We start from the raw sequence: 56,387 nt of genomic DNA on the forward strand, positions 1-56,387 counted from the left end.
GGCTTCGGGCGAGTTCCCGATGCCGATCGACGCGGTCGGCACCGACCCCTCCTGGGTGGGCCGGATCCGCCGCGCCGTCGACGACCCCCGCGCCCTGGACTTCTTCGTCACCGGCGACAACCTCCGCAAGGGCGCCGCCCTCAACACGGCCCAGATAGCCGAACTCCTGGCCAAGGAACTAACCCCCCGCTAACCCACCCCCACCCCCCCACCCGCGTCGATCATGGACTTGTGGTGGGCGATTGATGCTCTTCTGTGGCGTTCGCGGGGGGCACCACAACTGCATGATCGCCGCAGGAAGGGGCGGCGCGGCGCCAGCGGGACGGTCAGGCGGGGGCCAGGCGTACGCCGTCGCGGCCGTGGCGTTTCACCGCGTAGAGCGCCTGGTCGGCGCGGCGCAGTGTGGCCTCGGGTGACTCGCCCGGGCGGGGAAGGGCCACCCCGACGCTGATCGTGCGGCCGATCTGCCGCGCCGCCTCGGCCAGGCGCTCGGCGATCCGGACCGCCTCCTCGGGGCGCCCCACCTCGATCACCGCCACGAACTCGTCGCCGCCGATCCGGTAGAGCTCGTCGCCGTGCCGAAGCGCCCCCTCCAGGGCCCGGGCCAGCCGGACGAGCACCCGGTCGCCGGCCTGGTGGCCGTACGTGTCGTTGACGGCCTTGAAGCCGTCCACGTCGATCGCCAGCAGGGCCGTACGCCCCGGGGTGGCCACGGCGATCCGCTGGCCGAACGGCCCCGTGTGCCGCAGCCCGGTCAACGGGTCCGAGTTGGCCTGCTCGCGCAGGCGGGCCAGGGTACGCAGCCGGTCGAGGCAGCTCCACGCCTGGCCGGCGAGCAGCTCCAGCAGGTTGACCGTGGTCGGGTCGGGGCGCAGCAGCCGTTCGTCGGCCACCAGCAGCACCCCGCCGTCGTCGGGCCGACCGACGGGCACGGCGACCAGCGTGCGCACCCCGGCCCGGGTCAGCGGCCGGTGGTCGGGCACGGGCGGGTGTCCCGCCTCGCCGAGCGTGTAGCCCACGCCGTGGCGGTGGGCGCGAGCCACCAGCCCGTCCAGCGCGGCGGGGTCCGCCTCGGTCAGCTCCGCCCGGATCCGGGCCTCCAGCTCACCGGGGGTGGCCGGCGGCGTACCCAGGCGGGGCCCGTCCGGGCCCACGAGCACCAGTACCGCCGCGGAGAGCGTGGACACGTCCCGGGCGGCGGCGATCGCGGCGGCGAACAGGTCCCACTCCGTCGACGCGGAGGTCAGCGCGGCGGCGTGCCGCAGGAGCTTCTCGCTGCGGCTCTCCGGCGGTGGCCCGCCGAGCGCCACGATCCGGGCCCCGAGGCGGGCCGCCAGCCGCTCGGCGGTGTCGCGCCACGGGCCGAGGTCGGCCGGGCCGCACCACTGGAGGTCCAGCACCCCGATGGCCCGGCCCGCCGGGTCCAGCACCGGTACGCACACCTCGGCCGTGACGTCGGGGCGTACCGGGATGTAGTCGGGGTCGGCGGCGACGTCGGGCACGACGGCGGTCTCGCCGGAGGCGTACACCCGGCCCACGATCCCGGTCTTCGGCGGCACGGTGGAGAAGACCTGCCACGAGCCGGTGGCCGCGACGCAGCGGAGCCGGTCGTGGACGTGCAGCAGGACGGAGATGGTGGCCGGCGCGTGGCGGGCGAGCGCGGTGACGGTCCACCGGCACGCCTCGACGACGGTCGACGCCATGGGGAGGCGGACCGTGACGTCACGGATGACTCGCTCGTGATCCACTCGGCACGTCGTTCCAGGTAGGGAGGGCCGCGACCGGCGGACGGGCCCGCGATCAAGCGTACTCAGGCAGGCGCGGGACCAGCGGAAATCAAGATCGTCGACGCTTTCGTACACATGTGCCATCCACAGGCTGTGGACAGGGCCTGTGGGTACGGGCGGGCCGCGCGCCGGGGCCTGCGGCGATAGCGTGAGGGTCCCGGTCGAGTGGAGGCACCGATGCTCATCGCCCAGCTCAGTGATTCGCACCTGACCACCGGCGTGCTCGCCGCCGAGCCGGCCGCCGGCCTGCACCGCGCCTTGGGCCGGGTGCTGGCGCTGAACCCGCGACCCGACTGCGTGGTGATCACCGGCGACCTGGTCGACCGTGGCCGCCCCGACGAGTACGCGACGCTGCGCGAGGTCATCGGCCGGTTCCCGCTGCCGGTGCACCTGGTCGCCGGCAACCACGACGACCGGGAGTCGCTGCTGGACGCGTTCGGGGGCACGCCGTGGCTCGGCGGCGGCTTCTCGGCGCACTACCACGTGGACCACCCGGAGGCGACGGTCGTGGTGCTGGACTCCCTGATGCCGGGCGGGGGCGACGCCGGCTGCCTCGGCGAGGACCAGCTCGGCTGGCTGGACGGGGTGCTGGCCGGTCGACCCGAGGTGCCGGCCGTGGTCTGCCTGCACCACCCGCCGGCACCGGTCGGCATCCCGTTCCTCGACGACATCCGGCTGACCGACGGCGACGAACTGGCCGAGGTGGTCGCCCGCCACCCGCACGTGGTCCGGGTGGTCGCCGGGCACGTCCACCGCCCGGTCACCGTGACCTTCGCCGGCACGGTGCTCACCACCGCGCCGAGCACCTGGCGGCAGAGCTCCCTCACCACCAGCGCCGACGACCAGTTCGGCTGGGTCGTCGAGCCGACCGGCTTCCTGCTGCACAAGGTCACCGGGAGCGGTTGCGTCACACACCTGGTGCAGGCCAGCCACGCCGCCGGCATGACCTGCGGCTTCTGACCGCCGGGACCGGTCGGCCGTGGTGGGCGAGGTCTGGTACGTCGCGTACGGGTCGAACATGCACGCCGCCCGGCTCGGCTTCTACCTGGCGGGAGGCTGCCCGCCCGGCGGGCGGCGGACGTATCCGGGCTGCCGGGACCCGCGACCCCCCAGGCGTACGGTGCCGGTGTCGCTACCCGGCGGCGTCTACTTCGCCGGCGAGTCGCGGGCGTGGACCGGCGGGATGGCGTTCTACGACCCGGCGCTCCCCGGCGAGGCGGCGGCCCGGGCCTACCTGCTCGACGTCGGGCAGTTCGCCGACGTGGCCGCCCAGGAGATGTACCGGGAACCCGGCGCCGACGCCGGCCTGATCGCCGAGGCCGTCGCCACCGGGAGGGCCACCCTCGGCCCCGGCCGGTACGAGACCCTGCTCTGCCCAGGCCGGCTCGACGGGCTCCCGCTGCTGACCTTCACCGCTCCGTGGGCGGCGTCCGAGGTGCCGTGGCGGGCCCCGGCCCCGGCCTACCTCGACATGATCGCCCGTGGCCTGCGCGAGTCGCACGGCTGGAACGCCGACCGGATCGCCCGCTACCTGCTGGCCCGGCCCGGGGTCGCCGGCGCCTGGGACGCCGCGGCCGTCGCGGCGCTGATCACCGGGACGGACCGGCGCGAGGGTGCCGGGCTGACCACGGACCGGCCCGAGGTGCCGCGCTGACCACGGACCGGCGCCAGGTGCCGGGCTGACCGCCGTACCGTACGGCCTCCGACGCCGAACGCCGGGCGGGGGCGGGACGCTCGGTGGCCGTCGTCGCGCCGCACGGAGACCCCGGCGGTCGGTCGGACGAGCGGTGCACGTCCCGCCGGCCGGCAGCGGATCGACCGGGCGGACGCAATCGCCGTGGCGGTCGTTCAACCGTCCACAATCACCACCGGAGATCGATAACCTCGGCCGGCCGTGCGCGGGCACGGCTCATCCGCCGGCTCCACGACCGGCCGTCTGTGTGTGGGGGAATCGCATGAGGAGAAGGCTGATCGGTCTCGCGGTGGCGCTCGCCGTCACGGTGGGCGTGTCGCTGACCACCGCCGGCCCGGCCCAGGCCGCCACCCCGGCCGTCCAGATCACCAAGGCCTACTACAACTCGCCGGGCGCCGACAACCGCTCGAACTCCAGCCTGAACGCCGAGTACGTCCGGCTGACCAACCGGCGCTCCACCACCGTCAACCTGAAGTACTGGACGCTGCGCGACCAGTCCAACCACGTCTACAAGTTCTCCGGCGACTTCCGGCTGGCCCCGGGCGCCAGCGTCGTCGTGCACACCGGAAAGGGCACCAACAGCTCGACCCACCGCTACTGGGGCTCGGGCGCCTACATCTGGAACAACACCGGGGACAAGGCGTCCCTGCGCAACTCGTCCGGCACCCTGATCGACTCCTGCTCGTGGGGGAGCAAGGGCAGCTACACGTACTGCTGAGGCGGGCGGCCGGCCCCGGGCAGCCGGGGCCGGCCGCATCCCTCCGTAGGCCGGCGCCCACGCTGCCGGGCATGTCGGAAACGCCCGTCCGGACGGTCGCCGGCCGCGAGTTTGCGCAGGTCTGCACTCCCGCCCCGGTCGACCGGGGCGGGCGACGATGAGAGGCTGTCCGCGACGCGGCGGCGCTCGGCCACCGTCGCCACCGCGACCGAACCTGTCGACGGCGCGGCCCACCCCCGGGGTGGACCGTCACCCGGGTGCCCGCGCCGGCTTCCCACGAGGAGTTCCATGTCCATCCCCGGGATGCGCCGGGCCGCCATCGGCCTGACCGCGCTCGCCGTGACCGCCTTCGGCGCGGTCACGACCACCCCCGACCAGGCGGACGCCGGCCCGAAGCCGGTCGCCGTCAAGCTGCTCGCCCTCAACGACTTCCACGGCAACCTCGAACCGCCGTCCGGCACCACCAACGGCACCATCGCCGGGCAGCCCGCCGGCGGGGCCGAATACCTCGCCACCCAGCTCGCCGAGCTGCGCAAGCACGCCAAGAAGCAGAACACCATCACCGTGGCGGCCGGCGACCTGATCGGCGCCTCCCCGCTGCTCTCCGCCGCGTTCCACGACGAGCCGACCATCGAGGCGCTCTCGCTGGCCGGGCTCGACTACGCCAGCGTCGGCAACCACGAGTTCGACGAGGGCGCGGACGAGCTGCTGCGCATCCAGAACGGCGGCTGCCACCCGGTCGACGGCTGCGTCGATGGCACCCCGTACGAGGGCGCCGGCTTCCAGTACCTCTCCGCGAACGCGTTCAAGACCGCGACCGGCCAGCCGCTGCTGGCTCCGTACGCCATCCACAAGGTGCAGGGCGTCAAGGTCGGCTTCATCGGCATGACGCTGGAGGGCACCCCGCGGATCGTCAGCCAGCAGGGCGTCGCCGGCCTGACCTTCGCCGACGAGGCGCAGACCGCCAACCGGTACGCCCGCGAGCTGCGCCGCCAGGGCGTCGAGACCATCGTCGTGCTGCTGCACGAGGGCGGCACCCAGGACGCGACCGGCGGCATCAACGACTGCAAGGGCATCTCCGGCCCCATCGTGGACATCGCCAACCGGATGGACCCGTCCATCGACGTGGTCGTCAGCGGCCACACCCACCAGGCGTACAACTGCGACATCGCCGGCAAGCTGGTCACCAGCGCCAGCTCCTTCGGTCGCCTGGTCACCGACATCGACCTCTCCATCGACCGGCGTACCGGCGACGTGATCAGCGCCAAGGCCGAGAACGTGGTGGTCACCCGGGACGTCGCCCCGGACCGGGCGCAGACCGACCTGATCAACCGCTACAAGACCGTGCTCGGCCCGGTGGCCGGCCGCGAGGTCGGCCGGACCACCCAGGAGATCAAGAAGACCCAGGAGACCCTCTTCGGTACGACCCTGGGCGAGTCCCCGCTGGGCAACGTGATCGCCGACGCGCAGCTCGCCGCCACCGACGACGAGCAGGGCGCCGTCGCCGCCTTCATGAACCCCGGTGGCGTACGCGCCGACCTCGACGCCGGCCCGGTCACCTACGAGGAGGCGTTCACGGTGCAGCCGTTCGGCAACAACCTCGTGACGCTCGACCTCACCGGCGCGCAGCTCTACTGCATGCTGGAGCAGCAGTTCGTCACCGGCCGGACGCTCTACCCGTCGTCGACCGTCCGCTACGTCGTCGACCCGGCCGGCACCACCGGCACCGTCGCCGACGCCTGCACGGGCACCCGGGTCGTCCGGGGCAGCCTGACCCTCGGCGGGGTGGCGGTCACCGCCGACGCCACGTACCGGGTCACGGTGAACAACTTCCTCTCCGGCGGCGGCGACGGCTTCACCGTCCTCACCGGCGGCACCAACGCGGTCACCGGCATGATCGACCTGGACGCGTTCGTGGCCTACCTGACCGCCGAGTCCCCGGTCTCGGCGCCGGCTCTGGACCGCATCCGCACCACCGCGGAGGTTCCCACCGCCTGACGGCGGACGCACGGGCGACGGGCCTCGGAGCGGATGCTCCGGGGCCCGTCGCCGTCAGCGGCGCCGGAGGCCGGACGCTCCGCGACCGCCGTCCACGGCTCGTGCGACCGCCGTCCACGGCTCGTGCGACCGCCGTCCAGGCGACCGCCGTCAACGGGCCGCGTGTCGGCGGAGTGGTGCGGTCAGGCCTTGGCGGGGGCCGGTTCGGCGGCCGGCGGGGCGGCCGGCGCGCGACCGTCCTGGGCCGGCGTGAGCAGCCGGCGCAGGGAGAGCGCGATGAGCGAGGCCACCAGGCAGCCGCTGACGACCACCGCGACCCAGATCCGGCCGTCGGCCGCACCGAGCAGCGGGCCCGCCGTGACGGGGCCGATCACGCCGCTGATGCCGAAGATCATCGAGCTCATGGCGTTGTACCGGCCGCGCAGCGCGTCCGTGGCGAGCGCGTTCGTCAGCGCCGGCATCACCGGCGACAGCAGCGTCTCGCCGAAGCCGAAGATCGCCGAGCAGGCGACGACGCAGAGGGCGGCGACCAGCGCGTTGCTCGGCCCGACCACGCCCCCGGCCCCCAGGACCAGCCAGGCGATCGCGAAGACCGCGCCCACGACCGCCAGCCCGCCCGTGCGGCTGCGCCCCTCCATCCGCCGCAGGACCAGCAGTTGGGAGAGCACGATCATCACCGTGTTGCCGGCCAGCGCCCAGGCGACCACGCGCGGCGTCACCTCGGCCACCCGCACGGCGTAGGCGGTGAAGCCGACCTCGATCTGCGCGTAGCCGCAGGTGGTCAGGACGAGGCCGAAGATGACGAGCCGCCGGAACGGGCGGTCGCGCAGCACGGTGAGGTAGCCGCCGGCCGACGTCCGCTCCCCGGCCGGTCCGGCGGCGAGCCGGTGGCCCACGTGCGGCAGGGTCAGCAGGATCAGCGCGGGCATCAGGTAGCTGATCGCGTCGAGCACGTAGATCGCCTGGAAGGTGACCTCGCGGGCGGTGTCGACGATCGCGCCGGAGGTCAGGCCGCCGACGCCGATGCCGAGGTTGAGCAGGGCGAAGTTCAGCCCGAAGACGCGCTGCCGCTCGTCGGCGTCGGTGAGCGAGGCGAGGATCGTGTTCTGCCCCGGCCAGATGACCGAGCTGCCCATCGCCACCAGCGTCATCACCCCGAACGCCGAGGCGCTCGAGTCGACCAGCGCCAGCGACCCGGTGCCGACCGCCTCGATCAGCAGGCCCGACAGCAGGATCCGGCGGGCGCCGAACCGGTCGATGAGCGCGCCGCCGATCGGCGAGAGCGCCAGGGTGATCACGCCGTACCAACCGATCACCAGGCCGGCGCGGGTGTCGGTGAGACCCCGGACGTCGGTCAGGTAGATGAACAGGAACGGCAGGGTGAGGCCGCGCCCGATCGCCGACAACAGCGTGCCGATGAGCATCCGCCGGGCTTCGGAACGGCGGGGCAGGGCGCGACTGAGCATCCCCCGATTCTGTGTGCTGGGTGTGACACAGCGCGAGACCTTTTCGCGCCGAGTTTCCCGTTCGCCGTGTGCGCGGGGTCACACCGCAGGCGCGTCGGGCGGGTCGTCGTACCTCTCTGCGATCCTGGTCGGGATGACCACAGCCTGGCGACACCTGCCCGCACCGGCCCGCGAGATCGCCGCCGCCACCACCGACGCGGTCGCCGCCGCCCGCGAGCGCGCCCCCGAGGCGTACGACGTCGCGGTGGCCCGGCTCGCGGCGGCCGAACGGTCGGGCCTGGTGCTCGGCGCGGTGGTCCGGCTGCTGCTGGAGGAGACCCACCCCGACGGCCTCGACGGCGACGACGTCCGTCAGGTGCTCGAAGGCTGCGTCCGCGACGCCGCGCAGTGGCGGCCCGACGTCGACCCGCACGTGGTCCTCGTCCTGTTGGCGGGCGCCCTCGGCGTCTACGACCCCGACGGCGACGAGTCGCCGCCGGACCCGCCCGCCGTGGCGCGGCACGCGCCGCTGCTCGTCGCCGACCTGCTCGCCGTCACCGGCCGGCCCGTCGAGGGCTACCTGACCGCCGCGTTCACCGAGATCGCCCGCACCGAACAGCAGGACTGACGGCCGCCACGACGAGCCGGCTGGTCGTCCAGGATGCCCGGCACCACAAGCGGGGCGGAAACTGTTAAGCTCCCGCCGCTTCGCTGTGAGCTCTCGAACGTCGGCACGACGGCGGTCCGCCCGCGCCGCACGGTCCCACCGCAGAAGCCCTCCAAGCCCTCATCTTCCGCGACGCAGGAGGACCAGCGTGGCCAGACGTGCGCTCCTACGCGGCGGCATCGCCGCCACCATGTCGTTCACACTCGCCATGGGGCTGGTTCCGCCGACAACCGCCGTAGCGGAGGCAGCCACGGCAGAGGCGGTCATCCCCGCCCCCACCGTCCTCCGACCCCGGACAGCCCTGCTGAGCGCGGGGCCCTCGGGATTCCTCCGCTACGAGCATGCGCGCGGTCACCTGTGGACGAGCTACGCAGGCGCGGACACGATCGTCGACGCGTCCGCCACGGACGTTCACGCCATGCCGGACTTCGGCGCGGGCTCCGACGTCGTCGCGCGGTACGACGACACCGCCAGGACCGTGCGGCTGCGGGACATGTCGGCCGGTGCGTCCCGTACGGTCGTGCTGCCCGCGGGTCACCAGTACTTCAGCACGCTCGGCTGGACGGTCGTGACGACGACGGGAAGCTCCGGCGGCGCCGACATCACGTGGCACCTGCTCGACTCCCAGGACGGCGGCTCCGTCACGCAGCGCACCGTCCAGGACGTCCCCGACGGAATCATCGTCACGTTCGAATCCAACGATCCGCTGGGTGACGCGCACGGGCAGGTCGTCCGGTACCGGACGGCCGACGGCGGACACACCGGCTGGCTCGACGTCGACCAGGGCCGGTTGGTCCCGCTGCCGCACCGCGGCAGCCAGACCGACGGCCAGGTCGTGCTCACCGCCACCCACCTGCTGTTCTGGCGGTGGGAGGACCGGGCCGTCGTCATCCACTCGCGCGACGACCTGACCGCGGCTCCGCGAACGGTGCCGCTGGTCGGCGACGCCCAACTGCTCGGCATGGTCGGCGGGACACTCGTCGTGGCCCGGTACGACCCCTCCCTGGGCCGCCACGCCTACGACCTGCCGGTGTGGCGGGTCGAGGCGCTCGCGCCCGACGGCAGCACCGTGAAGACGCTGCTGGCCCGGTCCGCCGGCCGGGGCGTGCCGACCCCGGACGGCGGGCTCCTGGTGCCGGGCGGCCCCGGCCCCGACTGGGACCAGTGGGGGGTCTCCCTCATCGAGGCCACCGACGGTGGCGAGGTGACCGTCCGCAGGATCGCCGAGGCGTCCCCGCAGCAGCTCCAGAAGACGGTGGACGAGCTGACCCTGACCCAGGGACGGCTGGACACCCTGGAGTACGACCCCTCGATCGACAGGCGACACGTCTTCACCCGCGACGTCGGCGTGAGCGGATCCCTCACCGTGGGGGCACGCCTCGCCCGCGGTGCCGTGTACGACGGCTGCGCCTTTCCGGTGTGCGTCAGGCGACACCCCACCGGTGACGGCCGGACCGTCGTCTCGGGCGTCACCGGAACCCCGCAACCGCACCTCCTGGAGCCGACCCAGTCCCTGCCGGGCACCCCGATCGACAGCTCCCGCACCTACGAGACGGTGGCCGCCGCCAGCGGCCGGTTCGTCGCCCTGGTGACGTACGCCGACACCGGAACGGGGACGCCGGAGCCCGCGCCCACCGGGCCGGGCGGGGGCGCGCTGGAGACCCGGGTCGTCGACCTGGACACCCGGCAGACGGTGTACACCACGACTGCCGGCGTCGCGGCGATGTGGGGCACCACCCTGTGGGTGCGGAACGGCAACGAGGCCGTGGCCCCCATCGACGTCCTGACCGGGCAGCGGGGCGCCGAGGTGTGGTTCGGCCGCGGCTGCCTCCTGGACGACTTCCAGGCCGTCGGCCGGTGGCTGCTCTGGACCTGTGTGGGGCAGCTGGAGAGCCAGGGCGTGTACGACACCGTCACGAAGACGAAGCTGCCACTCTTCTCAGGATCCGGCTTGTCGCGGGCGAAGCTCGGTGACGGCTTCGTAGCGTCCGAGGTGGACGGCCAGCTCCGGGTCACCGACGTTCGCAGCGGCACGCCCGTGCCGCACACCCTCGGGGAATTCCGGTCGTGGCGTCCCTGGGACGTGGACCCGTACACCGGGACCATCGCCCACCTCGGGGCCGACAACGGCATCCACCTGGTGCCCAGCGGCGTTCCGGTCTCGCCCCTCGTTCAACTCGACGCCGTGGTCGCCCCGTCGGCCCGGATCAAGGGGAGCACCGGGCACTGGAAGCCGAAGTGGTGGCTGTCCAAGCCGGCCGCCTCCTGGACGCTCGTGATCACGAACCCGGCCACCGGCGCCACCGTCAGCACCATCTCCGGCGGCCTGGCCCGCGGCCTCGTGACCACGTCCTGGAACGGGCAGGACCGCCTGCGCCGGCTGGTACCCGACGGCGCGTACAGGTGGACGTTGACCGCCACGCCGGCCGATGGGAAGGGCGCGGTGCTCACCCGCTCCGGCACGCTGGATCTCCGCAACGAGTGCCACATCGGGGGCCGGTTGCGAAAGGCCGTGGGGTGTTCCTGACGGCGAAGTGCCCGGCCGCGACACTTTCGCACATGCTCGACCCGGTATACCGGGTCCGGTCCACGGCCGACCGCCAGCCGGTTTTCCCCCGGACTCGTCCGACCGCACGATGACTTCGTCCCTCACCTCGATGTCGGAAATGCTCGCTGCCGCTATCCGGCGATCCGGGTACGCATCGCTTAACGGAAGGCGATCGGGCCGTCGTCCGCGGGATCGGCGCCCGTCTGGCGTTCGAAATGCTCGTAGCCGCCGTAGTGCTCGATCTTCACCCTCTCGCCGGCAACCACGGCTTTGAGCAGGCGACGTTCGGGCGGAAGGTCCGCCGGACCGCCCTCTAGGACAACATCCACGAAGTTGTCGCCTGCGAGATGCCCCATCGCCATGCCCCTTCTCGACAGTTCTGGCGCGAATGACGTCCGGAAACAGGACCTCGATCCCCCGCCATTCGACGGTAATCAATAGGGGGAACGGGCCCCGCTCCTCACGGGCCCATATCGGGAAAGCCGGTGGCGGCCGCATTCGCCGATCCCCGTTGCTTACCCGGTGATTACCGGCCTGTTCCACGGCGGATCGTATGTTTCGCCAGCGCGGCAACAGACGAGATCACCCCCACATCGCGGTCACCTGCGAACAGGAGTCAGCATGGCAACGTTGGGCCCCACCGTGCCGGCCGGCAAGGCCGACAGTCCGCCGTCATTCCCGATGCGCCGCTCCGGGTGCCCCTTCAACCCGCCCCCGGAGTACGAGACGCTGCGCTCGACGGAACCGGTGTCCCGGGCCATGCTTCGCGACGGCAGCGCCGTCTGGCTGGTCTCGCGGTACGCCGACGTCCAGGCCGCGCTCACCGACCCCCGGATCAGCAGCGACAGCACCATCCCGAAGATTCCCCTGGCCGGCGGTGCCGGGGTGGACCCGCAAGGACGGCGTTCGTCGTTCGTCCGGATGGACCCGCCCGAGCACGGCGTATTCCGCAAACTGCTGATGCCCGACTTCACGATGCGCAAGATCCGCACCCTGCGCCCGCGGATCCAGCGGACGGTGGACGATGCGCTGGACGTCATGCGGGACAGTGGCCAGCCCGCCGACCTCGTGAAGCTGGTGGCGCTACGGGTGCCGTCGGTGCTCACCTGCGAACTTCTCGGCGTGCCGGAGTCCGAGCACCACTTCTTCCAGACCCGCGCGAATGTCCTGCTCGAGCGCAGCGTCCCGATGAACGAACTCCGGACCGCCGTGATGGAGATGCGCACCCACATGCTCGCCCTGTTGGACGAGAAACGCCGTAACCCGGGCGACGACATCCTCACCAAACTCGCGCACGCACCGGCCGAACTCGAGCTGGCGGATTCCGAGCTCGCCGGCGCGGCCCAGAGCGTGCTGAACGCATCGCACGAGTCGACCGCCAGCATGATCGCCCTCGGCACGCTGGTCCTGCTGGAACACCCCGGTACGCTCGCCGAACTGAAAGCCGACCCGGCCCTGTGGCCCAAGGCTGTCGAGGAGTTGCTCCGCTACCTCAGCGTCGGCGATCTGGTTCTGCCCCGGATCGCCAAGGAGGACGTCGAGATCGGGGGACAACGGATCGCGGCCGGTGAGGGTCTGTATCTCCTCGCCGCCTCGGCCAACCACGACAAGGACTTCTTCGAGGACCCGGACACCTTCGACATTCATCGCTCGACGCGCGGGCACATGGCGTACGGCTACGGCATCCACCAGTGCATCGGCCAGAACATGGCCAATGCGGAGCTGGAGATCGTCTTCGAGACCCTGTTCCGGCGGTTCCCCGACCTGCGCTGCACCGTGCCGATCGAGGAGCTGTCGTACAAACACGAGAGCGCCTTCTTCGGCGTTCACGAATTGCCGGTCACCTGGTGAACCGGTGAGACGGAGCGGCCGGCCGATCCCGGCCGGCCGCTCCGTCTCCCACGTACGGCCATCGCCGGGTCGTGCTGGCGGAGGATGGCTCGGGCGGCGAGGATCAGCCGGTCACGGATCTGGTCCAGGGACAGCAACGGTGCGGTCACCGCTCAGCCCACCCCGAGCGTGGCGGCGAGGTGGGTGAGCGTCGTCGGGGCAGCGCACTCCCGGACGATCTGAGCGAGCATGTCTCGGCCGGCTGGTCGGTGGCGGATCTCGGCCGGCGCGATCCGATCGGCCTCCACCAGGACCCGCCCAGCGCCGACCGGGTCGTCGGCGTGCAGGTAGGCGCGGGCGACATCCACGAGGTACGCGGCGCGGTGTTCGGCGCTCAGCCAACGCCAGCCGTCCCGCGCGGTCACCCTCTCGTGCCGGGCCATGGCATCCTCGGCGTCACCCTGTTCTACCGCCACGGCGATGCGGGCCAGCTCCACCGCCGTCGGCCCGAAGCCGGTCCGATAGTGGTCGTGCCCGTCGCCCACCCGCGCCGCCATCTCGCCGGCCTCGTCCACCAGGTCGACGGCGGCCCGATCGTTCCCGTCACGGGCAGCGGCCAAGGCGGCCTGCACCAGCAGCGTCCCGCACAGCGACAGCTCCGCCGGGTCGCCGGGCCCGCTCGCTGGCGGCGCGATGCGGTACGCGGCGCTCAGCATCACCGACTTCGCCACCCGCGCCCGCCCCGAGGCACGCAACACCTGCCCGAGCTGCACCGCAGCCGCCGCCACCAGCACCCGGTCACCGGTGGCGGCGAGCATCGCCCGGTCGACGGCCAGCCACGCCACGTCCGGGGCGCCGAGCTTTACCAGCACCGACCCGGTCACCCGGTACGCCTCCACCAACGCCACCCGCCCCGCCCCCGGATCGCGGGCATGGGCGCGCTGCGCCTCGGCCAGCAGTCCCGGCACCAGATCGACCACCTGCGGATAGCGGGCGTACTGAAAGGTCGTCCACACATGCGCGGCCTGCCGCACCAGCCGGTCGACCGGCAGCACGTCACGGGCCGTCGAGCGCTCCAAGGCGATCTCGTACGTCGACAGAGCCGCCCGGATCCGCTCGACACCCTCGACGCGCTCGGTCATTCCGGCAGGCTTGGCGTCCCGGCCGAGCAGCGCGGCCGTGTTGATGCGCAGCACGGCGGCGATGTCCTGAAGGGTCGACACCTTGTCCAGCGAGCGGACGCCCCGCTCGACCTTGTCCACCCAACTCTTCGACTTACCCAAGCGGTCGGCCAACACCTGCTGCGACAGCTTGCGCCGCCCCCGCCAGTACGCCACCCGCCGACCCACCGGCAACAACTCACTACTGTCCACGACGCCACCGCCGATCAGGCACCGCCTGGGTCGTCTCCTCAGCCGGTATCCGATCCGCCTCGGCCTGGGCGAGGATCCGCCGTCGCGCCGCCTCGCGTTCCGCCTGCTGGATCTGCTCGCCTCGGCTCCCGGCTGGAGCGTCGTCGCTCATTCCCGCCTCCGCTGTGAAGAGGGGCGCGGCGGCACTGCTTTTGGAAGGACCTGGTGCCGCCGCGCCCGGCTGGCGACGCGACCAGGCCCCGATTCCCACACCAACCGCACCGGCCGCGTCCTGGGAACTACTCTTGTGACCGCACGGCTACGCACGGAAGCGCCTCGATGCTTGCAGGACCTTTCACGGGGGGATCCGATGGATGACCTCGGCGCAGAACTGAGGCAGGCTCGTACCGTGGCCGGCGTGACGCTGGCCTCCATCGCGGCCCGTACCTGCTACTCGGCATCGCACCTGAGCAACGTCGAGGCGGGACGCCGGACCGCGACGCCGGACATCGTGCTCGCCTACGCGCGAGCGTTGGGAGACCCGGACGTGAGACGCAGGCACCTGCTGAAAGCCGCCACCATCGGCCCGATCGCTGCCAACGAGCTGATCCGATCCGGCTTCACCGCCGCCCTCGCCGGCCGCCGCGACAGCGAGGACCGCTGGCGCGACCGGGTCGACCAGTACGGCCGCGACTACATGGAGATCGGTGCCGACAGCCTCCAGACCCGGCTCGCCGGTGACCTCGTCGTCCTGCAACAGCAGCTCGACTCCCCGGCCATGTGGGCGACCGCCGCCCGTGCCCTCACCACCTACGGCAAGACGACCAAGGACCCGACCGAGGCGATCGGCTGGTACGACACCGCCCGCATCGCCGCCGACCGCTCCGACGACCTTGCCGTCCGGGTCTGGGTACGCGGCCGGGCCGCCATCGCCCTGGCCTACGAAGGCGCTGCGCTACCCGTCGCCAAGCGGTACGCCGACGAAGCCATCGCTCTGTCCGACCGGCCATCGCTCGGACGCCTCCAGGCGCTCATGGCCCGCGCACACGTCGCCGCCGGACGAGGCGACATCGCCGGAGCCATCACGGCCGACGAGGACGCACGACGAGTCTTCGACCATGCTGCCTCACCCGACGGGGAGATCTCCGACGCCGCCGTGCCCGCCTGGCGGATGGCCACCTTCCGGTCGATGCTCTACGCCCGACTCGGCATCGTCGGCCCCGGCGAACAGGCCCAGACCGACGCCGACCGACTCCGACCGCCGCCACTGACCCGGTTCGCCACCCACATCGAGTTGCACCGCGCCCTCATGATGGCCAAGTCCGGAGACCGCTCCGGCGGACTCGCCTACGCCCGACGGGCCTGGGCAACACTGCCAGCAGACCGCCGCTCACAAACCCTTGGACTAGTCCTACAAGAAGTCGAAAGAGCAGCACGCAGGCCAACCTGACCTTGGCTGCGGGGATGCGGGCTCAAGCTGCGCTGCCTGATGCCTCGCAAGCAAGGCGTTGCGCCTGCGGCCGGCGCCCGCCTGACCAGGGTCAGTTCGTGCATTTCCGCTGGAAGTAAGACCCCCGGCCGCCCGACCTCCCACGCGATCTCTGACCCGGCCTCTGACCTGCTGAAACGTCTTCCGTCGGTTTCCGGCGTCTTCCGCCGCTACTCGCGTTCAGTTGTGCCGGATCTGTGCCCGGCCCTGATTCGATGGATCGCCGGCGAGGCGGTCGCTGACGGCCTGGATCATCTGTTTGCTTCCATCAACTAGGCCTGGGGTATGGCAGAGCGGGATGAGGCTCGACGGCTCGTTGCAGGCACGGCCGTCGAAGTAGGGACTGCCAGTCTGGGGCTTGCTGTCGCTGGGCCAGTGGGCGCTCTGGTAGCGGCAGCAGTCAAGCCTGCCCTTGAGCTGATCGCCGTGCGAGAGAGCCGCGGCATGCGCAACATCGAGCAGCTGTTAGAAGCGGTTACTGAGGCAACCGGGCTCTCTCAAGAAGAGTTCGCGGCGTGGTCCAAGAGCACGGATGGCCGACTGATGCTGGCGTCGAGTGCGATCCAGGCGGCCTACAACACTGTGTATGACCGAAAGGTCGCCGCGTTGGCCGCCGTCCTGTCAGAGAACCTTGATGATGACGCTCAGCTCGACCTCGGGAACCTCGCCGTTAGTGCGCTCGCTGATCTTGAACCCGTTCACGTGCGCGTGCTTCACGCCTTCCTTGGAGGGATGCCACTGCCGCAACGCGATGACGTGAGACCCCAGCCAGGGGACGTCTCCCAATCCCAGCTTGAGCAAGGCTTCCCGCACCTCGTAGCGGGGCTAACGCCCATCATCGCCACGCTCGTTCGACATGGACTTGCAGAGGTGTCGCGCGCCAACCACGCCTACGATCAGACCTGGAGCATCACCTCCTTTGGCCGCTACTGCCTGGCCCACCTTCAGGACGTAGAGCCAGAAGTGGGTTAGTTGAAGCGGAACTTAGAGCCCCGGCGCGCCTACCAGCGGTGACCGCAGGCGACATCTGCACACAGGGCGTCTCGGTCTGCCATGGTTGGACGCTGGTTGACGACGTTTCACGTTGTCTTGTGCCCCCTATGTGCCCCACGGCTCTGCGTCAGCTCGGGGTGCTCGGCCATGGTTCGCCGCCCTCGATCTTCGCCACTTCGGCCATGGGCACCTTCGCCACCAGGACCAGGACGGTCGGAGCCGCGACGGGCCAGCCGAGGACCTGGACCTGCTCTTGTTCCTCGCTGGTGGCGTTGGCAAGGACGGAGAAGAGGGCATGGCCGTCATGCTCGGTGAAGCCGTCGGCAGCCAGCTCGACCGTCGCCCCAGACCGAAGGGTGACGACCCAGCGACTTGGCGGTCCTGCGGCAAAATCCACGACCTCAGAGTGTAGGGGGCGGCTGCGACGCCTGCCGCTGCGGCGGCGACTTCTTCGTCCCGAAAGAACCACCACGGCTCACTAGCCTGCACTGACAGCAAGCGTGACCTGCGGGAACAGTGCAGGTACGTCCCCGCTCGTCCGCCACAGTCCGCACCCGTCGTCACTCATCTGGTCACCCAGGCGAGGACTGGTCACCACCTGCGGAGATTGCAGATATCCCGAGCCGCCTGCCGGATGAGCGCTCCGACCTTCCGGGTGTCGACGCTGCCTCTCGCTGCGCCGGAATAGCGAGAGGTATCCCGCACCAGGAGAACCTCGCCAATCCAGCCCACCATGATCCCCAGCGCCATGGCGACAGAGAGCATCATCACGAGCGGCACAAGAACATTCGGCGCAACGCCGAGCCGAGCGAGCACCATCAACACGAGCGTTACTGGAAAGAGCAGAGCGAGGCGCATCCCTCTTACGTACAGACGGTATCGATACGACTCCACGATTCTGGACATACCGGGGCCGTCCAAGGGGCTTTCCATTCCGTTCCCAGGCGCTTGCAAACACGGTCGCACGCTGAGTCAACGGTTGTGCCATCCCGCCTGCCGCCGACCCGCCCATTAGGAACGGGCCGCCGCCCGGTCCGTCACGTCAAGCGGACCTTGACGCACGTACGTACGCTGCCGAAACAGCCTGCGTCGGTGTCGGCTCTCGTGTCACGGACCGCGCCCTCGGCGGACACCGCCACAGTGGCGCAGTTGACCTAACCTTGCCCGGCACGGACCCGGCTCCCGGGGTCGAAGCTGGCCACCGGCGGCAACCCCTTCCCTTCCCAGGCGAGCAGTTGACCTGCCCCTGAGCGGCTGCGGAGCCGGCTCCTGGGCGACCGGCATGCCGCCGCGCGGACACCGCCCCCATGCTTGGGGCTTGCCGCGCGGACCCGGCACGCGCCCTCCCTACGCCGCGCTGCTCGGGCGCGGCGCGGCCAGCTGCCGGCGACGGACCGCCACCACTCTCAGCTACCCCCGTCTGCGGCGGCCCCTCCGGGCTTTCCGCTCTCCGCGCCAGCCGCTGGGCGTGTTGCGTGGCCGGAGTCGGAGCGCCAGCGAAGCGACGGACGCGCGCCCAGGCGGCGGCGCGTGCGGCCCGTTCAGGGCCGCCTTGATAGATGTAAGGAAAGTCCTCCCACGGCCGGTGGCCGGGCCGACCTACCTTGGCAAGATGGCGGAGTGGACCGTTTCGAGGGTCGCTGCTGGCTGGACTGGTGGGCTAATCCCGTAACCCTGCTCGGCAGCGTCGAGGTGGACATCGTGGTTACCACTGCTGACGACGGTACCTGGGAGGCAAGCGGCCACGCCGTCCTCAACGACGACGAGAATCGAGCCGGCTTCGCACTGCTTTGCGACCTGGACCCCGTCTTCACGCTGCGGTTCGCGGACAGAAGCACGATCGATGTCGTCGTGGACCCTACCGACGAGGGTCACAGCTTTGTCCTCACCGAGTACACCTGACGTTTCGAGAGGATCGGTCGTCCACCGCATCACCCTCGATATGGGTGGCATCAACCAGCTCGCTACAAGATCAGTTTTCTAGCGACTGACTCACGGTGGGTTGACGTGTCGGTGCTCGGTGCTACCGTGGTCTCCGTCGAGCACGCCAGCGCGGCCTTCCTGCCGTATCGCTGAACTCGACTTCGGAATTGCCGAGCGGCCTTCCTGCCGCTGATGCGAGTCACGTCCCGCCGGCTCTCCATCGCACCGGCCGTTGTGCCGGTCCCGGAATCCGCTAAGCGGTCCAGCACGGCCTTTCCTGCCGTCCACGGTGGCCCGGATTCGCGTACCTCGACGGGTGGGGACTGCCTGCGGCAACTCTCCGGAAGCCGACGACCAGGCACCCCACCCGTCCCGGCATCACATTTACGTTCCGCAAACCGGAACGACCTACCCCAACGGCGGTCAGTGGCTCGGCCACACATCCGCCCTCCGGCGTTAGCCGCCCTCCCCAGGCGGTGCCAGGAGACACCACGAACACCACCGACGGATACCGCTCCGGCGTCCGGTGGCAGTTCGTCCGCTGTCCCTGCCACCGCCCGAGGAGAGATCCGTGTCTGCCCTGCTCACCCTGCACCGCCCTGGCCTCGCCGACGGCCGTAAAGCTCAAGCCCTGCACCGTGCCGCCACGCCGGACTTCTTCGGCTGGCTGGAGCACACCCGCGCCGCTGGTGGCTGCGCCCGCCCGATCCGCCTGACCGGCGCACTCACCGCCGTCGAGACCGGCACCGGCCGCATCGTGGAACAGCGGCACACCGACGAGTTGCCCGACCGGACGCTGTACAAGGCATGCGGCAACCGCCGTGCCGCCCAGTGCCCCGACTGCGCCTGGGTCTACGCCGGCGACGCCTTCCAGGTCGTCCGCTGCGGCCTGACCGGTGGCAAGACCGTCCCCACCACCGTCGCCCGGCACCCGGTCGTCTTCGCCACCTTCACCGCACCGTCCTTCGGCCCGGTCCACCAACGGCACATCCCCCGCCACACCTGCGCCGACCGGCGGCGCTGTGACTGCCGACCGGCGCCCTGCCGCGCCCGCCGCACCGCGGGCACCTGCCCGCACGGGCATCCCGCGGCTTGCTTCGCCCGCCACGACGATGATGATCCGCAGCTCAGTCGGCCGCTGTGCCTGGACTGCTACGACCACGATCACCAGGTCGTCTGGAACGCCTTCTCCGGGGAGCTGTGGCGGCGCACCAAGCAGGCCATCGAACGCCACCTCACCGCCCTGTGCCGCCGACGCGGCATCGGTCACGTCCAGGTCGTCACCGACTCCGGCAAGGTCCGCCGGGTGCCGCCGGTGCGGGTGTCGCACGGGAAGGTCGCCGAGATGCAGCGCCGGGGCGCGGTGCACTTCCACGTCCTGCTGCGCCTCGACGGCGTCGACCCCCACGACCGGCACGCCCTGGTCCCGCCACCGGCCGGCATCACCGCCGACGACCTTGACGCCGCCGTCCAAGCCGCCGCCCGGCAGATCACCGTCACCACCCCGCCGCACGCTGACCGGCCGCACGGCTGGCCGATCGCCTGGGGTGAACAGGTTGACGTTCGCCGCATCGGCACCGGCGACGGAGACGTGACCGACGGGAAGGTGGCCGCCTACCTGGCCAAGTACGCCACCAAGTCCACCGAGGCCACCGGTCACTGCTCCACCCGGCTCACGCCAGACACCGTCAACGCCTACGCCGACCCGGAAGGCGACCACCTCGCCCGGCTCATCGACGCCTGCTGGCGACTCGGCCGCCCCACCCACGACCACACCAGCCGCACCGCCGCCCAGCCGGGCGACCGTCAAGGCGACCTTGACAGCAAACCGAACCCCTACGCCGGGTTGCGCCGCTGGGCGCACATGCTCGGCTACGGCGGCCACTTTCTCACCAAGGCCCGCCGCTACTCGGTCACCTTTGGCCTGCTCCGCGACACCCGCGCCACCTACCGCCGCACCGAAGACGACACCGCCGACACCATCACCGTGGGCACCCTGGCCTTCGTCGGCTCCGGCTGGCTGACCAACGGTGACGCCCTGCTTGCCAACACCGCCGCCGCCCAACACCGGGAACGCAGCCGCGTCGGTCGGGAAGAACTCGCCCACGAGGCGTGGTCGGGGGTGGCGGCATGACCAGAAACCTCACCCCGCGCTGGTACTCACCCGCCGAGGTCGCCGTCCTGCTCGGCTTCGGCCTGTCCAAGGCCAAGATGAAGATCGCCACCGGTGAGCTGCGCTCCATCAAGGACGGCAAGTACCGCCGCATCCTCCCCGAGTGGGTCGACGAGTACGTCCGCGATCAGGTCGAGCGGCAGGAGGCGGCCTGATGCCCGCACGCGCACGCGCCAACGGCGAAGGCTCGATCTTCCCGTACCGCAACGGCTTCGCCGCCTACGTCTGGGTCACCAGGCCCGACGGCAAGCGCACCCGCAAGTACGTCTACGGACAGACCCGCGAAGCCGTCCACGACAAGTGGATCAAACTGCACCAGCAGGCCAAGGCCGGGCCGGTCGCCACCCGCGTGCCCACTCTCGGCGACTACCTGACGTACTGGCACCGGGAGGTGGTGCGGCCCAATCTCGCGCCGCTGACCTGCGCCACGTACGAGACGATCCTTCGGCTGTACGTGATCCCCGGCCTCGGTGGGAAGCGGCTCGACCGCCTCCAGGTGCGCGACGTGCAGACTTGGATCAACGAGGTGGCCCGCACCTGCCAATGCTGTGCCCAGGGCAAGGACGCCCGCCGCCCGGAACTCAGGCGGCGATGCTGCGCGCTCGGGCGGTGCTGCGGTGGCACGCCGTCCGCCCGCACCGTCAAGGACATCCGGGGCGTACTGCGCTCGGCGCTCAACCACGCCGCGACCGAGGAACTGGTCACCCGCAACGCCGCCGCCCTGGTCAAGCTTCCACCCGTCCGCCGCCGCAGGGACAGGGCGTGGACCAGCGACGAGGCGCGTCGCTTCCTGGAGTCCGCGCGGGCCCACTGCGATCCGCTGTACGCCGCGTACGTGCTGATCCTGGTCCTCGGCCTGCGCAAGGGCGAGGTGCTCGGCCTCACCGAGGACGCTGTTGACCTGGCGGCGGGGGAGCTGTCGGTCGGCTGGCAGTTGCAGCGGGTCGGCGGCCAACTGCTGCACCGCGAGACCAAGACGCAGACCTCGGACGCCACGCTCCCGCTGCCGGACATCTGCGCGGCGGCACTCGGCCTTCGCCAGCAGGCGAGGAAGAACGATCGCGACCAGGCGGGCATCGCCTGGCAGGGCTCCCGGCTGCTGTTCACCACCCGCTACGGAACGCCGGTCGAGCCGCGCAACTTCAACCGCTCCTGGGACGCCCGCTGCGCCCGCGCCGGGGTCCGGAAGATCACCGTGCACGACGCCCGGCGTACCTGCGCGACCCTGCTCGTCGACCTGGACGTGCACCCGCGCGTCATCATGCAGGTGCTGCGGCACGCGGAGGTCTCGGTGACGATGGAGATCTACTCGCAGGCGTCCTCGGACGCCACCCGCGACGCCCTCAAGCGCCTGGGGGAGAGCCTGCGATAGGCCGCTGCTGTACTTGACTGCTGTACGAATGCATCAGGGGCCACTCTCATCGATGGAGAGTGGCCCCTGACCTCGGTCGGGGTGGCCGGATTCGAACCGACGACCTCTTCGTCCCGAACGCCGACACGGCGCACCATCGGTTGTCAGCCGTTGCCGTCTGCTGCTGCTGCGTGACCTTCATGCCGGGCAGCGCTGGACGTCGTCAGCGGCTGGCGGCCGTTTCGCTGCCCTTGTGCTGCCTCTGCCGTGCAAGGATTAACGCCCTCGTCGGCTGGTGTCGGCTACTGCGCTGCCTATGGGCCGCCGTCGTTGGCTGCTCCCCACATTGGCTTCTAGCTTGTCTGCACGTCGTCTAGGAATTCGCCGAAAGGCTCCATGGACAGAATGAGGCGATGGATGCCAGTGTCAGTCACTTCCAAGGTGATGTAGTCGCCGACATGGTTGTTCTCACGCAGGTAGCGTCCCATGTATTCATTCCAATGAAGCCATGTTGGAGTGTTGTTCTGGTCGGCTACGCGGAATTCCGCGTAGTCAACCTTCATCTCTTGGATGCTGTCGAAGCGGCCGTTGATATGTACATGGAAAGGAACAAGAGATTCCTCCATGGTCCCGCGAGCCTTCATGCTAGATGCCCAATGGCGGTCTGCGAAGTATACGTGCCGAAAATAGACTTTCTGGTCGATGGGATGACGCGCCTGACCAAGCTTAAGGTGGTTGGTTGGATTACTATTAGCCGTCTTCATTTGCTGCGCGTCCGAAAAGCTGAGCTTCTTAAACCACCTGCGTACGACAACGCCATCCGACTCAAGGTCAGGGATAGGTGTTCCTTCGTCACGACTGGCGCTGCGCTCACGCGCCGACGCTGTCCGAGCTAGCGGGTCGGGCCGCTTACCTCGTCTCGACTCCCGAAAAAGGTTACTGGTCCCCTCTGGCGATCCGGACGCCGCTGGCTGGGTTTCTTTGATCGAACCGCGCGCAGCTTTTGCATCCTCATCGCCGACCTCGTACAGGTCCGACAGCAAGATCGCGGAAAGCAGTTGTTCATCAAGGGCTGCACATGAGTCCTCGTCAACCACCAAAGACTCAAACCACGCTAGTATTTCCTCGTGAAGCGAACGGTCTTGCTCTTCCTGCAAATTTAGCGACAACCACACACCGAACTCGTAATTCCAGTAGACGCCGCCGGCAGTCAAATTATTCGAGCCGACAAACACCTCCGCACGGCTCTCGCCCTCTGCGAGGTAGAGCTTAGGATGGAAGGTTCTTCTGGGGTCATGGAAAACGAACGCCTCGTCGGACAGTTCTCGAATGAGTTCGAGACCTTGCTGAGTAGCCCCGCCTTCGCTAATCCCAACGATGGCCATGACGGTGCCACCATGGCTCTTGAAGTCTCGGAGTGCGCTTTCAATTCTTACAAGACCGCTGCGCTTTGCCCACGCCACCGAGATTCGGAGCCTAGTAAGGTCCGGCTCGGCGCAAACCTCTCGGAAGAAGTCATGGAGGCTCAAGGCTTCCCTAAACGGCTGCCCTACCGTACGTACCCGCATGAGCGTGAAGGGTGGCGTAAGACCCGAGTTGGGCGCAAGCCCCACAAGCAAGTGAGCGTGTGGTCGACAGAGGGTCGGACTCGACCCCTAGACTGGCCACCAGCCCGTCCACTGCACTGCCCAGGGGAGCACGAGTGAAGCTAGCTAGCCAGGTGACCCCCGAGAAGTTGCGTGGTGGGTTCTACTCACCGGACGACCTCGTCACGGTGTGCCTTGATCGAGTCACTCAGCTCCTCAAGGACACTACAGAAGTCCGCGTGCTTGAGCCAAGCGCGGGTGATGGTGCCTTCATCCGAGGTCTCTCCAGGCATCCTGTCGGGTCGATCATCACGCACATGTCTGCGGTCGAGATCCTTGACTCGGAGGCCGTCCTGTGCGAATCAGCCGCTAGGGTGGCGCCCTTTCCTGTTGACGTTCACCACGCAAGCTTTTTGAGCGACACAGTGGATATGCTGCCTACCTACGACGCTGCCGTTGGCAATCCGCCATTTGTGCGATTTCAATTCGTTGACGCGGTGGAGCGGCGGCGTGCGGAACACTTGGCTGAGAGGCTCGGCATTGCACTAAAGGGAGTTTCTAATCTCTGGATTCCCATTCTTCTTAGGGCTCTGGCCTGCCTGCGAGACAATGGAGCCTTCGCCTTCATTGTTCCTGCAGAGTTCCTAACGGGGATCTCGGCATCGGTAGTTCGACGCTGGATACTCTCGAATACCACTCAATTGCAAATCGACCTGTTTCCGCCGGGTGCCTTTCCGGACGTGCTGCAAGAAGTCGTCGTTCTGAGCGGTCTGCGGAGCTTCGCGGAGCGGCAGAATGATCCGATTTCCGTGACAGATCATCACGGCTCGACCAGAACGTGGAGTCATCACGGCAATCCAAGCGAGCACACTTGGACAAGGCTCCTTCTTACGCCGGGGCAAGTTTCTGCATTGGAAGAAGCATCGAACTTGCCCGGCTGTCTTCCTCTCGGTCAGGTGGCTCGCTTTACCGTGGCGACTGTCACTGGAGCGAACGAATTTTTCTCTGTCGACGCAGATACGATCGAGCAATACGACCTCAAGCGGTGGACGAAGCCGCTTCTGCCGCGTATCCGAAACGCTCCAGGCCTAGTATTCACGCAGGACGACTACCAGGTAGTAGTCGAGTCGGGGGCGAAGGGCTCTCTTCTTGATTTCTCTGAGCGCACCCCTGATCCAACACGATATGCCGGGGCAGGAAAATACATCTCTCTCGGCGAATCGGACCGTCTGCACGAGCGATACAAGTGCAGAATCAGGGATCCGTGGTATCGGGTGCCAGTCGTCCGCCCTGCGGAACTGCTCCTCTCGAAGCGATCACACTTTTATCCCCGGGTGGTTATGAATGAAGTGGGCGCCATAACGACAGACACAATCTATCAGGGCAAACTGCTTGAACCCTTCTCAACTTGCGGCGCGGCATTGACGGCCTCCTTCCATAACTCGCTTACGCTTTTGAGCGCTGAAATCGAAGGACGCAGCTTCGGCGGCGGGGTCCTCGAGCTGGTCCCGAGCGAGGTAGCCCGGGTTCGGGTATTTGTGGCTGACGAGTTGGCCCAGGACCTCGGCAAGCTTGACGCCATCTCACGGTCCTCGGACCCACAGAAGGATGAAGCCCTCGTGGAAGAGACAGACCGTCGCTTGGCGAAATCCACGGAAGGGCTTACCGACTCCTTGCTGGCATCGCTTGCCGATGCCCGACTCACGTTGCAGCGGCGCCGGATCGATCGGAACCGTGCGGCAAGCGGCGGAGCTCAGGAATGAGCCGGCTGTGGGCAGGGGAAGCGTTGTGACGCGCGGTGCTACGAGCGGTCAAGGGGTCGCTGGGCTGAGTACGAGAGCCCATACTTGGAGAGACTTCGGCCGCCCGCGATCGGAGACGATTGTGACCCCGGTAGGCGCCTGGGAGGTCCAGTGACCACGCAAGAGACCGCAAGACGCAGAAGGCTAGCGATCCATGCAACATACCGCGGTGTCCGGACCGACGCTGTGTTCGAGATGGACACCGCCACGGTGAAGATCAAAAACGGCCCGCTCGCAGGTCAGACTTTCAAGTCGCCAAGCGGGGCCGGCACCGCCGTTGTCCATGCTCAAAACCCGTACGTGCATGGGGATCGGAATGGCTGGAGGTTCTGGACTATCACTGCTAACGGTGAGCCATTAGCAACTGTTCGTCAACGGGAACGGCGTAAGCCGTCGTCAGAACCCCCTGCGTAGCTGCTGCTTCGGACCCTCACAGGCACGGACTTGGATGCCATCCCGTCTGCCGCCGACCCACACACCGTGGAGCGGGCCAGGGCCAGGGTGACAAGGTGGAGCGCCCTACCGGACGTACGACCTTGTCGCCCTGGCCCTGGTCTGCTCGGCTTGCCTGGGTCGGTGGCTGGCGGGATGGCATCCCACCCCAACCACCCACGACCGCAACCGTTCGGCAACTCCATCCTGGAGTCGTTGCGCCCCCGCCGGAGGCAGCTCTAACCCCAACCCCGCCCCCACCCTTCCGCCCCCTCCTACCTCCACCCCTTCCCCACCTCGGCCCCGTGAGCGGCCTGACGAATTCCGTTCGGCAACTCGACCGGCCGACCGTCGACCGGTCCGCGGTGAGACGTCACCCGGGCTGGAAGCCACGGAAGGTAGAGCTGTCGGATGGTCCCGGTCAGTCCCGGGACTCGTCACCGGGTCCCTTCACGGACCCAGGGGTGACGCGCGGGGCGGGGCGTGGTTTGCGGGCCGGCTGACTTTCCGCCCCGGCGCCGTAGGCGGCCGGGGCGGCGGCTCCGTAGGAGCCGGTTGCCGCGCCCCGGCCCGCGCCGCGCGGAGCGCCTTGATCTCTAGTACAGGCCAATTCGGCAACAGATCACAGGCAGCTCCGAGCCGACCAAGGCCAACACGACACCACCCACCGCCCCGCACTTCCACCCACAGCGACCTGACACCGCCGCCCGGACCGCACAGGGCTGCCCTGGGCGAGCAAACCCGCACCGCAATCCCCGGCAGCTCGGCCGGACAAGTCAACGCCTGCAACACCTGAGACCAATACTCCGGCCGTCAGGCCCCTCCCCCGTCCCCTCTCCGCCCTTCCTCCTCGCATCCGAATCCGATGATCGCTGCGGCCTTGTCGTCGTGCCGCTTGCTGCGTGGCCACTGCCGGCACTCGCGGTCGCGTTCTTCGGCCTCGTGCACCGCGTCGACGAGTGTCTGAGGGTTCTCCAAGGCGAGGGAGAAGGCGGACGGCCAGTCCGGCGGGATGCCGTACCGGTCGATTCCGGCTGAGACTCCGTCCGTGACGGCGAGGATTGCTCGCAGCTCCTGTCGGTGCCAGCGATACGCGTAGGCGTTCCACGCGGCGGTTGGGTCGGCTTCCGCTATCCAGTAGCCGCCCGGCTGGTTACGTCGGCTGCGCTCGGCAGCCACCAATGACCGCCACAGTTCGTGGTGCTGCTCGGCAGTAGCGACTCGGAGGCGTTCGCGCTGATGCCGTGCCGCGTCCCGTAACCGGTCGTCGCGTACCTCGTGCACGTTCCCATCGGTCGCACGGCGCGGTGTTCGTGCCGGACTCGATCGCGGAGGCGCAGGACTTCAACGAGGCGACTCGGCAGCGGACGCCGGCGAAGGACAAGGTGACCGGTGAGCGGGTGTGGCAGTGCCGGGTGATGGACATGGACCCGGAGTTGGGCTCGCGCTCGCGTGAGGTGTCGATCAAGATCCTGTCGAACGTGCAGCCGGTGTCGCCGGTGGGTCCGTTCCAGCAGGTGGAGTTCGAGAACCTGACCGTGACTCCGTACGTCGGCTCCAACGGCCGGCTGGCGTACTCGTTCCGGGCGACGGGGATGGTGGCGCCGAAGACCCTGGCGGAGACGCGCGGGAAGGCCGCCTGATGTTCGGCCGGAAGAAGCGCGATGCGCAGCCGGTGCGCAAGGACCGCGTGATGCGCCTGATCACCCTCGGGATGCGGGAGACCGACGCTGCCGACAGGGACATTGACGGCCCGGAGTTCGACCAGGCCAAGGGTGCGTTCGAGGCGGCGCTTCGTGAGTCGACCTGGGCGGAACGTCAGGCGGCGATCGACGCGCTCAGGAGGCACGGCTACTAGATGTGGCGCGGGGCGGCCCATGCCCTAGGAAAGCCGGCCGCCCCGCTGCCCCTCTCAACCCTCTCGGCCTGGAAGGGCAGGTTCATCATGCCAACTTCTCTGGACTGGCACACCACGTCGAAGGCGGTGGCGTGATGCGCGCTCCGCTGGTCAACTTCCGTCGCCTCCAGGTCGCCGCGCCGTGGCCCCTGGTCTGGACGGTCACGTTCTTCATCCTCCTCGCTCGCCTCGTCGTGCTGGTGGTGCGTGCTGCTGTTGCGGTGGTGCGGCATTGGCGGGCCTGGCCGGCTGTCGCCCTGGTTCTGCTCGCCGTCGACGTGCACCGCTCGCACGGCTGGTGGTCTCACCTCCTGGTCCTCATCGTCGTCGCCGGCTCGGCTGGCCTCTGGTGGTGGCGGTGGCGGGAGTCCTTCGAACGCCTGGTGGTGCTGCGGGGGCTGTCGTGGTGGCGTCGGCTGTGGGTGTATCGGCGTCAGTGGCACGAGGTCATGTCGCTGTGTGGGCTGGTGAAGAAGTACGACGGTGGCGAGAAGCTGCCCGAGCTGCTGTCGGTGCGCTGCTCGTATGCCACGGATGAGGTCGTGGTGCGGATGCCTCGGGGGCAGAACCCGGAGGCGTACCACAAGGCGGCGCGGGATCTGGCGTACTCGTTTGGTACCCGGCACTGCCGGGTCTTCTCCGGCCGCCGCCAGGCACCCCCGACCCGCTCAGGTCGACTGGCTTGGCTACTCCGCAGGGTCGACGCGATCCGGTTCCGTGACCGACCTCGGCACGTGTGGATGGTGCTGATCCGCCGCGACCCGCTCACCCGCATCGTCAAGCCCCTGCCGGTGCCGGCACGCCCGGACTTCACCGCCCTACCCCTCGGCCTACGCGAAGACCTGGCCGTGTACTGCCTGCGCCTACTCGCCACGCACGTACTCATCGGCGGGGCAACGCGGATGGGCAAGGGCTCGGTCATCTGGTCCCTGCTCCGCGCTCTCGCTGCCGGTATCCGCTCGGGGCTGGTGCGGGTGTGGGCCATCGACCCGAAGGGCGGCATGGAGCTGTCGATCGGTCGGCCGCTGTTCTCCCGCTACGTCGATGACGACTGGACCCGCATGGCCGACATGCTCGATGAGGCCGTAACCCGGATGCGGGCGCGTCAACGGGTGCTGCGGGGCAAGGTGCGGGTGCACACCCCGACGGTCGATGAGCCGCTGATCGTCATCGTCATCGACGAGATCGCCGCTCTGCTGGCGTTCCTGCCTGACAGCGACATCCGCCAGCGCATCACCCAAGCCCTGGGCCTGCTGCTCACCCAGGGCGCCGGGTTGGGCGTGTTGGTCGTCGCTGCCACCCAGGATCCCCGCAAGGAAGTCGTCTCCGTCCGGGACTTCTTCCCTACCCGTATCGCCCTGGGCGTGACCGAACGCGGCCACGTCGACCTGCTCCTTGGCGACGGAGCTCGGGATCGGGGAGCACTGGCCGATCAGATCCCGCTGTCGGCGAAGGGTGTCGCGTACGTCCTGCTTGACGGGCAGCCGGAACCGGCTCGGGTCCGCTTCTCGTACATCTCCGATGACGTGATCCGGGAGATGGCCGCGACCTTCCCCGCACCTGCCGAGGTCCAACCCGAACCGGTCGACACCCCCGTCCCGGCTCCGGCTGCGGTCAAGGCGGCCCGGTCGAACGGCAACGGCAATGGCCGGCACACCTACCGGCCCACCCCGCCGAAGCAGGCTGCGCCGCTGCTGCCGCCGTCGCTGCTGCACGCCCTGGACCTCGACGCCACCCCGAACGGAGGCGACCCCCGATGACCGAGCTGCCTGAGAGCACGCCCGCCCGGATGCCCTACGCCGACCAACCCGACGACCAGGAGCCGCGACGCTTCTACCGGCTGCGCGCTCCCCACGTCGACAAGGCCTCGGTGCCGGTCACCGTCCGCGTCACCCCCGGCGCTGACCTCTACGTGGCTGTTGGTGCCGGCCGGCGCCGCATGTACCTGACGCCGTCGGAGGCGTGGGCGCTGTGGCGCTGCCTCTCGGAAGCGGTGGCGTCGACGGGTGAGCCGCCGGAGTGGATCCGCGTGCACGTCACTCCCACCCACCGCTGACCTTCCCCCGCACGTCCCGAAACGAGGAGTCCTGTGATGGCTGCCCGTCGCCTCACCCTGCGCCCGATCCGCCGTACCTGCCTCGACCTCCACCACACCGACCCCGACCAGGAATGCCCCTACTGCACCGACACGCACGCCGACGCGATCCTCGACGCCGCTCTCGCCCGGCACGTCGAGATCGCCGCCGAAGATGCCGAAGCCTGGGGATGGGCCGCATGACCGCCCGGCGCCTGCACCCGTTCGGCCAGTCCGTCGCCGTCTTCGCCGTCACCTCCGCCGGCCTGCTGCACCTGGTCATCAACCCCGAGGACTGCTCCCTCTGCCGCCAGCGCGGCGAGGTGCAGATCTGGAACCCCGAGATCCGCGACCCCCTCACCCACGAACGCACCCCACCCGCACACCGCATGTGGAAGATCCCCTGCCCCGTCTGCCGACCCGCCGACTTCGCCACCTGGGAGGCCCCGCAATGAGCTACCAACTCTGGTCCTGGCTGCTCATGACCGTCGGCGTCACCGGCCTCTACCTCGCCGGCAAACGCTCGTGGACTGGCCGGGCTGTCGGCCTCGCCGGGCAGGTGCTGTGGCTGGCGTACTCGCTCGTGACTGAGCAGTGGGGCTTCCTGGCCTCCTGCTTCGTCTACGGCGCCGTCTACATCCGCAACCTGCGCGCCTGGCTCCGCCCGGTCCCTGCCCCCATGACGGTCGACAAGGCTGCCGACAATCCCTCGCCGACCGTTGCCCCTGCCCGGGTCGACCGGCCGCCAGTGGTCCGGGAGTCGCCGCTGCGGGAGCACTCGGGGCCAGTGCGCTGCCTCACCTCGTACTGCACCCGGCCGGCAACCCACTGGCACGACGGCGCCCCCCGGTGCGAACCCTGCGCCTGGAACGCCATCGAGGAAGAGGGCCGCAACGGCTTCAACCCGGTCCCCGGCTCGTCGGCGGACTTCGCCGCCTACTACCTGCACCGCGACATGAACCCCGCCCCGCGCGTCACGGGGGAGGTCCGCTGATGCGCCGCTTCTTCAACTCCGACCGCTTGGAAGGCGTCGCCCTGGTCGTGATCCTCCTCGCCGTCGGCGGCATGGCGGGCGCCGCGTCGTTCACCCACGTCAAGGACTGGACGATGATCCACGCCCCCGCCGGAAGCCATGAGTGGTTCGGCTGGTCCAACGCCGTCATCTCCGAACTCACCCCCGCCGCCGCCCTGCTGGTCATCCGCCGCCGACGCCGTCTCGACCCGAACGCCTCGGTGTTCTACCCGCTGTCGATCCTCGTCGGCGCGGTCGCCCTGTCCCTGGCCGCGCAGATCGCCGTGGCCAACGACAGCTTCTCGTCTCGGCTGCTGTCCTCGGTGCCGGCGCTGGCGTTCCTCGCCCTGTCCAAGCTCGTCCTCACCGCCCCCGCCGCTCGCCCGGCTCGGAAGTCGGCCCCAGCGAAGCCCAAGCCCGAACCGGTGCCGGTGGCCGTCGAGGAACCCGCCGACCTGGAACCGGTCGACCTGCCCACCGACCCCGCACCCGTATACGTCCCGCCAGCACCGGTCACTGCGCCGACCCCGCTGACTCCGCCTCCGGCTCCGCCTCCGGTCCGCTCCGCGCTCATCTCGTCCGTCGTCCAGGCCCCCCGCAACGGCCAGGTCTTCGCCTCGGAGGTCGTCCGATGACCCGCACCCAACTCGCCCGCCGCAACCTCGCCCACCCCACCGTCATCGCCCGCCGCGTCGTCGGCACCCCCGCCGAAGTCGCCGCCACCGTCGCCCTCGTCCGCGACTCCGGCCGCCTCGTCTCCATGACCAAGCCCCGCCAGATGTCCGGCGACCCGCGCGTCACCGTCACCGTCCGGTTCCTCGACAACAACAGCCCCGCCCCCGCTCCGGTCCGCCGGCTACGCCGAGGACACGTCGCCGCCGCCGTCGCCGTCCCCGCCGTGGGCGCTCTCGCCGCTGCCGGCTACCTCGCCGCGCAGCTCGTCGACGCCGTCCGCTCCGCGGTGCCGCTCATCGCGGGCGTCGTCCTGGTCCTCATCGTCATCGCCCTACTGCTGCGGGGCTCCGGTCGCTGCTGCCCCGGACTGCACTGCCCCGGCTGCGACCACTGACCCCCGATGACTGCTGGTTGGCCCACCTACTGCGCGCGCTGCCGTAGGTGGGCCACCGCCCTCATCGAATCCGGCCGACCCGGCACCGGCCACTACCGCGCCGAGACCGCCTGCCACCGCCATGAGCAAGCGGCCCACCGCTGGGCCGGCCGCCTCGGTCCGACCCGCTCCACCCCGATCGGTGACCCCCAACCCGCCCTGTTCGAGCTACCGGAGGTGACCCGTTGACCGCCCCGACCCTGCCCGGCCTCACCCCCGCCCCCACCGAACCGACCCCGGCCGCGGCTGCCCCGCCGGCGCCTGGCTCCCGTGCTGCCCGACTCGCCCTGCCCATGTCCCGTCAGGTGTTGAAGGAGATGGCCGCTGAGTACGGCGTGTGCCTGCGTCCGGTCACCCTGCGCCGCACCGACCTGCACACCGGTCAGACCGAAGTCATCGACCTGCCCTGCGGCAGCACCCGCGAAGACAAGTGCTCCCCGTGCGCGAAGCGTGCCCGCCGACTGCGCCAGACCCAAATCCGCGAGGGCTGGCACCGCACCGACGAACCCAACCCGACCGGCGCCAACCCCGCCACCGACGCCCAACGCGAACTTATCCTCCTGCGGGCACACCTGGAATTCGCCCGCGATGAGGCACAGCGCTCCGCCCAGTTCGACCAGGTACCCGGCATTGATGCCGCGATCGCGGAGGTAGAGGAAGCCATCGCCGCCGAAGGGATGCGCGGGCAGGTCGCCCCACCCCACGACGACGACTCCGACAGCAGCCGGCGCAAGCGGTCCACCAAACGGCGTCAGGACGCCCCCGACCTTCCCCGTAAGAAGATCGAACCGCGCACCGTCGGGAAGGTCTACACCGCCCCCGACGGCACCCAACACCAGCCGTCCATGTGGCTGTCGCTCACCCTCGACTCCTACGGCCGCGTCCTACCCGACGGCACACCCGCCGACCCCAGCTCGTACGACTACCGGCGCGCCGCCTGGGATGCGGTGCACTTCGCCCGGCTCCTGGACCGGTTCTGGCAGAACCTCAGGCGGTGCGTCGGCTGGAACGTCCAATACGCCGGCTGCGTCGAGCCCCAACGCCGGTTGGCGCCGCACGCACACTTCGCCATCCGCGGCACCATCCCCCGCGCCATGCTGCGCCAAGTCGCCGCCGCCACCTACCACCAAGTCTGGTGGCCCCCCGCCGACGAACTCGTCTACTCCCTCGATCAGCTGCCGGTGTGGGACAACGACGCCAACGCCTGGGTAGACCCCGACACCCGAGAGCCACTGACGACGTGGGCTGACGCCCTGGACCTGCTCGACGCCGACCCCGACGCGCAACCCGTGCACGTCGTCCGCTTCGGCCGCCAAGTCCACGCCGAAGGCGTCACCCCCGGCACAGTCCACGCCGAACGCACCATCGGTTACATCACCAAGTACATCACCAAGAGCGCCGCCGACTGCCACAAGACCGACACGGACCGGCAACGTGACCACCTCGACCGGCTCTGGCACCAACTCCGGGTCACCCCCTGTAACGAACGGTGCGCCAACTGGCTCCTCTACGGCATCCAACCCAAGAAGGCACACGGCCGCCTGCAAGCCGGACGCTGCAAAGGCAAAGTCCACCAACGCGCCACCCTCGGCATCGGCGGACGACGCATCCTCGTCTCCCGCGACTGGTCCGGAAAGACCCTCGCCGACCACCGCGCCGACGCCCGCGCCTGGGTCCGCAAACTCCTCGGCGTCAGCACCGGCGCCGACGACGCCGACTCCGTCCACCAGGACAACGCACCCGCCTACGCCTGGGAAATGGCACGCCCGGACGACCCCGACATCCCACCCCTGCAACACCGGCTCCTGCGCGCCCTCTCACAGCGAGCGCAGTGGAAAGCCGCACTCCTCGCCGCCAGAGACCGTGCCGCCACCACCGACACCAACACGCCGTCCATCCCGCCACCCGCTGAACCGGAGGAATGATGCAACGCTCCGTCGTCTCCCTCACCGACCGTCCCCGTCCCTCCACCACCGAACCCGACGCCCCCGGCCGCCTACTCCGCATGGCCGACAGCCGCGCCGTCTACTCCGTCCGCGAGGTCGCCCGGCTGCTCTCGTTCTCCCTCGGCAGCACCTACGCCTTGGTCCGCGGGGGTGAGATACCCGCCCGCAAGCTCGGCGGACGCTGGGTCATCCCGAAGAAGCGATTCCACGCCTGGCTCGATGAGTGCACTGTCGCGCCGACCGAGGACTCGGAAGGGTGGGCCTGATGGGCTTTGTCCGCAAGACTCCGGCTGGGCGCCACCGGGCGTGCTGGCGTGATCCGGCGGGCCAGCAGAAGTCGAAGACCTTCCGAACGAAGCGGGAGGCCAACGCGTTCTTGGCGGAGGTGGAGTCGGCCCTGAACCGGGGCACGTACGTCGCTCCAGACGCCGGCCGGCTCCGATTCGCGGAATACGGGGAGCGCTGGCTGAGTAACCGCAACGACGAGAAAGCTACCGTTGCTCGCGACTCGTCCATCATGCGTAACCACGTCCTGCCGCGGTGGGGCGCGGTACCGCTGGCGAAGATCGAGCACTCGGCCGTTCAGGAGTGGGTGACCCGGTTGGGAGAGCGGCTGTCGCCTGCCACCGTCCGTGAGTGCTACCGCCTCACCTCGGGCGTCATGGGCTCGGCTGTCCGAGATCGCCTCATCGGGTTCAACCCGTGCGAGGGAGTGCGTCTGCCACCGCGGCGACGGATGGACACCGACGAACTGGTCATCTCACGCTCGGAGCTGTTCGCCAAGCTGTTGCCTGCTGTCCCGGATCGATACCGCGCCCTGGTTGCCGTCGCCGCCGGTACCGGCCTGCGCTGGGGCGAATGCGCTGGGCTTCGCTGGGATGCCGTCGACCTGGAGGCGGCCGTTCTCCGGGTCGTGCGGGTAGCGGAGGAAGTTTCTGGGCACGTCACTCTGAAGCCGTACCCCAAGTCACGAGCTGGTCGCCGGACCGTGCCGCTGCCGCCGTTCGTCGTCCAGGCGCTGACCGGCCATCGGCAGTCCTTCGAGACGGGCGTGGAAGATCTGATCTTCGTTGCCCGGACCGGCGAACCGCTCAAGCGCGGCACGTTCCGGGCGCGCATCTGGAAGCCGTCGCTGCAACGGGCGGGTCTACCGCTCGGGCTGCGGTTCCACGATCTCCGGCACTCGTACGCGACATGGCTCGTTTCCGACGGTGTCCCGATCAACGACGTGGCGAAGGTGATGGGCCACGAGCAGACGTCGACCACCTTGGACCGCTACACGCACTCGACGCGTGATCGAGATCGCAGGGTGCTCGCGTCGTTTGCTGCCTTCTCGCTGCCTCCGGGAGAGTAGTGATCGCCGGAAACGAATCAAGGCCCCTCGCTGGAGGGGCCTTGACCTGCTCTTACCTCTGGTCGGGGTGGCCGGATTCGAACCGACGACCTCTTCGTCCCGAACGAAGCGCGCTACCAAGCTGCGCCACACCCCGAGGCGTGCCGACAAATAGTAGCCCACCCCCGTCGGTGGTCCAACTCGGTACCCCCACCGCCCTGCGGGTCCTCCCGGACCGTGCGGTACCTGCCGGGCGCCGACCCCACCTGGCGCCTGATGTTGTGAACGACTCAGCTCGACAGGGCGAACACAGCCAGGTCCCCCGGGGCGGTCCGATGCTCACCCTGCACGACTGCCCGCCGGCAGCCGGTTCCCGCCTCGCTCGCCAACCGGCCGAGCCGCCGAGCCGCCGGGCCGTAGGCGGCGGCCCGGCGGAAACCCGGGCGTACGGTCAGCGGGGGATCAGGGTCAGCACGCTCGCCTCCGGCGGGCAGGCGAACCGGACCGGCGCGGTCGGGTGGGTGCCGAGTCCGGCGGAGACGTGCAGCCACGAATCGGAGCCGGGCCAGCGGTGCAGGCCGCGTGCCATGGAGCGGGGCAGGCCGCAGTTGGTCACCAGCGCACCCACTCCGGGCACGCAGACCTGACCACCGTGGGTGTGCCCGGCGAGCATCAGTCCGAAGCCGTCGGCGGCCATCCGGTCGAGGACGGCCGGTTCGGGGGAGTGGGTGAGCGCGATCGACAGGTCGGCGGTGGGCGACACCGGCCCGGCGACCGAGTCGTAGTCGTCCCGTTCGACGTGCGGGTCGTCCACGCCGAGCAGCTCGACGACCCGGCCGCCGGCCTTCAGGGTGGTGCGGGCGTTGTTCAGGTCCGCCCAGCCGGCGCCGACGAAGACGTCCCGCAGCTCCTCGTGCGGCAGTTCGACGCCCTCGGTGTACTCCCGGTCGGGCAGGAAGTAGGTGAACGGGTTCTTCCAGACCGGCCCGGTGTAGTCGTTCGAACCGAAGACGAAGGCACCCGGGAAGTCGAGCAGCGGCTGGAGGGCGTGCAGCACGCCGGGCACGGCGCCGGGGTGCGCCATGTTGTCCCCGGTGACCACGACCAGGTCGGGGTCGAGCGCGGCCAGCGACGCCACCCAGCGCTGCTTACGCCCCTGGTCGGGCATCATGTGCAGGTCCGACAGGTGCAGGACCCGCAGGGGCTCCGCGTCGGCCGGCAGGACCGGCACGTCGTACCGCCGCAGGGTGAACATGTTGCGCTCGACGAGTGACGCGTAGGCCAGGGTCGCCGCGCCGAGCGCGGCGGTCCCGGTCGCGAGCCGGAATAGTGTGCGCTTTCGCATGCCGTTCAGGGTAGTTTCACCGACCATGAGCACGCTGAAGGACCGTCTGACCGCCGACATGCGCGCCGCCCTGAAGGCGCGCGACGAGCTGACCACCTCCACGCTGCGGATGGCGCTGGCCGCCGTCGGCACCGCCGAGGTCGCCGGCAAGGCCAAGCGCGAGCTCACCGACGACGAGGTGCTCGCGGTGCTGACCAAGGAGGCGAAGAAGCGCCGGGAGGCCGCCACCGCCTTCGGTGACGCCGGCCGCACCGAGCAGGCCACGAAGGAGATCGCCGAGGGCGAGGTGCTGGAGCGCTACCTGCCGAAGCAGCTCCCCGACGCCGAACTGACCGAGCTGGTCGCGGGGGCGCTCGCCGCGGGCGGCTTCACCGGAAAGTCGCAGATGGGCCCGGCCATGAAGGCGGCCCAGGCGGCGGTGGCCGGCCGGGCCGAGGGTGGTCGCGTCGCCGCCGAGGTACGCCGCCAGCTCGGCCTCTGACAGTTGGCTGCAGGTCGGGACCCGTAGTCGGTGACCTGCAAAAGCCTGCCAATTGTTCGGGTGGGAGGCCCATTTCCCGCCACGATGACGCAGAGTGCCTGCTGGTATCCATTGCGTGATGCCTGTTTCTGTGGGAGGGTATCCCCTGTCGGCGGGAAATGCGCAACGGGGGCGCAACCGAGCCGCTGACAATTGCGTTCCCGTTGCCTCATTGCATTTAGGAAGGGTTTCCTAGTGAGGCGAGTATTTGCTGCAGCTCTAGTCGCTGCCGGGACTCTGGGGACTGTGTTCGTAGCCCCTTCGGCGGCTTCGGCTGACATCGGCATTCAAGCGACGTGTAGCCGGACGGTACGAGTGGCGGGCGATAACCTGTGGAGTGCGGGCCCGGTGGCGTTGCCTTCCACCGGCAGCACTGCATCGAGCACCAGTTGCGGCATGGCGCAGGGCGCCAACAGCAGTGCTGTCCTGCTGCTTCAGCGCAGCCTGAAGTACTGCTACGGCAAGAACATCGCAACCGACCAAGACTTTGGTCCGGCAACTAAGTCCGCGCTGATCGCCGCACAGCAAACTGAGGGCATTACGGCGGATGGCGTGTACGGTCCGCAGACGCGTGATGCGCTCAGGTGGTACCTGGACGGTTACTGTGACGAGGCGGGACACCCGATTACGGTCGTCTAGTCGTACAACGCTGCACTGGCCTGGAAATCGTGTCGCGATGAAGGGAGGGTATCCCGCGAGGGATACCCTCCCTTCCGCTGCTGCAATTCGCGGCTGGTCAGAGCGCTGCTGGCTCCATAAAGTCACGACTGGGCTGAATCGAGTTTCTAACGGGGTTCTGACGAGAAGCCTAAGAACCGTACGCGAAACGGGCGGGCACCCCGCGAAGGGTGCCCGCCCGTGGCGTTGGTCCGGCCGGCTCAGCCGCCGGAGCGACCCGGCGGTCGGCCAGGAGTGTTCGGCGGCCGGTTGTTGTCGGGCGTCGTGCCCGGGGCGGTGCCGCCGCCGGAGCTGATCTGGATGGTGACCACGCCGCCCTTGATGGTCCGGCCGTCGGGGCTGGTGCCCGCGGCCTTGCCGGCCGGGCAGCTCGACGGGACCTTGATGTCGGAGATGACCGCGTCGAAGCCCTCCGCCTTGATCCGGGACTTCGCCTGCTCCGGGTCGAGGCACTTCACGTCGGGGATCCGGCGCTGGTCACCCTCGGAGATCTTCTTGCCCGGGGGCTCGAAGTTCTTCCGGTCCTTGCCCTTCATGGCGTCGCGCAGCGTCTCGTAGACCGGCGGGTTGATGCCGTCCTTCTGCTTGTGCTTCATCTTGACGTTGGTCTGCGGCCAGTCCGGGTCGGCCATGATGCCGGCGACCGCGTACTGCTTGGTCATCGCGACCAGGGCCGCGCTCTTCTCCGAGTCGGTGGTGCCGGACTTGCCGGCCACCGGCGCGTTGACGACCTGCTTGACCTCGGCCGCCGTACGGCTGCCGCCGCACTTGCTGGTGGAGGAGTTGTCGCCGACCGGGCAGCGGGCGGCGTCGACGGCGGCGCGGGCCACCTCGGTGCTGACCCGCTTCTCGCAGCGCGGGTTGGCGATGTCGAGCTTCTTGCCCTCCGGGTCCTTGATCTCCTGCACCGGGATGGGCTCGCAGTACTTGCCGTCGGCGGCGAGGGTGGCGTAGGCGTTGGCCAGCTCAAGCGGGGTGGTGTTCGAGACGCCCAGGGTGAACGCGCCCCAGTCGTGCGCGTACTCCTTCTTGTTGGCCCACTCGTTCTCCCTGCTGACCCGGAACTGGATGCCGAGCCGCTTGGCCACGTCGACCACGTTCTCCGCGCCGACCTGCTGCTGGAGCGGCACGAAGTACGTGTTGATTGAGGAGGCGAAGGCACTCCACATGTTCTGCACGCCGCCGGCCTTCTTGCCGGAGTTGGTCGGGCAGTACTTGTTGGTGCCCGGGCAGGCCGCCGGGCTGCCCGCCTCGACGATGTATTGCGACTTGAAGGCCTGCGGGGCGTTGATCGTGTAGCCGAGCGGGATGCCCTTCTCCAGCGCCGCCACGATGGTGAAGATCTTGAAGGTCGAGCCGGCCTGGTAGCCCGTGATGCCGTCGCCGCCGGTGAGCAGCGGGTTGACGGTGTTCGGGTAGTTGCCGAGCTTGCCCCTCTTGCGCTGCTTGGGGTCGCTGTGCGCCTTGTTGGCCGGCTTGTTCGGGTCGTCGAGCTTGAAGTTGCGGTTCACCGCCAGCGCCCGCACCCGGCCGGTGCCCGGCTCGACCACCGCCACCATGGCGGCTTCCTTGCTCTTCTCCGACTTGGCCTTACGGACGGCCTTGTCGGCGCCCCGCTGGGCCTGCGGGTCGAGGGTGGTGGTGACCGTGTAGCCGCCGCTCTTCAGCCGCCGCTCCCGGTCGTACGAGGTCGAGCCGAACGTCTCCTGCTGCATCCACCAGCGGTAAAAGTAGTCGCAGAAGAAGCCCCAGCCCTTCTCGTTGGTCGAGACGCAGCCGTTGGGGGCCCGCTTGCCGGTGACCACGAGCTTGGTGGCCTTCGCCGCGTCCGCCTCCTGCTGGGTGATGGCGGCGGTCTCGACCATGTTCTGGATGACGTAGTCGCGCCGGGCGAGGGCCGCCGCGTGGCCGCTCTTGGTGGTCGGGTCGTTGGTGCTCGGCGCCTTCACCATGCCGGCGAGCATGGCCGCCTCCTCGAGCTTCAGCTTGCTCGGCGGCTTGTTGAAGTAGACCTGGCTGGCGGCGTAGATGCCGTACGCGCCGTTGCCGAACGCGGCGATGTTGAGGTAGCGCTCCAGGATCTCGTCCTTGGAGAGCTCCTTGTCGATCTGGAGGGCGTAGCGCATCTCGCGCAGCTTGCGGGCGCTGGTGTCCTCGGTGGCCGCGACCACGTCCGCCGGGTGGCTCGCCGAGTAGGCGATGGCGAGCCGGACGTACTGCATGGTCAGCGTCGAGGCGCCCTGCTGGCTGGACGCGTTGGACTGGTTGTTGACGAAGGCCCGGGCGATGCCGTTGAGGTCGACGCCGTTGTGCTTGTAGAAGTCGTGGTCCTCGGCGGCGATGATCGCCTTCTGCATGACGGGCGCGACGTCGGCCAGCTTCACGTCGCGACGGTTCTCGTCGTACATGGTCGCCAGCGGGGTCTTGCCGTCGGAGGCGAGGAGGTAGCTGATCTGCGGCGCGCGGGCCACGGTCAGCTCCTTGGGCAGTGCGCCGAAGGTCTCGGCGCCGGCCTTCGCGGCCAGTCCGGACATCGCCACTGCGGGGAAGGCCGCCGCCGCGACCACCACGCCGGCCAGCAGGCCACAGATGAGTAGCGATGCGGCGTTGGTCAGCACATTGTGGTCACGTTTCCGCATCCAGGTCACCTCGACAGGGTACGCGAGTAGGGAACGAGGGGCGCCGGGGCGTTCTTTCCCCATTTCCTGCGCGCGCCGACCTCGTTGTGCTAAACGCACGACCCCCGGTACGTGGTTGCGTGAATCCGCCGCCGAGTCTCCCTCCTGACGGAGGGGGCCCGCAGCGTTTTCACGGACCCCGGCGGGGTAACCGGCGGTCGCGAAGCCCGGGAAGCCGGGAGTGTCCGGAATGATGGATTTCGCCGACAACGTTGCGTAATCAGGCGACTACAGAGCATGATGGTGGCGGCGACAGCGCCACATGTCGTCCGTGCCGCCTTGGGGAAGGCGTGCAGGGCGATCGGGGGGATTGCCGGCTGGTCCGCGACGGGGTCGGTAGGTACTGCAAGGGGGGACGTGTACAGATGGGCATGATCACTGACTGGCCGTCGCTGGCGGCGTGTCAGAACGGGGACCCGGACGCGTTGTTCGTACAGGGCGCCGAACAGAACGTGGCGAAGCGGATCTGCCGGAGCTGCCCAGTTCGGTACGAGTGCCTGGCCGACGCGCTGGACAACCGGATCGAGTTCGGAGTGTGGGGCGGCATGACCGAACGCGAACGCCGCGCGCTGTTGCGCCGCCACCCACAGGTGGCGAGCTGGCGCAAGATGTTCGAGGCCGCGATGAAGAAGAACGCCAAGGACAAGACCGGCAAGGACAAGATCCTGGTCACCACCGCCGGCTGAGCACCGTCACGGCCGGCTGATCGCCGCGCCGATCGTCCGCAGCCCGTCGACGTCGTGCACGTCGGCGGGCTGCGCCGTCACCGACACCGCCGGCACCGCCGGGAACGCCTCGGTGAAGCGGGCCGCCACCTGCCGCTCGCGTACCGCCTGCTGGGCCAGCGCCGCGTGGGCCCGCAGCACGTCGACGGTGCCCTCGTGCCCGCCGAGGCCGGCCAGCCGCTCCGCGGCGGCCAGGCTCTCCGCCGCGTCGAGCCCGGGCACCGCCGAGCGGTGCACCCGGTTGAGCACCAGGCCCGCCAGCGGCATCTTCTCCTCACGCAGCCGGCCCGCGAAGTAGGCGGCCTCCCGGACCGCGTCCGGCTCCGGCGCCGCGACCAGCAGGAACGCCGTCTCCCGCGCCTGGAGGATGCGGTACGTCTGCTCGGCGCGCTGCCGGAAGCCGCCGAACATCGAATCCAACGCGGCGACGAAACCGGAGAGGTCGGTCAGCAACTGGGCCCCGAGCACCTTCTGCACGACCTTGGAGAACATCCCGAACGAGGCCGTGACCAGGCTGAACATGCTCCGCCCGCCGGTCCGCGCCGGGGCCAGCAGCAGCCGCAGCATCCGCCCGTCGAGGAAGCGGGACAGGCGGGCCGGTGCGTCCAGGAAGTCGAGCGCCGAGCGGGACGGCGGGGTGTCCACCACGATCAGGTCCCACTCGCCCCGGGCGTGCAACTGGCCCAGCTTCTCCATCGCCATGTATTCCTGCGTGCCGGCGAAGGTCGAGCTCATGGCCTGGTAGAAGGGGTTGGCGAAGATCTCCGCCGCCTTCGCCGGGTCGGTGTGCTGGAGCACCACGTCGTCGAACGTGCGCTTCATGTCGAGCATCATGGCGTGCAGCTCGCCGCCGCTGGCCTCGACGTCGATCCCCTTGACCTGGCGGGGGGTGTTGTCCAGCTCGGTCAGCCCGAGCGACTGGGCCAGCCGGCGGGCCGGATCGATGGTGAGCACCACCGTCCGCCGGCCGTGCTGCTCCGCGGCGCGCAGCGCGAGCGCGGCGGCCGTGGTCGTCTTCCCCACCCCGCCCGCCCCGCAGCACACCACGATCCGGACGCCCGGATCGGCGAGGATCTGGTCGACGTCCAGCTGCGGCGCCGCGTCTTCGGAAGGCACCAATCGAGCGTATCGGGCCGGGTCGGTCCGTGCGCCCGGGCCGGTCGCAGGTGTGAGTCAATCCGCCCGGACGAGGGTCGCGGCGAGCTGGTCCAGGCCGGCCCGGTCCACCCCGTCGGGCAGCAGCGGCAGCTCGGTCATCGGCAGCCCCAGCTCCACCAGGTCGGCGCGCAGCGAATCCTCCAGCTCGCGGCGGATGGCCTGGTCGCGCGCCTCGGCGACGAGCCCGGCCACGGTGTCCCGGTCGGTCGGCAGCCCGGCGGCGCGCAGCCCCCGCTCCAGTTCGGGGGCGGCCACCACCCGGCCCGCGGGCAGCGGGGGTCGGGCGCCGTTGACGATCACCCGTCCCACCGGGAAGCCGAGCTGGGCCAGCTCGGCGATCGCGTCGACCGTCTCCTGGACTGGCATCTCCTCCAGCAGGGTGACGACGTGCACGGCGGTGATCGGGGAGCGCAGCAGTGCCGCGACCCCCTCGCTCTGGGTCTTGATCGGGCCCACCTTGGCCAGCCGGGCCGTCTCGGCGGTGACGTTGAGGAACCGGCCGATCCGCCCGGTGGGCGGCGCGTCCAGCACCACCGCGTCGTACGCGCGCCGCTGGCCGGCGGTGCGGGTGGTCGCCTCCTTCACCTTGCCGGTGAGCAGGACGTCCCGCAGGCCAGGTGCGATGGTGGTGGCGAAGTCGATGGCCCCGAGCTTGCGCAGCGCGCGGCCGGCCGCGCCGAGCTTGTAGAACATGTCGAGGTACTCCAGCAGGGCCTCCTCGGCGTCCACCGCCAGGGCCCGCACCTCCCCGCCGCCCGGCGCGTCGGTCAGGTGCCGCTCCTCGTACGGCAGCGGATCGGTGCCGAAGAGCTGGGCGATGCCCTGCCGCCCCTCGACCTCCACCAGCAGCGTGCGCCGGCCGCCGGCGGCCAGCGCGAGGGCCAGCGCCGCCGCGACGCTGGTCTTGCCGGTGCCCCCCTTGCCGGTCACGACGTGGAGGCGGGCCGGCCACTGGGTGCCGGCCGGGTCGGCCGGCGACTCTGCTGCGCGCACCCGTCGAGCCTATCCAGGCCGTGGGCTCAGGCGACCTCGCAGACCCACCAACCCGTCTTCTTCACCACGGTGAACCGCAGGTCCTGGTCGGCCACCTTCTCGTCCGCGGTGGTCATGGTGACCTTGGTGGTGACCGTGGCGCGGTCGCCGGTCTGGTTGTCCACCTTCGGGGTGCTCCACCGGAACCGGGGGTTCTGGTGGGCCGAGACGTGCTTCTCGACCTCGGCCACCTTGGCGGCGATCTTCTTCTCGTCCCGTGACGAGGAGCAGACCAGCCCGGCCGCCCGGTCCGCGTCGCGCTCCTGGTAGACGGCCTTGAGGAACTCGTCGACCGCGACCGTCGGCTCCTTGGCCCCCGTGCCGCTGTCGGCGTCGCGCAGCGTCAGGAACGCGACGACGCCGCCGCCGGCGCAGAGCAGCAGGATCACGGCCAGGGCGATGGAGGCGATCAGCACGCCGCGCTTCTTCTTCGGCGCGGCGGGCGGCTGGTAGGGCGGGTACCCGGCCGGGGCCGGCGGGATCGACGGGTCCGGGGCGGCGGCGGGGCCGGGCGGAAATGCGGCGGCCGGACCGGGCGGAGGGGCGGCAGCCAGGCCGGGTGGGGTGGCGGTGCCGGGCGGAGGAGCGGAGGCCGGGCCCGACGGGACTGCCGGGCCCGACGGGGCGGCCGGGTCCGGGGCGGCGGCCGGGCCGGGAGCCGCCGGGGAGCCGGGCTGGTCGGCCGGCGGTCCGACGGGGCCACCGCTGGGTGGTTGGGTCATCTCATCCCCCGGGTTGCGGCGTCGCCGCCTGACCGGGCGGCGAGCGTGATCGAGCTGGCGGCGAGCCGGCGGAGCGCCCGTCCGACCGGAAGGGTAACGGTCGGTTCCCCGCTCCGGGGGGCGGCGGGTGCCGTCAGGTTCCTTACCGATGGCGTGTCGCATATGTGACTTTGGGTGATCGACCGTGCGCGTCCGGTTGGCGTGTCTGTCGCCGCCGACCTACGTTCTCAGCGGTGCGGGGGGCGGGCCGGGCGGAGGATCCGGACCCGCGAGCGATGACCTGACCAGGTACGACGTCCGGAGGCAAGGCATGCGCGACGTGGAAAACAATCCTCGGGCCCAGTTCCCGGCGGGCGACCGGGCGCGGCGGCCCGGCTCCCCGGGGGAGGTCGAGGGCGGCGTCGGCCTGCCCATCAACGAACGGTCGTACCGGCGGCTCGCCGAACCCGTCGAGGTGGTGCGCGTGCCCGCCCGGCTGGGAGCCCGGGAGGAGGAGGAGCCCGGCTTCGTCATCCACCTGCCGATCCGGGTCGCCGACCTGAGGGCGGCCACCGCGCTGGCCGGAACGGTCGCCACCTCGCTGAGCTTCCTCAGCGAGCTGGACGCCGGCGAGACCACCGTCTCCAGCACCGACGACCAGAACAACCGGCACCGGGTCTTCTGCGACCTGCTGCTGCCGGACCGCTCCCGCTGCCCCCAGCCGTACGAGCACGGCGGCCCCTGCGGGGAGGTGCCGGCGCCCCCGGAGCAGCGCCCCGCGCCCCGCCCGTCCGCCGGACCGTAGGCTGTGCGTCGAGAAGTCGAACTCCAGCCAAGGGAGCCCTCCACCTATGCAGAAGTGGGAATACTCCACGGTCCCGCTGCTGGTCCACGCGACCAAGCAGATCCTCGACAACTGGGGTGAGGACGGGTGGGAACTCGTCTCCGTGGTTCCCGGTCCCAACCCGGAGCAGCTCGTCGCCTACCTGAAGCGGCCGAAGGCATGAGCGAGCGGAGCGAGCGAATCATCCTGAACGGCGCGTCGGGGGCTCATGACACCGCCGAGCGCAGCGAGGTGGCGGCATGAGCAACGGTCCGCACGCGAAGCTTGCCGAACTCGGGCACACGCTGCCCGAGGTGACCCCGCCGTTGGCCAGCTACGTGCCGGCCGTCCAGTCCGGGCAGCACGTCTACGTCTCCGGGCAGCTGCCGATGGTCGAGGGGAAGCTGCTCGCCACCGGCAAGGTCGGCGCCGGCGTCTCCGCCGAGCAGGCCAAGGACCTGGCCCAGCAGTGCGCGCTCAACGCCCTGGCCGCGATCGACTCGCTGGTCGGCCTGGAGAACGTCGTCAAGGTCGTCAAGCTGACCGGCTTCGTCGCGGCCGCCTCCGGGTTCACCGCCGTCCCGGGCGTGATCAACGGCGCGTCCGACCTGTTCGGCGCCGTCTTCGGTGAGGCCGGCCGGCACGCGCGCAGCGCCGTCGGCGTGGCCGAGCTGCCCCTGGACGCCCCCGTCGAGGTCGAGGTCGTCGTCGAGGTCTCCTGACCCGCGCCGCCTCCCCGCGATCCTGCATCTTACGCCCGGCAAAAGCCGTGAACCGGGACGTATCAGAGGCGGAGCTTGCAAGATCGCGGGGAGTGGCCGGCGGGGCCGTACGATCGCAGCCATGACCGGGCACTTCACCGCGCCGGCGGCGGCGCTCGCCGACGGGTTGCCGGGTTGGGTGACGCTGCTGCGTGCCCCGAACCCTGGGCCGATGACGCTCGACGGCACCAACACCTGGGTGCTGCGCGCCCCCGGCCGGGAGCACGCCGTCGTCGTCGACCCGGGCCCGGCCGACGAGGGGCACCTGGCGGCGATCGCCGCGCGGGGGCCGATCGGCCTGGTGCTGATCACCCACGGCCACCCCGACCACACCGACGGCTCGCGCCGCCTGCACGAGCTGCTCGACGGAGTGCCCGTACGCGCCGCCGACCCGGCGCACACCATCGCCGGGGAGCCGCTGACCGGGCCGGGCGGGGAGCTGGACGGCCACGGGCTGGGCGTCCGGCTCGTGCCGACCCCCGGGCACACCGGCGACTCGGTCTGCTTCCTGGTCGAGCACGGCGACGAGCGGGTGGTCCTGACCGGCGACACGATCCTGGGCCGGGGGACCACCGTGGTCGCCCACCCGGACGGGCACCTCGGGGACTACCTGGCCAGCCTGGAGCTGCTCTCGACGTACCGGGGGATCCCGGCGCTGCCGGGGCACGGCCCGGCGCTGGCCGACTGCGGCGTCGCCGCGGACTTCTACCTGGCCCACCGCCGCGCCCGGCTCGACCAGGTCCGGGCGGCGGTCGCCGGGGGCGCCAGCACCGCCGCGGAGGTGGTCGCGACGGTCTACGCCGACGTCGACCGGTCGCTGTGGTGGGCCGCCGAGTGGTCCGTCCGGGCCCAGCTGGAGTACCTGGGCCGGGAATCCGGCGGAGGTGCCGCGGGGTTGGAGCAAGCGTGACCTGCCCGGTGTGCGGAACCGTCGCCGTGCCCGGCGCGCGGTTCTGCCACAACTGCGGCGCCGCGCTGCCGGCCGCCGCGACGCTGCCCGCAGCCGAACGCCGCGTGGTGACGGTGCTCTTCGGCGACCTGTCCGACTTCACCTCCTGGTCGGAGGACCTCGACCCGGAACGCGTCGGCGCGGTCACCGACCGGGTGCTCGCCGCGCTGGCCGGCGCGGTGAAGACGTTCGGCGGCCACGTCGACAAGCTCACCGGCGACGGGATCATGGCGGTCTTCGGGGCGCCGGTCGCGCACGAGGACGACGCCGAGCGGGCCGTGCGGGCCGCGCTGTCGATGCAGCGGGCGGTCCGCCGGGTGCTCGACGACGAGCGGGGCGGCGGCGCGCCGCTCGGCCTGCGGGTCGGGCTGAACACCGGCGACGTGATCGCCGGCATCCAGGCCGCCATCGAGTACACGGTCATCGGCGACACCGTCAACACCGCCGCCCGGCTGGCCGACGCCGCCGCCGTCGGCGCGGTCTACGCGGGGGCGCGGACCTCCGCCGCCACCCGGCACGTGGCCTCCTGGCGGGCGCTGCGCCCGCTGCGGCTCAAGGGCAAACGGGAGCCGGTCGAGGCGTACGAGCTGCTCGGTCTCCTGGACGCCCCGGGCACCCGGTCCGGCCTCGGCGACGAGGCGCCCTTCGTCGGCCGGGAGACCGAGATCGGCCGGGTCGCCGGCCGGCTCGCCGAGGTGATCGACCGCGCCGAACCCCGGGTGCTGCTGATGACCGCCGAGGCCGGGATCGGCAAGTCCCGGTTCGCCGCCGAGGTGGAACGCCTCGCCGCCGGCTACGACGTGGGCCCGGGCCGGTACGCCGCGCACACCGGCGCCCGGGTGCTGTCGGTGCGCTGCGCCGCGTTCGGCGAGCGACGCCGGCTCGCGCCCCTGGCCGACCTGGTCCGGGCGGCGGTCGGCCTGCCCAACGACGCCGCCACCGCGCTCACCCGCCCGGCCGTCGAGGAACGCCTGCGCCGGCTCGGCCAGCGACTCAGCCGGTCGGGCGAGCCGGCGCCGGTCGCCACCGATCAGCTGCTGGCCCTGCTCGGGTACGCCGAGCTGCCCGGCGGCGGCCCGGCCGACCAGGGCGAGTGGGGCACCGCCCTGCCCGCCGACGCCGACGCCGTGCCGAACGCGGTCGCGGACCTGCTCACCGGGCTCGCCGGGGAGGCGCCCCTGGTGGTGGTCGTCGACGACCTGCACGACGCCACCGCCGAGACCATCGAGGCGCTCGGGATCACCCTGTCCCGGCTCGCCGGCCCGGTGCTGGTGCTGCTGCTCGGCCGGCCCGAGCTGGTGCGTACCGCCGGGGCGCTGACCCGGGTCGCCGACGCCGAGGTGCACGCCCTGCCGCCGCTGCGCGGCGCCGACGCGGCCCGGCTGCTCACCACCTACCTCGGCGGCGGCCGGCTGCCGCAGGCCGACGCCGACCGGCTGCTCGCCACCGCCCAGGGCAACCCGTTCTACCTGGCCGAGCTGGTCACCCTGCTGATGGAGCGGGGCGCGCTGACCACCGTCGCCGAGCGCAACTCCCCGCATCCGGGCGGCTGGCGACTGGTGCCCGGCTCGCTCGGCAGCCGCCTGCTCTCCCGCGACCTGGCCGCGGTGCTCGCCGCGCGCATCGACGCGCTGCCGGCGGAGGCCCGCTCCGTGCTGCGGGACGCGGCAGTCGTCGGTGACACGGTGCCGGACGGTGCGCTGGAGGCGCTGCGCGAGCAGCGGGCCGGCCGCGACGGCCGACCGGCGGCGGTGGTCGCCGTCGAGCTGGAACGGGCGGTGGAGGAGCTGCTGCAACGCCGGATGCTGCACCGCACCCGCGCCGGGTACGCCTTCGCGACCCCGCTGATGCGGGAGGCCGCGTATGCCGGGGTGAGCAAGGCCGAACTGGCCGAGCGGCACGCGGCGCTGGCCCGGTGGGCCGCGGCCGGCCCGTCGGCGGGGGCGGGCGCGCCGGGCGGCTTCGCCGAGGCGGCCCGGGACGTCTTCGTGGCCCAGCACGTGGAACGGGCCGCCGCGCTGGCCGACGCGGTCGGGCTGCGGCCGGACGCGCCGGCGCGGGCGGTCGTCGGTCTGGGCGTCGCCGCGCTCGGCGGGGCCGCGCGCCGCTCGTTGCAGGCGGGTGAGCCCGCGCTGGCCGTGGAGTACGCCGAACGCGCGGCCGAGCTGGCCCGGGACGGGGTGCCGGCGGCCGACCGGGTGGTGCACGCCCGGGCGCTGCTCCAGGTCGGACGCCCCGCCGACGCGCTCGCCTTCGCCGAGAAGATCGCCGCCAACGCCGGCGACGAGTCCGCCGTCCGGACCAGCGCGCTGCTGCTCGCCGGGCAGGCCCACCAGACCATGGGCGACCAGGCGCGCGCGGTGGGCTGCTGGCAGGAGGCGTTGCAGGTGGCCACCGCCGGCGGGCTGCCGACGTTGCGCGCCTCGGCGATGCGCCGCCTCGGCATGGCCGACTTCGTCGCCGGGCGGTTGGGGCAGGCCAGCAGTCGGCTCGCCGCGTCGTACCAGGTCAGCCTCCAGTCGCAGGACCGCCGGGGGCAGGCGTGGTCGTTGCAGAACCTGGCCTGGGTGACCACGACCCGGGGCGACTTCGCCGGCACCGACGCCGTGCTCGGCCGGGCCGCCCGGCTCTTCGCCGAGCTGAAGGACCCGTACGGGCGGGCCTGGCTACGCGGCACCACCGCCTTCGCCCGGCTGCTCGCCGGCCGGCTGCGTGAGGCGACCCGGATGGCGCAGGTCTTCCTGCCGTTCGGCGAGCGGGTCGGCGAGGCGTGGGCGGTGGGCACGCTGCGCGCGGTCGAGGCGTTCGCCACCGCCGAGCTGGGCGAGCTGGGCGAGGCGGACCGGGGGGCCCGTCGGGCGTACCGCGAGTTCGCCGCCGCCTCCGACGACTGGGGGCGCGGGTTCGCGCTGGTCGTCCGGGGCGTCGTGGCGCGCGGGCTGGGCGAGCCGGGGCACGCCGCCGACCTGCTCACCGACGCGCTGTCGTACGCGGAGCGGACGTCGCACCCGTTGCTCACCGGGATGGCCGGCACGCTGCGCGGGTTCGTGGCGCTGGACCTGGGCGACTGCGACACGGCCGAGCGGGACGCCCGGTCGGTGCTGACCGCCGTCGAGCCGCACAACCCGCAGGCGCCCGCCCAGGTGGGGCCCCGGGTGCTGCTGGCCACCGCCCGGCTGGCCGCCGGCGACTCCGCGACCGCCGTGGGGCTGCTCGCCCCGGTGGCCACCGCCGCCGCCAGCGTGCCCTCGCTGCTCTTCTCCCGTCGCCAGACGATGGCCCGGTACGCGTCCGCCCTGCTCGCCCACGGCCAGTGCGAGCAGGCGCTGGACTGGGCCCGGCGGGCCGTCGCCGCCCCGGCGGAGGACGTGCGCAGCCAGGTGGTCGCCGCCCGGGTGCTCGCCGAGGCGCTCGCGGCCTGCGGCCGGTCCGCGGAGGCGCTCGCCAGCGCCGAGGAGGCGGTCCGCCTGGCGTACGCGACCGAGCAGCGCAGCGAGCGCGCCGCCGCCGACGCCCTGCGGGCGCGCCTGGCCACCCCCTAGTCCCGCGGACCCGGAACCGAAGGTCTGGCGGTTCTGGGGATGCGGTGTGTCGGGGATGGCCGATAGCGTGTCAGGTCCGAGGGGCGGTCCGTCGTGCGACCGCGTCGGGTCTGGGGAGGGCCGTGATGAGGTTGCCGCGTTCGGCCGCCGGATGGACGATCGCGGTCTTCGGCGTGCTGGCCCTGCTCATGGGCGCGGTCGGGCTGGTCTGGCCGGAGGCGCTGCTGCGAATGCTCGGCTTCGAGGTGCCAACGACGCGTGCGGTCGGCGACCACACCGGCACCTTCCTGATCGCCTCCTCGATGGCCTCGTTCAACATGGGGGTCTACTACCTGCTCGCCACCGCCACCGAATGGCGGTCGTTCTTCCGCTTCACGGTGGTGTTCCGGCTGGTGACGTTCACGGTGTTCAGCATCGCGGTGTTGGCCGACATCGCGCCCGGGCGGTTCTTCGGAGTGGCCGTCTGGGAGGGCCTCGGCGCGGTGGCGACCGCCGTCGGGCTCTGGTGGGACGACCGTCGCGCGGGCCCGGGGGCGGTGGGCGGCGGAGGCGATTCCGCAGCCGGTGCCGTTCCGGCCGCTGATGCGGTTCACTGAGCCGTCGGTCCGGTTGGGTATTTTCGAGCTGTGACCGCGACCCCGCCCGGCGCCCTGCCGACGCCCATTGTGCCCGGTCTGACCGATCTGCACGTGTTTGCCAGGGGAGGCTACGCGACGATCTACAAGGCGACCCAGATCTCGGTGGGGCGCGAGGTCGCGGTCAAGGTGGAGAATCGCACCCTCGACAGCGAGCACGACCAGGCCCGCTTCCTGCGCGAGGCGCGGGCCGCCGGGCGGATGTCGTCCCACCCGCACGTCGTCGACCTCTTCGACGTCGGGGTCACGGTCGACCAGCACCCCTACCTGATCATGGAGCTCTGCGACGGCTCGTACGCCGAGCGGATGCGGACCTCGCCGCTCGGGCCCGCCGAGGCGCGCGACCTCGGGGTCAAGATCGCCGACGCCATCGCCCACTCGCACGCCGCCGGCGTGCTGCACCGCGACGTCAAGCCGGCGAACATCCTCTACTCGCACTTCAACTCGGCGGTGCTGGCCGACTTCGGGCTGGCCGTGGTGGCCGAGATGCGTGACGCCTCGGTCGCCCTGGAGGTGCTCACCCCGGCCTACGCGCCGCCGGAGATGTTCAACCACAGCCCGCCGTCGCCCGCCGTCGACGTCTACGCCCTCTGCGCCACCCTCTACGCGGTGATGCACGGCCGCCCGCCGCGCTGGCAGTCCGAACGCAACCCCAGTCTGGTCACGGTGCTGGAGATGTTCCACCAGCCGGTTCCCGGCCTGCCCGGGGTGCCGGCCGAGATGATCGACGTGCTCCGGGCCGGGATGTCCAACGACCCCGGCGAGCGTCCCTCGGCCGTCGAGCTGCGCGACCTGCTGGTCGGCCTGCCGCTCGGTCCCGTCGGCTCCCCGGCGGCCGGCACGGGCATCCCGGGTCCGGTCAGCGGCGTGCCCGGCCCCGTCGGCCCGTACGGCGTGGACCACGCCTCCCGGCCCGCTCCGCGACCGCCGGTGGAGGACCTCCACCCCACGGTGCCCACCGCCGGCCAGCGACGTCGGCGGCGCTGGTTCCTCGGCGGCGCCGGGATGGTCGCGTTGGCCGCCTCGGCCGGCGCCGGCGCCTGGCTGGCCGGCGCGGTCTCCAGCCCGGTCCCGTCGCCGACGGCCGGCGTGGCGGCGACGAGCACGGTGCTGCCCGCCTGCGCCCTGACGACCGCGTTGCCGGCCGGCGCGGGCTGCGCCGACGAGTTGGAGTGCTTCGGGCCGATGGAGGTGCGCGGCGCGCGGACCCGGGCGCCCCGGGTGCCCTGCGACGGCCAGCACACCTGGGAGAGCTACGCCGAGGGCAGGCTCCCCGACACCCTGGTCGGCGCCGGCCACGACGAGGTCAGCGCGGACGCGGTGGTACGCGGGGTCTGCAACGAGACCACCTTCCGGCTCGCCAGCGGGATCAGCTACGCGGACGGCTGGAACCTGGAGGTGCTGCCCCCGGCCGGGGCCGACGCCGACCGGACGTACCGCTGCCTGGCCGGGCGTGGGCTCGACGCTCTCGCCTCACCCACCCTCACGGGCCGCTGAGCCGCCGCGTCCCCGGTGGCGCTCCCGCATGGCGCGGACGGCCTCCCGGTGGTCCAGCGACTCCAGCGTGTCGGCGTCGACGCCGTACAGTCCCCCGACGGGCTGCCCCGGGCCGTTCGGCGTGACCGCCGGTTCCGGGCCGTCGTCCTGCCGGGCCGCCGCCACGGACACCGCCGCGATCATCGTCGTCAGCACGCAGAGCAGCGCCAACGTCACGCCGACGAGATCCTGGCGCCCCCACACGATCAGCGTCACCAGCAGGGAGGCCGCCACCAGCCCGGCCGCCACCGCCTTCGCCCGTGCATCGGGCCTCGCAAGTCTCACCCGTCCAGGATGTCCGAGCGGGGCCCGCTGTCAACCGGGTCGCCGGCACCGGATGCAATGATCTTCACCGAGATCGTCGCCGTGATCGTCCCCCTGGGAGAGGAGTGCCGGTGACCCGCGTCTTCCGGATCGCCGCCGCCGTGCTGGTGTCGGGTGCGCTGGCCGCGTGCGGGTCGGACGGGGCGCCGGAGCCGGCGACCGCGCCGCCCCCCGCGACCGCCGCCGCGCCGACGTCCCCGGCCGCCCCGGCGTCCCCGGCCGCCCCGGCGTCCCCGGCCGCGCCGACGTCCCCGGCCGCCCCCGTCTCCCCGGTCGCCCCCGCGTCGCCGGCCGCCGGTCGCGGCGGGTACGCCAACCCGGACGAGGCGATCGCCAGACACCTGTCGGCCGTTCCCGGGATCCGCTACCTCGGGCTGTGCAAGAACGCGAAGCGTGATCCCGCGGCGATCTGTGCCCTCCGGATGGGCTTCGTCGACCGGGACGAGGTCTACGGACTGGGCGCCCCGCACAGCGAGATCGTCGGCTTCCTGCTGCTGCGCAAGGGATCCGCCGGCTGGCGGGTGGCGGACGAATACGCGCCCGACGGTGCGAAGGCCAAGCCGCCGGCGTGGATGGCCGGCATCAGGTGAGCCGGCGCGCCGGCTGAAACGGGCCACTGCACCTGGCCGCCGCCAAAAGCGTCGACGGTGAACAATTCATTACATCGCTCAGCGGTTTGTCGGATATGCGGCCGTTCGCCGGCCGGTAATCCTGGTCCGCCGTTCCTAGAGTGACGGAGGTCGAGCCACGGCTCGACCGTCCTGTCGCCCACCGGAAGGCGTCCACATGCCACGACGAAACCGGTCCCTCGCCGCTGCGGGAATCGCCGGCGTGCTCCTCGCCGCCGCCGCGGTCGCACCCGCCGCCGCCGCACCGTCCCCCGCCGGCGGGGACCGTCCGGTCACCTCCGACCGGACCAGCCCGCAGGAGGCCCGCCGGGTCGACCGGGTGCCCACGCCCGAACTGGACTGGTACGCCTGCTACGACTACGCCGAGTGCGCCACCGTCCGGCTGCCCCGCGACTACGACAAGCCGAACGGCCCGACGACCGAGGTCGCCGTGCTGCGGGTCAAGGCCCGCGACCAGCAGCGGAAGATCGGCAGCCTCTTCGTCAACCCGGGCGGCCCCGGCGGCTCCGGCACCGACGTCGCGCTCGCCGCGCCGTACTTCCTCGGTGACGAGGTGCTGGACCGCTTCGACATCGTCGGCGTCGACCCGCGCGGCGTCGCCGCCAGCCAGCAGGTCAGGTGCTTCCCCTCCGTGAAGGAGCAGACCCGGGCGTACGCCGGGCTGAACGTGGCGTTCCCGTTCACGAAGGCCGAGGAGAAGGCCTACGTGGCGTCCTCGAAGGCCGTCGGCAGGGGCTGCTCCACCACGGGCAGGCCGCTCACCGGCGCGATGTCGACCGCCGAGGTCGCCCGCGACATGGACGTGCTGCGCCGTGCCGTGGGGGACCGGAAGCTCACCTTCCTCGGCTTCAGCTACGGCAGCATCCTCGGCCAGTACTACGCCAACATGTTCCCGGACCGGGTCCGCGCCCTGGTGATCGACGGCGTGCTCAACCCCAACGAGTGGGTCGGTCAGGGCAGGGCGCGCAGCCTGTCCCAGGAGGACCGGATGCGCAGCGCGCAGGGCGCGTACAAGGCGCTGCGGGAGGTCCTGGTGCGCTGCGACAAGGCCGGCGCGGAGGCGTGTGCGTTGGCCGAGGGCGATCCTGTCGCGTCGTTCGACCTGGTCGTGAAGCGGCTGCGGGCCAAGCCGGTGGTCATTGAGGACCCCGACCTCGGCCCGGTCACCATCACGTACGCCGACTTCGTCGCCGCCAACCTCAGCATGCTCTACGGCCCGACGGGCTACGCCGAGGTCGTCGACCTCACCGCCGCCCTGCTGGTGCTCACCGACCCGGCGTCGTCGCCGGCCGCCCGCCGCCCGGCGACGGCCGACGTGACCCGCCAGGCCGCCAAGGCCCGTGAGCAGGCCCGCCGGTACGACTTCCCGTACGAGAACGGGTTGGAGACCTTCCTCGGCGTGGACTGCACCGACGCGTACCACCCGAAGGACGCCGGCTCGTTCCCGGCGCTGGCCGCGAACGCCGACAAGCGCGACCCGTACTTCGGTCGGCTGTGGACGTGGGTCACCTCGCCGTGCGCCCGCAAGAGCTGGACCGTGCGGGACGAGGACGCCTACACCGGCCCGTTCAACCGGCGGACCGCCGCGCCGGTGCTGGTCGTGGGCAACTACTGGGACCCGGCGACCAACTACCGGGGCGCGGTCAGCTCGGCCCGGCTGCTGCCGAACAGCCGCCTGCTCAGCAGCGACAGCTGGGGGCACACCGCGTACGGGACGTCGGCCTGCGTGACCGGCGCCGTCGACGCGTACCTGCTGCGCGGGGCGCTGCCGGCCAACGGCAAGGTCTGCGTGGGCGACGTCCAGCCGTTCGCCGAGCTGCCGGCCGAGCCGGAGGCGACCCGGCGGGCGGAGGCTTCGAAGGGCGCGCTGGCGGCCAAGGGCGTCCCTGGGCGGGGCGAGCCGAAGCGGCTCCCGCCGGTGGTCGCCCCGCTGCCGGCGGTCGGCACGCTGACCGTCCGCTGAGGACCCGGGGTGCGGCGGGCGATCGGGCGCCCGCCGCACCCCGGCCCGCTCAGTAGGACTTGTCCTGGCCGAGGACGTGCTGGGCGACGAAGTTGAGGATCATCTCGCGGCTGACCGGGGCGATCCGGCCGGCGCGCACCGCGCCGAGCAGCGTGGCCACGCCGTACTCGGTGGTCATGCCGGCCCCGCCGAGCACCTGGACGGCCGTGTCGACGGCCAGCGCGGCGGCCTCCCCGGCGGCGTACTTGGCCATGTTGCCGGAGACCCCCGCCTCCAGGTCGCGGCCCGCGTCGTAGAGGGTGGCCGCCTTGTGGATCATCAGGCGGGCCAGCTCGACCTGCACGGCGGCGTGCGCGAGCGGGTGGGCCACGCCCTGGTGCGAGCCGATGGTCCGGCCGCCCCAGACCTTGCGGGTGGCCGTGTACTCGCTGGCCCGCTCGATCGCGTACCGGCCGGTGCCGGCGCCCATCGCGGCGACCGTGATCCGCTCCGGGTTGAGCCCGGCGAAGAGCGCCGGCAGGCCGGCGTCCAGCGACTCGCCGACCAGCGCGTCGGCGGGCAGCCGCACGTCGTCGAGGTAGAGCAGGAACTGGTTCTCCGGGGAGACGATCTCCATGTCCAGCTTGGAGCGGGTCAACCCAGGTGCGTCGGTCGGCACGATGAACAGCGCCGGCTTCAGTTTCTGCGGAGTGGCATCCCCCGTGCCGGCCTGGCCGTCTTCGACAGCGACGCGGGCGACGACCAGCACGTACGACGCCTCGTCGACGCCCGAGATGTAGCACTTGCGGCCGGAGAGCAGCCAGTCGTCGCCGTCTCGGCGGGCCACCGTGCCGAGCCGGTGGAAGTTGGAGCCGGCCTCCGGCTCGGTGATCGCGAAGACCACCTTCAGCGAGCCGTCGGCGAAGCCGGGCAGGAAGCGCTTGCGCTGCTCCCCGGTGCCGTGCCGGGCGATCACCGTGGCCGCGATGGCGGGGGAGACCACCAGCAGCAGCAGCGGGCAGCCGGCCGCCGCCAGCTCCTCGCAGACGATGGCCAGCTCGGTGATCCCGCCCCCGCCGCCGCCGTACTCGGTGGGGATGTTGACCCCGAGGTAGCCCAGCCGGCCGGCCTCGTCCCACAACTCGGTGGTGTGCTCGCCGGATTTCGCCTTGGCGACGAAGTATTCGTGGCCGTACCGGCGGCCCAGGGCGCGCACGGCGTCGCGGAGCTGGTCCTGCTCGGGGGTGAGGTC

The 56,387-nt window shown here is 71.0% G+C and carries 54 protein-coding genes and 1 tRNA gene (2 of these 55 cut by a window edge); 39 read left to right on the top strand and 16 right to left on the bottom strand.

Annotated elements, in window-relative coordinates; translation table 11 throughout:
• Positions 1-193 carry the final stretch of an aspartate-semialdehyde dehydrogenase gene (locus EV374_RS22415; protein ID WP_132238473.1) on the top strand. It extends 869 nt beyond the left edge of the window, so the window shows 193 of its 1,062 coding nt (coding positions 870-1,062); its start codon lies beyond the left edge, outside the window; it ends in the stop codon at positions 191-193.
• Positions 194-326: 133 nt separating this feature from the next.
• On the opposite strand, the gene EV374_RS22420 is transcribed toward EV374_RS22415, so the two are convergent.
• A complete protein-coding gene (locus EV374_RS22420; RefSeq protein ID WP_132238475.1) occupies positions 327-1,748 on the bottom strand; it encodes a diguanylate cyclase in 1,422 nt (473 codons plus the stop codon).
• Between the two features lie 216 nt (positions 1,749-1,964).
• Here EV374_RS22420 and EV374_RS22425 point away from each other — a divergent pair, with 216 nt between their 5' ends.
• The 4 genes from EV374_RS22425 (at position 1,965) to EV374_RS22440 (ending at position 6,196) form a co-directional block, all read left to right on the top strand.
• Positions 1,965-2,747 (top strand): phosphodiesterase, encoded by a 783-nt coding sequence (locus EV374_RS22425; protein ID WP_132238477.1) that lies wholly within the window; start codon positions 1,965-1,967, stop codon positions 2,745-2,747.
• 19 nt (positions 2,748-2,766) lie between these two features.
• Positions 2,767-3,441: a histone deacetylase gene (locus EV374_RS22430; protein WP_486485895.1), complete on the top strand. Its 675-nt coding sequence runs from the start codon at positions 2,767-2,769 to the stop codon at positions 3,439-3,441.
• Positions 3,442-3,742: 301 nt separating this feature from the next.
• A complete protein-coding gene (locus EV374_RS22435) occupies positions 3,743-4,198 on the top strand; it encodes a lamin tail domain-containing protein (protein WP_132238479.1) in 456 nt (151 codons plus the stop codon).
• A gap of 288 nt (positions 4,199-4,486) precedes the next feature.
• On the top strand, positions 4,487-6,196 hold the full coding sequence (locus EV374_RS22440) for a bifunctional metallophosphatase/5'-nucleotidase (protein WP_132238481.1): 1,710 nt from the start codon (positions 4,487-4,489) through the stop codon (positions 6,194-6,196).
• Between the two features lie 182 nt (positions 6,197-6,378).
• Here the strand turns inward: EV374_RS22440 and EV374_RS22445 are convergent, their stop codons facing one another.
• On the bottom strand, positions 6,379-7,662 hold the full coding sequence (locus tag EV374_RS22445) for an MFS transporter (RefSeq protein WP_132238483.1): 1,284 nt from the start codon (positions 7,660-7,662) through the stop codon (positions 6,379-6,381).
• Positions 7,663-7,795: 133 nt separating this feature from the next.
• Here EV374_RS22445 and EV374_RS22450 point away from each other — a divergent pair, with 133 nt between their 5' ends.
• Both EV374_RS22450 and EV374_RS22455 read left to right on the top strand, forming a co-directional pair.
• Positions 7,796-8,269, top strand: coding sequence for a hypothetical protein (locus tag EV374_RS22450; protein ID WP_132238485.1), 474 nt, complete (start codon positions 7,796-7,798; stop codon positions 8,267-8,269).
• 187 nt (positions 8,270-8,456) lie between these two features.
• Positions 8,457-10,835 carry a flagellar hook assembly protein FlgD gene (locus EV374_RS22455; protein WP_132238487.1) on the top strand — a complete coding sequence of 793 codons (2,379 nt, stop codon included), beginning with the start codon at positions 8,457-8,459 and terminating at the stop codon, positions 10,833-10,835.
• A gap of 179 nt (positions 10,836-11,014) precedes the next feature.
• Here the strand turns inward: EV374_RS22455 and EV374_RS22460 are convergent, their stop codons facing one another.
• The gene (locus tag EV374_RS22460) at positions 11,015-11,218 is read right to left on the bottom strand and encodes a DUF5988 family protein (protein ID WP_132238489.1); all 204 of its coding nucleotides are present in this window, start codon (positions 11,216-11,218) and stop codon (positions 11,015-11,017) included.
• A 259-nt stretch (positions 11,219-11,477) separates the two neighbouring features.
• Between EV374_RS22460 and EV374_RS22465 the strand changes: the two genes are divergently transcribed.
• Positions 11,478-12,707 (top strand): cytochrome P450, encoded by a 1,230-nt coding sequence (locus EV374_RS22465; protein ID WP_132238491.1) that lies wholly within the window; start codon positions 11,478-11,480, stop codon positions 12,705-12,707.
• 152 nt (positions 12,708-12,859) lie between these two features.
• Here the strand turns inward: EV374_RS22465 and EV374_RS22470 are convergent, their stop codons facing one another.
• On the bottom strand, positions 12,860-14,059 hold the full coding sequence (locus EV374_RS22470; RefSeq protein ID WP_486485896.1) for a helix-turn-helix domain-containing protein: 1,200 nt from the start codon (positions 14,057-14,059) through the stop codon (positions 12,860-12,862).
• 349 nt (positions 14,060-14,408) lie between these two features.
• On the opposite strand from EV374_RS22470, the gene EV374_RS22475 reads away from it, so the two are divergent.
• Positions 14,409-15,488 (top strand): helix-turn-helix domain-containing protein, encoded by a 1,080-nt coding sequence (locus tag EV374_RS22475; RefSeq protein WP_132238680.1) that lies wholly within the window; start codon positions 14,409-14,411, stop codon positions 15,486-15,488.
• A 483-nt stretch (positions 15,489-15,971) separates the two neighbouring features.
• Positions 15,972-16,499 (top strand): hypothetical protein, encoded by a 528-nt coding sequence (locus EV374_RS22480; protein ID WP_132238495.1) that lies wholly within the window; start codon positions 15,972-15,974, stop codon positions 16,497-16,499.
• A 148-nt stretch (positions 16,500-16,647) separates the two neighbouring features.
• Here the strand turns inward: EV374_RS22480 and EV374_RS22485 are convergent, their stop codons facing one another.
• Positions 16,648-16,917: a hypothetical protein gene (locus EV374_RS22485; RefSeq protein ID WP_132238497.1), complete on the bottom strand. Its 270-nt coding sequence runs from the start codon at positions 16,915-16,917 to the stop codon at positions 16,648-16,650.
• 194 nt (positions 16,918-17,111) lie between these two features.
• Positions 17,112-17,378, bottom strand: coding sequence for a hypothetical protein (locus EV374_RS22490; protein WP_132238499.1), 267 nt, complete (start codon positions 17,376-17,378; stop codon positions 17,112-17,114).
• A gap of 762 nt (positions 17,379-18,140) precedes the next feature.
• Here EV374_RS22490 and EV374_RS22495 point away from each other — a divergent pair.
• The 4 genes from EV374_RS22495 (at position 18,141) to EV374_RS22510 (ending at position 21,988) form a co-directional block, all read left to right on the top strand.
• Complete coding sequence (locus tag EV374_RS22495) at positions 18,141-18,422, top strand: hypothetical protein (RefSeq protein WP_132238501.1); 282 nt, start codon at positions 18,141-18,143, stop codon at positions 18,420-18,422.
• A gap of 592 nt (positions 18,423-19,014) precedes the next feature.
• Positions 19,015-20,577 carry a replication initiator gene (locus tag EV374_RS22500; protein ID WP_132238503.1) on the top strand — a complete coding sequence of 521 codons (1,563 nt, stop codon included), beginning with the start codon at positions 19,015-19,017 and terminating at the stop codon, positions 20,575-20,577.
• Complete coding sequence (locus EV374_RS22505) at positions 20,574-20,771, top strand: excisionase family DNA-binding protein (protein ID WP_132238505.1); 198 nt, start codon at positions 20,574-20,576, stop codon at positions 20,769-20,771. The genes EV374_RS22500 and EV374_RS22505 overlap by 4 nt, the downstream gene beginning before the upstream one ends.
• The gene (locus tag EV374_RS22510; protein ID WP_132238507.1) at positions 20,771-21,988 is read left to right on the top strand and encodes a site-specific integrase; all 1,218 of its coding nucleotides are present in this window, start codon (positions 20,771-20,773) and stop codon (positions 21,986-21,988) included. Before EV374_RS22505 ends, EV374_RS22510 begins: the two co-directional genes overlap by 1 nt.
• Before the next feature lie 332 nt (positions 21,989-22,320).
• Here EV374_RS22510 and EV374_RS22515 read toward each other — a convergent pair whose 3' ends face one another.
• Complete coding sequence (locus EV374_RS22515) at positions 22,321-23,430, bottom strand: phospholipase D family protein (protein WP_207914462.1); 1,110 nt, start codon at positions 23,428-23,430, stop codon at positions 22,321-22,323.
• Between the two features lie 257 nt (positions 23,431-23,687).
• Here EV374_RS22515 and EV374_RS22520 point away from each other — a divergent pair, with 257 nt between their 5' ends.
• Positions 23,688-25,316, top strand: coding sequence for a class I SAM-dependent methyltransferase (locus EV374_RS22520; RefSeq protein ID WP_132238511.1), 1,629 nt, complete (start codon positions 23,688-23,690; stop codon positions 25,314-25,316).
• 1,284 nt (positions 25,317-26,600) lie between these two features.
• Here EV374_RS22520 and EV374_RS22525 read toward each other — a convergent pair.
• On the bottom strand, positions 26,601-26,966 hold the full coding sequence (locus EV374_RS22525) for a hypothetical protein (RefSeq protein WP_132238513.1): 366 nt from the start codon (positions 26,964-26,966) through the stop codon (positions 26,601-26,603).
• A 134-nt stretch (positions 26,967-27,100) separates the two neighbouring features.
• Between EV374_RS22525 and EV374_RS22530 the strand changes: the two genes are divergently transcribed.
• From EV374_RS22530 to EV374_RS22585, 12 genes are all read left to right on the top strand, one after another.
• Positions 27,101-27,430 carry a transcriptional regulator gene (locus EV374_RS22530; RefSeq protein ID WP_486485897.1) on the top strand — a complete coding sequence of 110 codons (330 nt, stop codon included), beginning with the start codon at positions 27,101-27,103 and terminating at the stop codon, positions 27,428-27,430.
• Positions 27,430-27,645: a hypothetical protein gene (locus EV374_RS22535; protein ID WP_132238517.1), complete on the top strand. Its 216-nt coding sequence runs from the start codon at positions 27,430-27,432 to the stop codon at positions 27,643-27,645. The genes EV374_RS22530 and EV374_RS22535 overlap by 1 nt, the downstream gene beginning before the upstream one ends.
• Positions 27,646-27,779: 134 nt before the next feature.
• Entirely contained in the window at positions 27,780-29,444 is a 1,665-nt protein-coding gene (locus tag EV374_RS22540; protein WP_486485898.1) for an FtsK/SpoIIIE domain-containing protein, read from the top strand.
• Complete coding sequence (locus EV374_RS22545; protein ID WP_132238521.1) at positions 29,441-29,740, top strand: spread protein; 300 nt, start codon at positions 29,441-29,443, stop codon at positions 29,738-29,740. Before EV374_RS22540 ends, EV374_RS22545 begins: the two co-directional genes overlap by 4 nt.
• 36 nt (positions 29,741-29,776) lie before the next feature.
• Positions 29,777-29,962: a hypothetical protein gene (locus tag EV374_RS22550; RefSeq protein ID WP_132238523.1), complete on the top strand. Its 186-nt coding sequence runs from the start codon at positions 29,777-29,779 to the stop codon at positions 29,960-29,962.
• Complete coding sequence (locus EV374_RS22555) at positions 29,959-30,213, top strand: hypothetical protein (protein WP_132238525.1); 255 nt, start codon at positions 29,959-29,961, stop codon at positions 30,211-30,213. The genes EV374_RS22550 and EV374_RS22555 overlap by 4 nt, the downstream gene beginning before the upstream one ends.
• Positions 30,210-30,752, top strand: a complete 543-nt coding sequence (locus EV374_RS33555; RefSeq protein ID WP_486485899.1) for a hypothetical protein — start codon at positions 30,210-30,212, stop codon at positions 30,750-30,752. The genes EV374_RS22555 and EV374_RS33555 overlap by 4 nt, the downstream gene beginning before the upstream one ends.
• Complete coding sequence (locus EV374_RS22565) at positions 30,752-31,405, top strand: hypothetical protein (protein ID WP_132238527.1); 654 nt, start codon at positions 30,752-30,754, stop codon at positions 31,403-31,405. Before EV374_RS33555 ends, EV374_RS22565 begins: the two co-directional genes overlap by 1 nt.
• Positions 31,402-31,839 (top strand): hypothetical protein, encoded by a 438-nt coding sequence (locus EV374_RS22570; RefSeq protein ID WP_132238529.1) that lies wholly within the window; start codon positions 31,402-31,404, stop codon positions 31,837-31,839. The genes EV374_RS22565 and EV374_RS22570 overlap by 4 nt, the downstream gene beginning before the upstream one ends.
• Before the next feature lie 224 nt (positions 31,840-32,063).
• Positions 32,064-33,803, top strand: coding sequence for a replication initiator (locus tag EV374_RS22575; RefSeq protein ID WP_132238531.1), 1,740 nt, complete (start codon positions 32,064-32,066; stop codon positions 33,801-33,803).
• Entirely contained in the window at positions 33,803-34,090 is a 288-nt protein-coding gene (locus EV374_RS22580) for a helix-turn-helix domain-containing protein (RefSeq protein WP_207914464.1), read from the top strand. Before EV374_RS22575 ends, EV374_RS22580 begins: the two co-directional genes overlap by 1 nt.
• On the top strand, positions 34,090-35,178 hold the full coding sequence (locus EV374_RS22585) for a site-specific integrase (RefSeq protein ID WP_132238533.1): 1,089 nt from the start codon (positions 34,090-34,092) through the stop codon (positions 35,176-35,178). The genes EV374_RS22580 and EV374_RS22585 overlap by 1 nt, the downstream gene beginning before the upstream one ends.
• 59 nt (positions 35,179-35,237) lie before the next feature.
• Here the strand turns inward: EV374_RS22585 and EV374_RS22590 are convergent.
• Positions 35,238-35,314: transfer RNA gene (locus tag EV374_RS22590), tRNA-Pro, on the bottom strand.
• A gap of 294 nt (positions 35,315-35,608) precedes the next feature.
• Positions 35,609-36,502, bottom strand: a complete 894-nt coding sequence (locus tag EV374_RS22595) for a metallophosphoesterase (RefSeq protein WP_132238535.1) — start codon at positions 36,500-36,502, stop codon at positions 35,609-35,611.
• Between the two features lie 25 nt (positions 36,503-36,527).
• Here EV374_RS22595 and EV374_RS22600 point away from each other — a divergent pair, with 25 nt between their 5' ends.
• Together EV374_RS22600 and EV374_RS22605 are read left to right on the top strand one after the other, a co-directional pair.
• Complete coding sequence (locus EV374_RS22600) at positions 36,528-36,983, top strand: GatB/YqeY domain-containing protein (protein WP_132238537.1); 456 nt, start codon at positions 36,528-36,530, stop codon at positions 36,981-36,983.
• A 387-nt stretch (positions 36,984-37,370) separates the two neighbouring features.
• Entirely contained in the window at positions 37,371-37,661 is a 291-nt protein-coding gene (locus EV374_RS22605) for a peptidoglycan-binding domain-containing protein (RefSeq protein ID WP_132238539.1), read from the top strand.
• Positions 37,662-37,900: 239 nt separating this feature from the next.
• Here the strand turns inward: EV374_RS22605 and EV374_RS22610 are convergent, their stop codons facing one another.
• A complete protein-coding gene (locus EV374_RS22610; RefSeq protein ID WP_132238541.1) occupies positions 37,901-40,339 on the bottom strand; it encodes a penicillin-binding protein in 2,439 nt (812 codons plus the stop codon).
• A 404-nt stretch (positions 40,340-40,743) separates the two neighbouring features.
• Here EV374_RS22610 and EV374_RS22615 point away from each other — a divergent pair, with 404 nt between their 5' ends.
• A complete protein-coding gene (locus EV374_RS22615; protein WP_132238543.1) occupies positions 40,744-41,064 on the top strand; it encodes a WhiB family transcriptional regulator in 321 nt (106 codons plus the stop codon).
• Between the two features lie 6 nt (positions 41,065-41,070).
• Here the strand turns inward: EV374_RS22615 and bagB are convergent, their stop codons facing one another.
• The 3 genes from bagB to EV374_RS22630 are packed head-to-tail and all read right to left on the bottom strand — an operon-like array spanning position 41,071 to position 44,015.
• Positions 41,071-42,222, bottom strand: a complete 1,152-nt coding sequence (gene bagB, locus EV374_RS22620) for an ArsA-related P-loop ATPase (RefSeq protein ID WP_207914466.1) — start codon at positions 42,220-42,222, stop codon at positions 41,071-41,073.
• 54 nt (positions 42,223-42,276) lie between these two features.
• On the bottom strand, positions 42,277-43,254 hold the full coding sequence (gene bagA, locus EV374_RS22625) for an ATPase BagA (RefSeq protein WP_132238547.1): 978 nt from the start codon (positions 43,252-43,254) through the stop codon (positions 42,277-42,279).
• 26 nt (positions 43,255-43,280) lie between these two features.
• Positions 43,281-44,015, bottom strand: a complete 735-nt coding sequence (locus EV374_RS22630; protein ID WP_132238549.1) for an Rv0361 family membrane protein — start codon at positions 44,013-44,015, stop codon at positions 43,281-43,283.
• A 310-nt stretch (positions 44,016-44,325) separates the two neighbouring features.
• Here EV374_RS22630 and EV374_RS22635 point away from each other — a divergent pair, with 310 nt between their 5' ends.
• From EV374_RS22635 to EV374_RS22665, 7 genes are all read left to right on the top strand, one after another.
• On the top strand, positions 44,326-44,799 hold the full coding sequence (locus tag EV374_RS22635; protein ID WP_132238551.1) for a hypothetical protein: 474 nt from the start codon (positions 44,326-44,328) through the stop codon (positions 44,797-44,799).
• Positions 44,800-44,845: 46 nt separating this feature from the next.
• Positions 44,846-45,001: a Sp36 family protein gene (gene sp36, locus EV374_RS22640; RefSeq protein ID WP_018222171.1), complete on the top strand. Its 156-nt coding sequence runs from the start codon at positions 44,846-44,848 to the stop codon at positions 44,999-45,001.
• 76 nt (positions 45,002-45,077) lie between these two features.
• Positions 45,078-45,539, top strand: coding sequence for a RidA family protein (locus EV374_RS22645; protein WP_132238553.1), 462 nt, complete (start codon positions 45,078-45,080; stop codon positions 45,537-45,539).
• Between the two features lie 121 nt (positions 45,540-45,660).
• Positions 45,661-46,488: an MBL fold metallo-hydrolase gene (locus EV374_RS22650; RefSeq protein ID WP_132238555.1), complete on the top strand. Its 828-nt coding sequence runs from the start codon at positions 45,661-45,663 to the stop codon at positions 46,486-46,488.
• Entirely contained in the window at positions 46,485-50,069 is a 3,585-nt protein-coding gene (locus EV374_RS22655) for an adenylate/guanylate cyclase domain-containing protein (protein ID WP_132238557.1), read from the top strand. The genes EV374_RS22650 and EV374_RS22655 overlap by 4 nt, the downstream gene beginning before the upstream one ends.
• A 125-nt stretch (positions 50,070-50,194) precedes the next feature.
• A complete protein-coding gene (locus tag EV374_RS22660; protein WP_132238559.1) occupies positions 50,195-50,665 on the top strand; it encodes a hypothetical protein in 471 nt (156 codons plus the stop codon).
• 30 nt (positions 50,666-50,695) lie between these two features.
• A complete protein-coding gene (locus tag EV374_RS22665; RefSeq protein ID WP_132238561.1) occupies positions 50,696-52,201 on the top strand; it encodes a serine/threonine-protein kinase in 1,506 nt (501 codons plus the stop codon).
• On the opposite strand, the gene EV374_RS22670 is transcribed toward EV374_RS22665, so the two are convergent.
• On the bottom strand, positions 52,178-52,525 hold the full coding sequence (locus tag EV374_RS22670; protein WP_132238563.1) for a hypothetical protein: 348 nt from the start codon (positions 52,523-52,525) through the stop codon (positions 52,178-52,180). The genes EV374_RS22665 and EV374_RS22670 overlap by 24 nt on opposite strands.
• A gap of 110 nt (positions 52,526-52,635) precedes the next feature.
• Here EV374_RS22670 and EV374_RS22675 point away from each other — a divergent pair, with 110 nt between their 5' ends.
• Both EV374_RS22675 and EV374_RS22680 read left to right on the top strand, forming a co-directional pair.
• Complete coding sequence (locus EV374_RS22675; protein ID WP_132238565.1) at positions 52,636-53,154, top strand: hypothetical protein; 519 nt, start codon at positions 52,636-52,638, stop codon at positions 53,152-53,154.
• A 196-nt stretch (positions 53,155-53,350) separates the two neighbouring features.
• Positions 53,351-55,156 carry an alpha/beta hydrolase gene (locus EV374_RS22680; RefSeq protein WP_132238567.1) on the top strand — a complete coding sequence of 602 codons (1,806 nt, stop codon included), beginning with the start codon at positions 53,351-53,353 and terminating at the stop codon, positions 55,154-55,156.
• Between the two features lie 49 nt (positions 55,157-55,205).
• Here the strand turns inward: EV374_RS22680 and EV374_RS22685 are convergent, their stop codons facing one another.
• Positions 55,206-56,387, bottom strand: partial view of an acyl-CoA dehydrogenase family protein gene (locus EV374_RS22685; RefSeq protein ID WP_132238569.1) — the 3' portion only. The gene runs 9 nt beyond the window's last position; 1,182 of the gene's 1,191 nt are visible here — the last part of the coding sequence; the start codon falls outside the window, past its right edge; its stop codon occupies positions 55,206-55,208.

The sequence above is a fragment of the Micromonospora sp. CNZ303 genome, from assembly GCF_004345505.1.

What these genes read in the sequence shown, in the direction of transcription:
- EV374_RS22600 (WP_132238537.1), top strand. Translation starts at nt 36,528, where the DNA reads ATGAGCACGCTGAAGGACCGTCTGACCGCCGACATGCGCGCCGCCCTG.
- EV374_RS22465 (WP_132238491.1), top strand. Translation starts at nt 11,478, where the DNA reads ATGGCAACGTTGGGCCCCACCGTGCCGGCCGGCAAGGCCGACAGTCCG.
- EV374_RS22585 (WP_132238533.1), top strand. Translation starts at nt 34,090, where the DNA reads ATGGGCTTTGTCCGCAAGACTCCGGCTGGGCGCCACCGGGCGTGCTGG.
- EV374_RS22425 (WP_132238477.1), top strand. Translation starts at nt 1,965, where the DNA reads ATGCTCATCGCCCAGCTCAGTGATTCGCACCTGACCACCGGCGTGCTC.
- EV374_RS22545 (WP_132238521.1), top strand. Translation starts at nt 29,441, where the DNA reads ATGACCGAGCTGCCTGAGAGCACGCCCGCCCGGATGCCCTACGCCGAC.
- EV374_RS22540 (WP_486485898.1), top strand. Translation starts at nt 27,780, where the DNA reads ATGCGCGCTCCGCTGGTCAACTTCCGTCGCCTCCAGGTCGCCGCGCCG.
- EV374_RS22615 (WP_132238543.1), top strand. Translation starts at nt 40,744, where the DNA reads ATGGGCATGATCACTGACTGGCCGTCGCTGGCGGCGTGTCAGAACGGG.
- EV374_RS22550 (WP_132238523.1), top strand. Translation starts at nt 29,777, where the DNA reads ATGGCTGCCCGTCGCCTCACCCTGCGCCCGATCCGCCGTACCTGCCTC.
- EV374_RS22660 (WP_132238559.1), top strand. Translation starts at nt 50,195, where the DNA reads ATGAGGTTGCCGCGTTCGGCCGCCGGATGGACGATCGCGGTCTTCGGC.
- EV374_RS22645 (WP_132238553.1), top strand. Translation starts at nt 45,078, where the DNA reads ATGAGCAACGGTCCGCACGCGAAGCTTGCCGAACTCGGGCACACGCTG.
- EV374_RS22445 (WP_132238483.1), bottom strand. Translation starts at nt 7,662, where the DNA reads ATGCTCAGTCGCGCCCTGCCCCGCCGTTCCGAAGCCCGGCGGATGCTC.
- EV374_RS22450 (WP_132238485.1), top strand. Translation starts at nt 7,796, where the DNA reads ATGACCACAGCCTGGCGACACCTGCCCGCACCGGCCCGCGAGATCGCC.
- EV374_RS22505 (WP_132238505.1), top strand. Translation starts at nt 20,574, where the DNA reads ATGACCAGAAACCTCACCCCGCGCTGGTACTCACCCGCCGAGGTCGCC.
- EV374_RS22480 (WP_132238495.1), top strand. Translation starts at nt 15,972, where the DNA reads ATGCGCAACATCGAGCAGCTGTTAGAAGCGGTTACTGAGGCAACCGGG.
- EV374_RS22650 (WP_132238555.1), top strand. Translation starts at nt 45,661, where the DNA reads ATGACCGGGCACTTCACCGCGCCGGCGGCGGCGCTCGCCGACGGGTTG.
- EV374_RS22435 (WP_132238479.1), top strand. Translation starts at nt 3,743, where the DNA reads ATGAGGAGAAGGCTGATCGGTCTCGCGGTGGCGCTCGCCGTCACGGTG.
- EV374_RS22565 (WP_132238527.1), top strand. Translation starts at nt 30,752, where the DNA reads ATGCGCCGCTTCTTCAACTCCGACCGCTTGGAAGGCGTCGCCCTGGTC.
- EV374_RS22535 (WP_132238517.1), top strand. Translation starts at nt 27,430, where the DNA reads ATGTTCGGCCGGAAGAAGCGCGATGCGCAGCCGGTGCGCAAGGACCGC.
- EV374_RS22475 (WP_132238680.1), top strand. Translation starts at nt 14,409, where the DNA reads ATGGATGACCTCGGCGCAGAACTGAGGCAGGCTCGTACCGTGGCCGGC.
- EV374_RS22460 (WP_132238489.1), bottom strand. Translation starts at nt 11,218, where the DNA reads ATGGCGATGGGGCATCTCGCAGGCGACAACTTCGTGGATGTTGTCCTA.
- EV374_RS22680 (WP_132238567.1), top strand. Translation starts at nt 53,351, where the DNA reads ATGCCACGACGAAACCGGTCCCTCGCCGCTGCGGGAATCGCCGGCGTG.
- EV374_RS22595 (WP_132238535.1), bottom strand. Translation starts at nt 36,502, where the DNA reads ATGCGAAAGCGCACACTATTCCGGCTCGCGACCGGGACCGCCGCGCTC.
- EV374_RS22610 (WP_132238541.1), bottom strand. Translation starts at nt 40,339, where the DNA reads ATGCGGAAACGTGACCACAATGTGCTGACCAACGCCGCATCGCTACTC.
- EV374_RS22570 (WP_132238529.1), top strand. Translation starts at nt 31,402, where the DNA reads ATGACCCGCACCCAACTCGCCCGCCGCAACCTCGCCCACCCCACCGTC.
- EV374_RS22490 (WP_132238499.1), bottom strand. Translation starts at nt 17,378, where the DNA reads ATGCGCCTCGCTCTGCTCTTTCCAGTAACGCTCGTGTTGATGGTGCTC.
- EV374_RS22555 (WP_132238525.1), top strand. Translation starts at nt 29,959, where the DNA reads ATGACCGCCCGGCGCCTGCACCCGTTCGGCCAGTCCGTCGCCGTCTTC.
- EV374_RS22635 (WP_132238551.1), top strand. Translation starts at nt 44,326, where the DNA reads ATGCGCGACGTGGAAAACAATCCTCGGGCCCAGTTCCCGGCGGGCGAC.
- EV374_RS22580 (WP_207914464.1), top strand. Translation starts at nt 33,803, where the DNA reads ATGCAACGCTCCGTCGTCTCCCTCACCGACCGTCCCCGTCCCTCCACC.
- EV374_RS33555 (WP_486485899.1), top strand. Translation starts at nt 30,210, where the DNA reads ATGAGCTACCAACTCTGGTCCTGGCTGCTCATGACCGTCGGCGTCACC.
- EV374_RS22630 (WP_132238549.1), bottom strand. Translation starts at nt 44,015, where the DNA reads ATGACCCAACCACCCAGCGGTGGCCCCGTCGGACCGCCGGCCGACCAG.
- sp36 (WP_018222171.1), top strand. Translation starts at nt 44,846, where the DNA reads ATGCAGAAGTGGGAATACTCCACGGTCCCGCTGCTGGTCCACGCGACC.
- EV374_RS22440 (WP_132238481.1), top strand. Translation starts at nt 4,487, where the DNA reads ATGTCCATCCCCGGGATGCGCCGGGCCGCCATCGGCCTGACCGCGCTC.
- EV374_RS22510 (WP_132238507.1), top strand. Translation starts at nt 20,771, where the DNA reads ATGCCCGCACGCGCACGCGCCAACGGCGAAGGCTCGATCTTCCCGTAC.